We start from the raw sequence: 44,524 nt of genomic DNA on the forward strand, positions 1-44,524 counted from the left end.
GGTGCTGCCCGGCGCCGAGGTGCACCCCAGCGCGGTGCTCAGCGGCGGCACGGTCGTGGCCGCCGGGGCCGTGGTGGGCGAGGGCGCGGTCGTCGAGGGCAGCGTGCTGCTGACCGGCGCGCGGATCGCCGCCCGGACCAGCCTGCACCGCTCCGTCGTGGGCCGCCATGCCCGGATCGGCGAGGGCAGTGTGCTGGACGCCGCAGTCGTCGGCGACGGTGCCACCGTCGGCGAGGGCAACGAACTCCCGCCCGGCCTGCGTATCGGCTGCGGCGCCCGCCTGGCCGCCCACGCCGTCCGCACCTCCGCATCCCCCGTGTCCTGCCCCGCGCAGGGCGTCGCTCACTCTGGAGTACCCCATGCATCGTCAGCCGCCCACTGACCATCCGGGCCCGGACGGCCACGGGCAGCAGGTCTACGGCCAGGGGTACGACCAGCAGCAGCTGTACGGCAGCAATCCGCCCGTCCCACAGCAGCACGTCGGTCGGCTCGTCCCGCAGCAGCCCCAGCAGTACGCGCCGCAGGTCCCCCAGCAACCGCAGGCGGAGCAGCCGTACGCCCCGCGGTACGACGGGTTCGACACCGTGGTCGCCACCCCCGAGCCGACCCCGGAGCCCGGGCCTCGCCCGGCAGCGGAACCGAAGCAGGAGGCCAAGCAGGAGGCCGCTCCCCGGCGGTCCCGCTTCGAGGCCGTCGACGGCCTGCGTGGCATCGCTATCTTGTCCGTGCTGCTTTACCACACCAACTGGTTCAGCAACGGTCTGTTCGGTGTGGACGCCTTCTTCGTCCTCTCCGGTTTCCTCACCACGCTCCTGCTGATCCGGGAGGTGGAGCGCAACGGCCGTATCCGCATCGGCCGGTTCTACCGCCGCCGCTTCAAGCGCCTGCTGCCCGGACTGATGGTGACCCTCGCCCTGGTGGTGGCGATCTCCTACCTCAGCAGCCCGCTGAAGGAGGCTCAGGCGGTCTCCGACCAGGCGCTCGGCGCGCTCCTCCAGATCGGCAACTGGGCGCAGATCGCCCGCGGTGACGCGTACTGGGACCACTTCGGGGCCATTCAGCCGCTGTCCGCCATGTGGTCGCTGAGCATCACCGAACAGTTCTACGTGGTGTGGCCGCTCGTTCTCGTCGTGGCCTTCGCCGTCTTCCGTAAGCGCGTGCTCCCGGTCGCCGTGGTCACCGTCCTGCTGTTCGGCGCGTCGGCGCTGGTCGCGCCCGTGCTGTGGCGGGGCGGCAACCACGACACCGACTTCCTGTACCTGGCTACGCAGACCCGCGCCGTGGCCTTCATGGCGGGCGCGGCCGCCGCGTTCGTCGTGTTCCTGGTCCAGCGCCGGGCGCCGCGGAGCGGCCGCGGGGAGTCCAGAGGCTCAATCGCCTACCACCTCGCCTCGGTGACCGCGATCGCGTCCCTGGCCGCGGTGGTCTACCTGAGCGTGAAGGTCAGCACCTACCACGAGCCGTGGCTGTACAACGGCGGACTGGCGATCGTCGCCTTCCTGGTTGCGCTCACCGCCGCCTGCCTGAGCACCGACCGCGGCCCTCTGGCCAGGGCGCTCCGTTTGAAGCCGCTGATGGAGATCGGCCAGATCTCGTACAGCATGTACCTGCTCCACCTGCCGGTGTACTGGCTGCTGCTGATGGTCTATCCGGACATGGAGCCGTACGCTCTGTTCCTGCTCGGCACCGGTCTCACCTGGCTGCTGTCGATGATCATGCACTACTCGATCGAGCAGTACCGGGTCCGCGACTGGCGCCCCGCACGGGCCATTCCCCTGTTCACGGCGGCCTCCTTGGCCATCGGCTTCGGCTCCTGGTACCTGCCGACCTACATCGCCGACTCGATGCGTCCCGACGGCAAGCCGCTGGTGCTCACGCTGGGCGACTCGATGGCCGAGGACTTCGCGACGGCGTTGTCCCAGCACGGCGACGACTACGCGGTGATCGACGGCGGCCAGCGCGGTTGTGGTGTCATGTCCCCGGCCGCGGTCCGGGACCGTACCGACACGGTCTTCGAGAACTGGGACTCCTGCCTGAACTGGGAGAAGTTCTGGGCGGACCAGCTCCAGAGCTCCCAACCGGACGCGGCACTCATCCACCTGGGCTGGGACGCCGCGGAACAGAAGATCGGCGGCAAGTGGCTGGACGCCTGCAGCCCCGTCTACAAGACCCGCTACGTCAAGCAACTCGGCAAGGCCGTGAAGCTGATCCGGACGGAGTCCCCCGACACCCGGATCATGCTCATGAACGAGCGCAACTACAACGGCGCGATCACCTCGAACTGGGGAACCTGCTTCAACCAGGTCGTCGCCGAGTTCACGGAGTCCTCCGCCACCGACGTGCACCTGGTCGACTTCGACGCGCTTCTCTGCGACACCGAGGACTGCCGCCAGACCACGGACGGGGGCGCACGCCTCTACCCGCAGGGTGACGACGTCCACCTCTCCGAGGCGGGCCTCGAGTTCGTGGCCCCCTGGCTGGAGAAGCAGGTGGCCGCGGCACTGCGGCCCTGAGGGCACAGGGCCTGTCCGGCCCCGCGCATCCCGCGTCGGACAGGCCCCCTACCCGCAGCACCCGGCGCCGCTCGGCAACGACCGCCTGTTCCGCGCCTGCCGCTGCCGCTCCGCGAGCTGGTCGTCCGCCGGGTAGCCGACCTCCTCCAGGGTCAGCCCGTGCGGCCGGACGACATGCACGGCGCTGTCGCGGACCCGCGCGTCGAGGACCTTCCGCGGCCACTCCACGCCGCGGTGCCCGTCGCCCACGAACAGCAACGCACCGACCATGGAACGTACTTGGTTGTGGCAGAAGGCGTCGGCACGGACCTCGATCTCGACGATGCCGTCCGCGTGCCGACGCACCCCGAAGTCGAGGATCTCGCGGATCGTCGTCGCCCCCTCGCGCTTCTTCGCGTACGCCGCGAAGTCGTGCTCCCCGACCAGGGTCTTGGCGGCCGCGTCCATCGCGTCGACGTCCAACGCCCAGTCGTGCCAGAGCACATGGTTGCGCAGCAACGGGTCCACGCCGCCGGGATTGTCGGTGACCCGGTAGACGTAGCGCCGCCAGATCGCCGCGAAACGAGCGTTGAAGCCACTGGGCGCATCTCTGAGGGCCCACACCCGCACGTCCCTGGGCAGCCGCCCGGCGAGCCGCTTGAGCAGCTTCTCGTGATGCTCACGCCAGACAGCCTCCGGCAGATCCACGTGCGCCACCTGCCCGCGCGCATGCACCCCGGCGTCGGTCCGTCCGGCGACGGTCAGCTCGTACGTGTCCCGCGACCGCGTGACGGTACGCAGCGCGTCCTCGACCTCCCCCTGCACGGTCCGCCGCCCGCCGGCCTGCTTGGCCCAGCCGGAGAAGTCGGTGCCGTCATAGGACAGATCGAGCCGTAGGCGTACGAACCCGGGCTGTACTTCGTCACTCACTCCTTGATCCTCTCAGGTACGCGAAAACGGGCCCGCCCCGTCAAGGGCGGACCCGCTCAGCGAGAGCTCAGCCTCAGGCGTCCTTGGACTCCTCAGCCGCAGTCTCCTCGGCCGGAGCCTCGGCGACGTCCTTGGTGACGTCGACCTTGGTCTCCTCGGCCTTGGCCTCCTCGGCCTCCTTGACCGCACGCTTGGTGGCGGCCTCGGCCTCACCCGTGGCCTCCTGCGCGACCGTCAGCGCCTCGACCAGCTCGATGACAGCCATGGGCGCGTTGTCGCCACGACGGTTACCGATCTTGGTGATACGGGTGTAACCACCCGGACGGTTCTCGTAGCGCGGGCCGATCTCGGTGAAGAGCGTGTGGACGATGCTCTTGTCCGTGATCACCTGGAGCACCTGACGGCGGTTGTGAAGGTCACCCTTCTTCGCCTTGGTGACCAGACGCTCGGCGTACGGCCGCAGCCGACGGGCCTTCGCCTCGGTGGTGGTGATACGACCGTGCTCGAACAGCGACTTCGCGAGGTTCGCAAGAAGCAGCTTCTCGTGCGCGGCACTGCCGCCCATACGGGCACCCTTGGTGGGCTTCGGCATGGTGTTTCTCCTAGGTGTCTGCCCCGGCCGTGTCAGGTACCGGGGTCAGTATCCGAGCAGGCGGTTACCTGTCGGAGATCCGGACGGGCCCCGAAGGGCCCGTCCGGAAGGGGCGCGGGGAACTGCGCGACAAACCACAGTCCACCCGCACCCAAGAACCAGCAGTCGGTCCCGAGCTCTTAGTACTGCTCGGTCTCGACAAATCCGGCGTCGGCGTCGTCATCGGCCCCAAAGGCGTCAGCCGCAGCCGTCGGGTCGAATCCAGGCGGGCTGTCCTTCAGGGCAAGACCCATCCCGGCCAGCTTCGCCTTGACCTCGTCGATGGACTTCGCACCGAAGTTACGGATGTCCAGCAGGTCGGCCTCAGAACGAGCCACGAGCTCACCCACGGAGTGGATGCCCTCGCGCTTGAGGCAGTTGTACGACCGAACGGTGAGCTCCAGCTCCTCGATCGGCAGCGCCAGATCGGCAGCCAGCGCAGCGTCCGTCGGGGACGGACCCATGTCGATGCCCTCGGCGTCGATGTTGAGCTCACGGGCGAGCCCGAACAGCTCGACCAGCGTCTTACCGGCAGAAGCCATCGCGTCACGCGGACGCATCGCCTGCTTGGTCTCGACGTCGACGATCAGCTTGTCGAAGTCGGTGCGCTGCTCGACACGCGTGGCCTCGACCTTGTACGTGACCTTCAGAACCGGCGAGTAGATGGAGTCGACCGGGATACGACCGATCTCCTGGCCCACCTGCTTGTTCTGCACGGCGGAGACGTAACCACGGCCACGCTCGACCGTGAGCTCCATCTCCAGCTTGCCCTTGCCGTTGAGCGTGGCGAGGACGAGGTCGGGGTTGTGCACCTCGACACCGGCCGGCGGCGCGATGTCGGCGGCGGTGACGAGTCCGGGCCCCTGCTTGCGCAGGTACATGACGACGGGCTCATCGTGCTCGCTGGAAACCACCAGCTGCTTGATGTTGAGGATCAGGTCGGTGACGTCCTCCTTGACGCCCGGCACGGTGGTGAACTCGTGCAGGACACCGTCGATCCGGATGCTGGTGACAGCCGCACCGGGGATCGACGACAGGAGCGTACGACGCAGAGAGTTGCCGAGGGTGTAGCCGAAGCCCGGCTCCAGGGGCTCGATCACGAACCGGGAGCGGAATTCGTCGACGACCTCTTCGGTCAACGAGGGACGCTGAGCGATCAGCATGTGTGGATCAGATCCTTCAGTCGTGGGCGCCCGCTATATGACGCCCGACGGAACCGCCCCCGGCACAAAGGGGCGGGTACTGCAAGGGTACGGGCGATACGGCCCCGGTTCACTCCGCTTGCGCGAAGGAGGGAGCCGTACCGCCCGAATCCTGAAAGCAGCCGAGCCTCAGACGCGGCGGCGCTTCGGCGGACGGCAGCCGTTGTGCGGGGTCGGGGTGACGTCCTGGATGGAGCCGACCTCGAGGCCCGTGGCCTGCAGGGAGCGGATCGCGGTCTCACGACCGGAACCCGGGCCCTTGACGAACACGTCGACCTTGCGCATGCCGTGCTCCTGAGCGCGGCGGGCAGCCGACTCGGCGGCCATCTGCGCGGCGAACGGCGTGGACTTCCGGGAGCCCTTGAAGCCGACGTGGCCGGCGGAGGCCCAGGAGATCACGTTGCCGGACGGGTCCGTGATGGAGACGATCGTGTTGTTGAACGTGCTCTTGATGTGCGCGTGGCCGTGAGCGACGTTCTTCTTTTCCTTGCGGCGCACCTTCTTGGCAGCGCCCTGACGTCCCTTGGGGGGCATCTCTTAACTCCTACGGGAGGTGGTCGGTCCTACAGCGAAGACCGTGGACTTGGTCCGCTGCGGACTACTTCTTGCCCGGCTTCTTCTTGCCGGCGATGGCGCGACGCGGGCCCTTGCGGGTGCGGGCGTTGGTGCTGGTGCGCTGACCGCGGACGGGCAGACCGCGGCGGTGCCGCAGACCCTGGTAGCAGCCGATCTCGACCTTGCGGCGGATGTCGGCCTGGATCTCGCGACGGAGGTCACCCTCGGTCTTGATGTTGTTGTCGACGTACTCGCGGATCGCGACGAGCTGCTCCTCGGAGAGGTCGCGGACGCGGGTGTTCGGGTCGACGCCGGTGGCTGCCAGCGTCTGCTGCGAAAGGGTCCGGCCGATGCCGAACACGTAGGTGAGGGCGACCTCCACGCGCTTTTCGCGCGGGATGTCAACACCGGAAACGCGTGCCATTCAATGGCTCCAGTTGATCTTCGGAGGTCTTCCGCAGAACCGACTCCCAGCCGCCGTACGAGGTACGAACTGGGTCCCCGGCCTCCGAACCGGGGGTGTCGAGCCGTATGGCTCGGGCCCTGCGTATGAACATATTCAGCTCGCGTCGCGCGAATCTCTGCGCATGCAGAGGGAAATGGCCTGCGGTCAGCCCTGGCGCTGCTTGTGGCGCGGGTTCTCGCAGATCACCATGACCCGACCGTGACGGCGGATCACCCTGCACTTGTCGCAGATCTTCTTGACGCTCGGCTTGACCTTCATGGGATGTGAGGTTCTCCGGGTCAGTTGCCGGCAGCCCCGCGGGGACCGCGGGACGTGGGGCAAGATCTACTTGTACCGGTAGACGATCCGGCCACGCGTCAGGTCGTACGGAGACAGCTCCACCACGACCCGGTCGTCAGGGAGGATGCGGATGTAGTGCATGCGCATCTTGCCGCTGATGTGTGCCAGGACCTGGTGGCCGTTCTGGAGCTCGACCTTGAACATGGCGTTCGGCAGAGACTCGACGACAGTGCCCTCGATCTCGATGGCACCTTGCTTCTTGGCCACGCTTTGCCCTTCGGAATCGACTACCTTGATCGACCCCTGCACTTTCCCTTACGGGCGCATGCAGACATGCGGGTGCACAAGAGCCGACGAGTCAGTCTACGTCAGCGCAACCGGAAAGACGAATCGGGGAAGTCTGCCCCAGCAGGCAGATCATTAAGCGCCCCAAAGGGGCGTGGGGCTCTGTCCACATGCGGCTCCTCCCTCACCGTGGGCGCGACCAGCCCCCACGAGCCCGCAGCCGCCAGTCGGCAGGACCGCCCTCCCTGGAAGGCGCTCAGGCCAGCGGATCCGGCGCAGCCACAACCCCGTACTCCGCCAGCTTCGCCTTACCCCCATCGGGCGCCGTCAGGACCAGCGGCCCCCGCTCCGTCAGGGCGACGGAGTGCTCCCAGTGGGAGGACCAGGTGCCGTCCGTCGTGATGACGGTCCAGTCGTCCTTGAGGACCTCCGTCTTCGGGGTGCCCAGCGAGACCATCGGCTCGATCGCGAGGCAGAAGCCCGGCACCAGCTTCGGGCCCTTGCCACGACGCCGCTCGACATAGTTCAGCAGGTGCGGGTCCATGTGCATCTCGGAGCCGATGCCGTGACCGCCGTAGTCCTCGATGATCCCGTAGCGGCCCCCGCCGGGCTTCGGCTGGCGGCGGATGTACGTCTCGATGGCCCGCGAGATGTCGACGAGCCGGTTCCCCTGCTTCATCGCGGCGATGCCGGCCCACATGGACTCCTCGGTCACCCGCGACAGCTCGATGAGCTCCGGAGCGTGACCGGACCCGACGAAGGCGGTGTAGGCGGCGTCCCCGTGCCAGCCGTCGATGATGGCGCCGGCGTCGATGCTGATGATGTCCCCGTCCTTGAGGACGACGTCCTCGGCGGGGATCCCGTGGACCACGACCTCGTTCACCGAGGTGCAGATCGTCGCCGGGAACCCGCCGTACCCCAGGAAGTTCGACTTCGCCCCGTGCTCCGCGAGCACCTTCCGCGCCACCTCGTCCAGATCCTTGGTGCTGGCCCCCGGCACGGCGGCCTCACGCGTGGCCGCGTGAATGGCGGCAACGACCAGCCCCGCCTCACGCATCTTGGCGATCTGCTCGGGGCTCTTGATCTGCACCATGGGGGCGGGGGCCTTTCTCGGACCGGGAAAAGAGTACGGACGCCTTCAACGATACGGGGACTGCCGTGGCTGCGGGCACGCAGCAGCCGCGGCCCCCTTTCCAGGGAACCGCGGCCGTAGCTGCGTAACGACTACTTCGCGTCGCGCTTGAGCGCCGCCAGCGCGCGACTCGTGACCTCTTCCACCGGACCCATGGCCTCGATGGTCACGACCAGACCCTGCGACTTGTAGTAGTCGATGATCGGCTCGGTCTGCGTGTGGTAGACCTCCAGCCGGGTGCGCACGGTCTCCTCGGAGTCGTCGTCCCGCTGGTACAGCTCACCGCCGCAGACGTCACACACGCCCTCCTTCTTCGGCGGGCTGTACGTCACGTGGAACACGTGTGCGGAGTCCTTGCGGCAGATCCGCCGCCCGGCGATCCGCTTGACGACCTCGTCCTCGGGAGCCTCGAGGTCCAGCACGGCGTCCAGCTCGATGCCCTCGGTCTGCAGCAGCTCGTCCAGCGCCTCTGCCTGCGAGACGTTGCGCGGGAAACCGTCCAGCAGGAAGCCGTTCTCGGCGTCCGGCTGTTCCATACGGTCCTTCGCCATGGCGATGGTGACCTCGTCCGGCACCAGGTTGCCGGCGTCCATGTAGGACTTCGCCAGTTTGCCGAGATCCGTCTGCCGACTGATGTTGGCGCGGAACAGGTCGCCCGTGGAGATGTGCGGGATCGACAGCTTCTCGGCAAGGCGGGTGGCTTGCGTACCCTTGCCCGCGCCCGGCGGCCCGACGAGGACGATTCGCATCAGCGGAGGAACCCTTCGTAATTGCGCTGCTGGAGCTGGCTCTCGATCTGCTTCACGGTCTCGAGACCGACACCCACGATGATCAGGATGCTGGTCCCGCCGAACGGGAAGTTCTGGTTTGCCCCGAAACCAACCAACGCCATCGTCGGTACGAGAGCGATCAGACCCAGATACAGCGAACCCGGCCAGGTGATCCGGTTGAGTACGTAGCTCAGGTACTCAGCGGTCGGTCGGCCAGCCCGGATGCCCGGGATGAAGCCACCATACTTCTTCATGTTGTCGGCGACTTCCTCGGGGTTGAAGGAGATCGCCACGTAGAAGAACGCGAAGAAAACAATGAGCAAGAAGTACAGAGCGATGTAAATCGGGTCGTCGCCCTGGACGAGATGAGCCTCGATCCAGGTCTTCCAGCTCGAATTGCCACTCGAGAACTGGGCGATCAGAGCCGGGATGTAGAGCAGCGACGAGGCGAAGATGACGGGAATCACACCCGCCTGGTTCACCTTGAGCGGGATGTACGTGGACGTACCACCGTAGGACCGGCGGCCGATCATGCGCTTCGCGTACTGGACCGGAATGCGGCGCTGCGCCTGCTCGACGAAGACCACCAGGCCGACCATGAACAGGCCGACGAGGATGACCGTGCCGAACTCGATCCAGCCGTCCGCCAGGGAGCCCTGCTCCTTGATGGCCCACAGGGCGGCCGGGAAGGTCGCGGCGATCGAGATGAACATCAGGATCGACATGCCGTTGCCGATGCCGCGGTCGGTGATCAGCTCACCGAGCCACATGACGACGGCCGTACCGGCGGTCATCACGATGACCATGGTGATGGTGACGAAGATCGACTGGTCCGGGACGATCTCGCTCGCCACCGGGCAGCCGCTGAAGAGGGCGCCGCTGCGGGCGGTGGCCACCAGGCCGGTGCCCTGCAGGATGGCGAGCGCCACGGTCAGGTAACGGGTGTACTGCGTGATCTTCGCCGTACCGGCCTGACCCTCCTTCTTGAGGGCCTCGAGGCGAGGGATCACCACTGTCAGCAGCTGCAGGATGATGCTCGCGGTGATGTACGGCATGATGCCGAGCGCGAAGATCGTGATCTGCAGCAGCGCGCCGCCGCTGAACATGTTGACCAGACCGAACAGACCCTGGTTGCCCTTGGCCACGTCGATGCAGGTCTGGACGTTCTGGTAGTCGACACCCGGGATCGGGATATGCGTACCGACCCGATACACCACGATGATGCCGAGCGTGAAGAGCAGCTTCTTGCGCAGGTCGGGCGTCTTGAACGCCCGGGCGAACGCGGTGAGCACGGTGCCTCCTGCGACCCCCGCGCAACTGCGTCAAGGGTGATGGTCGTGAGATTCCGATAAGACAACGACTTACGTAACGGTCAACTGCCGCTCAGAGTGCCTCAGGTGCGGCACGCTGTGAAAGTTGGCAGTGCAGGCCACCTTACCCGCGGGACTGCCACCCTTGGAACGACCGACCGGGGATACCCCATTTGTGGGGTATCCCCGGTCGGGATCGCTCAAGTCATCGAGACGCCTGCTGGGTTCAGACGAGCTCGGTGACGGTGCCGCCGGCGGCGGTGATCTTCTCCTTGGCGGAGCCGGAGACGGCGTCGACCGTCACCTGCAGCGCCACGGAGATCTCGCCCTGGCCGAGTACCTTGACGAGGCTGTTCTTGCGAACGGCACCCTTGGCCACGAGGCCCTCGACGGTGACCTCGCCACCCTCGGGGTACAGCGCGGCCAGCTTGTCGAGGTTCACGACCTGGTACTCGGTCTTGAACGGGTTCTTGAAGCCCTTCAGCTTCGGGAGGCGCATGTGCAGCGGCATCTGGCCACCCTCGAAGCGCTCCGGAACCTGGTAGCGGGCCTTGGTGCCCTTGGTACCACGACCGGCCGTCTTACCCTTCGACGCCTCACCACGACCGACACGGGTCTTGGCGGTCTTGGCGCCCGGGGCGGGACGGAGGTTGTGGATCTTCAGCGGGTTCTGCTCCGCCATGATCAGTCGACCTCCTCGACCGTCACGAGGTGGCGGACGGTGTGCACCATGCCGCGGAACTCGGGGCGGTCCTCCTTGACGACCACGGTGTTGATCCCCTTGAGACCAAGCGACCGCAGGGTGTCACGGTGGTTCTGCTTGCTGCCGATGTAGGACTTGACCTGCGTGATCTTGAGCTGCGCCATGATTACGCACCCGCCCCGGCACGCGCACGCAGCAGGGCCGCGGGGGCGACGTCCTCGAGCGGCAGACCACGGCGGGCCGCGATCTCCTCGGGACGCTGCAGGCCCTTCAGGGCCTCCACGGTCGCGTGCACGATGTTGATCGCGTTGTCGGAGCCGAGCGACTTCGACAGCACGTCGTGGATACCGGCGCACTCGAGCACGGCACGCACCGGACCACCGGCGATAACACCGGTACCCGGGGACGCGGGCTTGAGCAGCACGACGCCGGCAGCCTTCTCACCCTGGATGGGGTGCGGGATGGTGCCCTGGATCCGGGGGACCTTGAAGAAGTGCTTCTTGGCCTCCTCAACGCCCTTGGCGATGGCGGCCGGCACCTCCTTGGCCTTGCCGTATCCGACACCCACGGTGCCGTCACCGTCGCCCACCACGACCAGCGCGGTGAAGCTGAAGCGACGACCACCCTTCACAACCTTGGCGACGCGGTTGATCGCGACAACGCGCTCAACGTACGCGGTCTTCTCGGCGGCAGCTGCGCCGCCGTCACGGCCCTTCCGGTCCCGCCGCTCGCCGCCACCGGCACCGCCACCGCGGCGCTGGGGTCCAGCCATTGGAATTACCTCTCTCTGTTTCCGCTAGCTACGGAACCGGCTCAGAACTTCAGGCCGGCTTCGCGGGCGGCGTCCGCCAGAGCGGCGATGCGCCCGGCGTACTGGTTGCCACCACGGTCGAATACGACAGCCTCGACGCCGGCGGCCTTGGCACGCTCGGCGACCAGGGCGCCGACCTGCTTGGCCTGCGTGGACTTGTCAGCCTCGGCACCGCGGATCGAGGTGTCCAGCGTGGACGCCGACGCCAGGGTGTGCCCCTGGATGTCGTCGATCACCTGGGCCACGATGTGGCGGTTCGAGCGGGTCACCACGAGACGGGGACGCTCCGCCGTACCGTTGATCCGCTTGCGGATCCGGATGTGACGGCGCTTGATCGCGGCGCGCTTGTAGGCGTCGCCCTTGAGGATCTTCTGTCCGTATGCCATGGCTTACTTACCCGCCTTTCCGACCTTGCGGCGGATGACTTCGCCCTCGTACTTGACGCCCTTGGCCTTGTACGGGTCGGGCTTGCGCAGCTTGCGGATGTTGGCCGCAACCTCGCCGACCTTCTGCTTGTCGATGCCCTCGACCGAGAAACGGGTCGGGGTCTCCACCTTGAAGGTGATGCCCTCGGGGGCCTCGACCAGGATCGGGTGGCTGTAGCCGAGCGCGAACTCCAGGTTCGAACCCTTGGCCTGCACGCGGTAACCGACACCGCTGATCTCGAGCTTCTTCACGTAACCCTGGGTCACGCCGGTGATCATGTTCGCCACCAGCGTGCGGGACAGGCCGTGCAGGGCCTTGTTCTGACGCTCGTCGTTGGGGCGGGTGACGTTCAGGACGCCGTCCTCACCCTTGACGATCTCGATCGGCGCGGCGACGGTGTGGGTCAGCTCGCCCTTGGGGCCCTTGACCGAGACCGTGCGGCCATCGATGGTGACGTCCACGCCGGCGGGAACCGCGATGGGGAGCTTGCCGATGCGCGACATAGCTGTTTCCTCCGTTCCCTTCCGTTACCAGACGTAGGCGAGAACTTCTCCGCCTACGCCCTTCTTGCCGGCCTGCTTGTCGGTGAGGAGCCCGTGGGACGTGGAGATGATCGCCACGCCGAGGCCGCCGAGCACCTTCGGCAGGTTGGTGGACTTCGCGTACACCCGGAGACCGGGCTTGGAGATCCGCTTGATGCCCGCGATGGAGCGCTCACGGTTCGGGCCGAACTTCAGCTCGAGGACGAGGTTCTTGCCGACCTCGGCGTCCTCGACGCGCCAGCCCGTGATGAAGCCCTCCTGCTGGAGGATCTCCGCGATGTGCGACTTGATCTTCGAGTGCGGCATCGCCACGGTGTCGTGGTACGCCGAGTTCGCGTTCCGCAGACGCGTAAGCATGTCTGCGATCGGATCAGTCATGGTCATGAATTGGCCTTCGGCCTCTCTCGCCGGGGTTTCCTGGTGCGCCATCCCTCTCCCCGATCCGAGACGGGACGGGTGCGGCGCGGTGGACCTACGGCGTAGTAAGTCGTATGGGCGTCAGGCGCCCAACCCTCCAAGCCTAAGCCATGGAGAGGTGGGCACCTGACACTGCCCTTTACTTACCGAGAGCTTCCGGAATCCCTTATGTGGGGGATTACCAGGAGCTCTTGGTCACGCCCGGCAGCTCGCCACGGTGAGCCATCTCACGAAGGCACACGCGGCACAGGCCGAACTTGCGGTACACGGAGTGCGGGCGGCCGCAGCGCTGGCAGCGGGTGTAGCCACGCACACCGAACTTGGGCTTGCGAGCAGCCTTAGCGATCAGAGCCTTCTTCGCCATCTCGCTCACGCCTCCTTGAACGGGAAGCCGAGGTGACGGAGAAGAGCACGGCCCTCTTCGTCGTTGGTCGCCGTGGTGACCACGGTGATGTCCATACCCCGGACGCGGTCGATCTTGTCCTGGTCGATCTCGTGGAACATGACCTGCTCCGTGAGACCGAAGGTGTAGTTGCCACGGCCGTCGAACTGCTTGGGGGACAGACCACGGAAGTCGCGGATGCGCGGCAGCGCGAGCGACAGGGTGCGGTCCAGGAACTCCCACATGCGGTCGCCACGGAGCGTGACGTGGGCACCGATCGGCTGACCCTCACGCAGCTTGAACTGCGCGATGGACTTGCGGGCCTTGGTGACGGCCGGCTTCTGACCGGTGATCGTGGTGAGGTCGCGGATGGCGCCCTCGATCAGCTTGGAGTCGCGGGCGGCGTCGCCCACACCCATGTTGACCACGATCTTGACGAGGCCGGGAACCTGCATGACGTTCTCGTAGGAGAACTGCTCACGCAGCTTGCCCGCGATCTCCTCGCGGTACTTCGTCTTCAGACGCGGAGTGGTGGTGGTAGCCATCAGATGTCCTCACCCGTCCGCTTGGCAACGCGGATCTTGTTGCCCTCTTCGTCGAAGCGGTAACCGACGCGGGTCACGACCTTCTTGCCGTCCTTCTCAACGACCAGCTGGACGTTGGAGACGTGGATCGGCGCCTCGGTCGTGACGATGCCACCGGCCTGCGAACCGCGAGCCGTGGGACCGGCCTTGGTGTGCTTCTTGACCCGGTTGACACCCTCGACCAGGACACGCTCGTCGCGCGGGTAAGCGGCAATGACCTTGCCCTGCTTGCCCTTGTCCTTGCCGGTGATGACCTGGACCAGGTCGCCCTTCTTGATCTTCATGCTTACAGCACCTCCGGCGCGAGCGAGATGATCTTCATGAACTTCTTCTCGCGCAGCTCACGGCCGACCGGGCCGAAGATACGGGTGCCGCGAGGGTCGCCGTCGCCCTTCAGAATGACGGCGGCGTTCTCGTCGAAGCGGATGTACGAGCCGTCCTGGCGGCGGCGCTCCTTGACGGTGCGAACGATGACCGCCTTGACGACGTCACCCTTCTTCACGTTGCCACCGGGGATCGCGTCCTTGACGGTGGCGACGATGACGTCACCGATGCCCGCGTAGCGGCGACCGGAGCCACCGAGCACACGGATGCAAAGGATCTCCTTCGCACCAGTGTTGTCGGCGACACGCAGTCGCGACTCCTGCTGGATCACGTCTATCTCCTGTTTGTCTGCCGGTTCCCCAACCGGGCTGATCTCTCAGCCCGGTTGGAGCCTGGCGGAACTGTCCTGCGGGGTTTGCCCCGCAGGCGTACTCATTGGAATTCCCTTGCGGGAATTACCTACTTGGCCTTCTCGAGGATCTCGACGACGCGCCAGCGCTTCGTCGCGGACAGCGGCCGGGTCTCCATGAGGAGGACGCGGTCGCCGACACCCGCGGCGTTCTGCTCGTCGTGCGCCTTGAGCTTGTTGGTACGGCGGATGACCTTGCCGTACAGCGCGTGCTTGACGCGGTCCTCGACGGCGACGACGACGGTCTTGTCCATCTTGTCGCTGACGACGAGACCCTCACGGGTCTTGCGGAAGCCGCGGGCCTCTGCAGTCTGCTCAGTCACGTTGCTCTCACTCATCAGGCGCTCTCCACCGTCTCGATGCCCAGCTCGCGCTCACGCATCAGGGTGTAGATCCGCGCGATGTCCTTACGGACGGCCTTCAGCCGACCGTGGTTCTCGAGCTGACCGGTCGCCGCCTGGAAGCGGAGGTTGAACAGCTCTTCCTTGGCCTCGCGGAGCTTCGCCAGAAGCTCCTCGTTGCCCAGCTCGCGCAGCTCGGACGCCTTGGTACCGGCCGACATCACGCTTCACCTGCCTCGCGCTTGACGATCCGGCACTTCATCGGCAGCTTGTGGGCCGCACGAGTCAGCGCCTCACGGGCGATCTTCTCGTTGGGGTACGACAGCTCGAACATGACCCGACCCGGGTGAACGTTCGCGACCCACCACTCCGGCGAACCCTTACCGGAACCCATGCGGGTCTCGGCGGGCTTCTTGGTCAGCGGGCGGTCCGGGTAGATGTTGATCCAGACCTTGCCGCCACGCTTGATGTGACGGGTCATCGCGATACGGGCCGCCTCGATCTGGCGGTTCGTCACGTAGGCCGGGGTCATCGCCTGGATGCCGTACTCGCCGAACGCAACCGTCGTACCGCCCTTGGCCGTACCACGACGCTTCGGGTGGTGCTGCTTGCGGTGCTTGACCCTACGGGGGATCAGCATGTCGGTCAGGCCTCCGTTCCGGTGCTCTCAGCCGGAGCGGCAGGGGCCTCAGCCTTGGGGGCCTCGGCGCCGGCAGCCTGCTGCGGCTTGCGACCGCGCCGCTCGCCACCGCGGCCACCACGGGCCGGGCGGTCGGCGCCACCGCGGGCCGGGCGGTTACCCGCACGGGCGGCAGCGTTCTCGGCGCGGACCTCGGCGATGTTCTTGACGTCGCCCTTGTAGATCCAGACCTTCACACCGATGCGGCCGAAGGTCGTCTTGGCCTCGAAGAAGCCGTAGTCCACGTTCGCGCGGAGCGTGTGCAGGGGCACACGGCCCTCGCGGTAGAACTCCGAGCGGGACATCTCGGCGCCGCCGAGGCGGCCACCGCACTGGATCTTGATGCCCTTGGCGCCCGCCTTCATCGCCGACTGCATGCTCTTGCGCATGGCACGGCGGAAGGAGACGCGGGAGGACAGCTGCTCGGCGACGGCCTGGGCCACCAGCTGAGCGTCCGTCTCCGGGTTCTTGACCTCGAGGATGTTCAGCTGGACCTGCTTGCCGGTCAGCTTCTCCAGGTCACCGCGGATGCGGTCGGCCTCGGCGCCGCGGCGGCCGATGACGATGCCCGGACGCGCGGTGTGGATGTCGACGCGGACGCGGTCACGGGTGCGCTCGATCTCAACCTTCGAGATACCGGCGCGCTCCATGCCGGACGTCATCATCCGACGGATGGCGACGTCTTCCTTGACGTAGTCCTTGTACAGCTTGTCGGCGTACCAACGCGACTTGAAGTCGGTGGTGACACCGAGCCGGAACCCGTGCGGGTTTACCTTCTGGCCCATTACCGGGTTCCTTCCTTGCTGCTGACGACCACAGTGATGTGGCTGGTCCGCTTGCGGATCCGGTAGGCACGGCCCTGGGCGCGCGGACGGAACCGCTTCAGGGTCGGGCCCTCGTCGACGTACGCCTCGGAGATGTAGAGGCTGTCGGCGTCGGTGTGGTCGTAGTTGTGCGCGGCGTTGGCGATGGCGCTGTCGAGCACCTTGCCGACCGGCACGGAGGCGGCCTGCGGAGCGAATCGCAGGACCGCCTGGGCCTCCGTGGCGTCCATGCCACGGATGAGGTCCACCACGCGGCGGGCCTTCATGGGCGTGACGCGGATGTACCGCGCCTGGGCCCTGGCTTCCATGGTTGTCCCTTCAGTTACTTACGTGTCTGAATGCGATCCGCGTTAGCGGCGCTTCGACTTCCGGTCTTCCTTGACGTGGCCCCGGAAGGTGCGCGTCGGCGAGAACTCGCCGAGCTTGTGGCCGACCATCGACTCGGTGACGAACACCGGGATGTGGGTCTTGCCGTTGTGCACCGCGAGCGTGTGGCCGAGCATGTCGGGCACGATCATGGAGCGGCGGGACCAGGTCTTGATGACGTTCTTGGTACCGGCTTCGTTCTGAGCGTCCACCTTCTTCATCAGGTGGTCGTCGACGAAGGGTCCCTTCTTCAAGCTACGAGGCATCTCAACCCGTCCTTAGCGCTTCTTGTTCGTCTTGCGGCGGCGGACGATGTACTTGTTGCTCGCCTTCTTGGGAGAACGAGTACGGCCTTCCTTCTTGCCCCACGGGGAGACCGGGTGGCGGCCACCGGAGGTACGGCCCTCACCACCACCGTGCGGGTGGTCGACCGGGTTCATGACCACACCACGCACGGTCGGGCGAACGCCCAGCCAGCGCTTGCGGCCCGCCTTGCCCCAGTTGATGTTCGACTGCTCGGCGTTGCCGACCTCGCCGACGGTGGCGCGGCAGCGCACGTCGACCAGGCGGATCTCTCCGGACGGCATGCGGAGGTGGGCCATCGAGCCCTCCTTCGCGAGCAGCTGCACGGAGGCACCGGCGGAGCGGGCGAACTTGGCACCGCCACCGGGACGGAGCTCGATCGCGTGGATCGTGGTACCGACCGGGATGTTGCGGAGGGCCAGGTTGTTGCCCGGCTTGATGTCGGCCCCGGGACCGTTCTCCACACGGTCGCCCTGCTGCAGGTTGCGCGGGGCGAGGATGTAGCGCTTCTCGCCGTCCGCGTAGTGCAGCAGCGCGATACGCGCGGTGCGGTTGGGGTCGTATTCGATGTGCGCGACCTTCGCCGGCACGCCGTCCTTGTCGTGCCGACGGAAGTCGATCACGCGGAAGGCGCGCTTGTGTCCGCCACCCTGGTGGCGAACGGTCACACGACCGGAATTGTTACGGCCGCCCTTGCTGTGCAGGGGACGGACCAGCGACTTCTCCGGCGTGGACCGCGTGACCTCGACGAAGTCGGCGACGCTGGCGCCACGACGGCCAGGAGTCGTCGGCTTGTACTTGCGGATACCCATTTCTCAGTCCTCGTCCGATATCGGACGATCCGGACCTCCCTCAGGAGGTCGGACCGCCGAAGATGTCGATACGGTCGCCCTCGGCGAGGGTCACGATCGCGCGCTTGGTGGCGGCACGCTGGCCGAAGCCGGTGCGGGTGCGCTTGCGCTTGCCCTGGCGGTTGATCGTGTTGACCCCGGTGACCTTGACCTGGAAGACCGACTGCACGGCCTCCTTGATCTGGGTCTTGTTGGCACGCGGGTCGACGACGAACGTGTACTTGTTCTCGTCGAGGAGCGCGTAGCTCTTCTCGGAGACAACCGGCTTCAGCAGGACGTCACGGGGGTCCGTGTACGACTTGCTCAGCGGCGTCTCGACGGTGTTCTTGCCCTCGGCAGCGTGGCGACGCGCCTTGGCGACGCGAGCGGCCTTGGCGGCCTTGGCGGCCTTCGAGGCAATGGCGGGGTGACGGATAGCCATCAGGCCTCGCTCCCTTCGGTGTCATTGCTCCGCTCGGCAGCAGGCGCGCCCGACACGAAAGACTCGAAAGCGGCCTTGGTGAAGACCACGTCGTCCGAGACGAGAACGTCGTACGTGTTCAGCTGGCCCGGCTCCAGGATGTGGACCTGGGGCAGGTTGCGGGCGGACAGCCACGCGGCCTCGTCGGCGCGGTCGACGACCAGGAGCAGGTTCTTGCGCTCCGAGATCTTGCCGAACAGCGTCCTGGCGGACTTCGTCGACGGCGTCTCGCCCTCGACGACGCCGGAGACGACGTGGATACGGTTGTGGCGGGCCCGGTCGGTGAGGGCGTGGCGCAGGGCCGCGGCCTTCATCTTCTTCGGGGTCCGCTGCGAGTAGTCGCGCGGCTGCGGGCCGTGGACGACGCCACCACCGGCGAACTGCGGCGCGCGGGTCGAGCCCTGACGGGCGCGGCCGGTGCCCTTCTGACGGTACGGCTTCTTGCCACCGCCGCGGACCTCGCCACGGGTCTTGGTCTTGTGCGTGCCCTGACGGGCGGCAGCCAGCTGCGCGACGACGACCTGGTGGATCAGCGGAATGCTGACCTTCTCAACGTCGAAGATCTCCGCGGGGAGCTCGACGGAACCGGCCTTGTCGCCCGCCGGCGAAAGGATGTCAACAGTGCTCATCGGTTACCTCAGGCCCCCTTGGCCGCGGTGCGGACCAGGACGAGGCCGCCGTTCGGACCGGGAACCGCGCCCTTGATGAGCAGCAGACCCTTCTCCGCGTCAACGGCGTGGACGGTCAGGTTCTGGGTGGTGACCCGCTCGTTGCCCATGCGACCCGCCATGCGGAGGCCCTTGAACACGCGGCCCGGGGTGGCGCAGCCACCGATGGAACCGGGAGAGCGGTGCTTGCGCTGGGTACCGTGCCCGGCGCCGAGGCCACGGAAGTTGTGGCGCTTCATGACACCGGCGAAGCCCTTGCCCTTGCTCTTGCCGGTCACGTCGACCTTGACGCCGGCCTCGAACACCTCAGCGGTGATCTCCTGGCCGAGCGTGTACTCGGAGGCGTCCGCGGTGCGGATCTCGACGAGGTGACGACGAGGGGTGACGTCGGCCTTGGCGAAGTGGCCCTTGAGGGGCTTGTTCACCTTGCGCGGGTCGATCTCGCCGAAGGCGATCTGGACCGACTCGTAGCCGTCGGTGTCGTTCGTACGGACCTGGGTGACGACGTTCGGCCCGGCCTTGACGACGGTGACCGGAACAACGCGGTTGTTCTCGTCCCACACCTGCGTCATGCCGAGCTTCTCGCCCAGGATGCCCTTGATCTGCTTAGCCATCTCTCAGATCACCGGCCTCAGAGCTTGATCTCGATGTCGACGCCGGCCGGGAGGTCGAGTCGCATCAGAGAGTCAACGGTCTTGGGGGTCGGGTCGAGGATGTCGATCAGGCGCTTGTGCGTGCGCATCTCGAAGTGCTCGCGCGAGTCCTTGTACTTGTGCGGCGACTTGATGACGCAGTACACGTTCTTCTCAGTGGGCAGCGGCACCGGGCCCGCGACCGACGCACCAGTGCGGGTCACCGTCTCGACGATCTTCTTCGCCGAGGAGTCGATGACCTCGTGGTCGTAGGCCTTGAGCCGGATGCGGATCTTCTGTCCCGCCATGGCTACTCAGTAGTCCTGTCTCTCGTAACGCTCTGGAACCCGGCGTTCCCTTACTTTTCTCCGACCCACGCGGTCGGGCGTGTCGCGTTCCCGCTGACACAGATGTCCCATACGGAACATCCCTTGCTGGGGAACGCGGCCCTTGCGAACCGCAAGCCGGGGACGAAAGGCCCACCGGGCGCCTGGCCGGTGCCGCGCCCACGCTTCCCGGAAGATTCCCGTACGTCCGCCCCACACGGGGACGACGAGTACTGTGGGACTCGCTTCCGGTCCTCCCGGCGGGAGGCGCGCAGCATCAACACTCGACCGAGCAACTCGGACAGTCTGCCATATGAGGCAGGACGGGCGCCAATCGAGCGGGAGAGAATACCCCGGGGGTGACGCAGGTCAAACCCCACCCGACTCCGACACCCCTTCGCCGGCCGTGTTGCCATGGGCATGACTGATAGCTTCTGCATGATCCACGGAGAACGAGGGACTCCTCACACAGGGGCCGCGGGGGGCTGACGAGCGGATGCGCTGGTACGACCGACGGGACGGGCGGCCGGGGCCGGGGTGGCTCGTCCGCCTGTGGTGCGGCACGGCGGTGCTGGGTATCGGTGCGAGCCTGTGGGCGTTCTGGCTCACTTACGACGACGCCCGCGACCGAGCCGCGAGTGAGCGGGAGATCGCAGCGGCGTGCGGCGGGCTGGTCTCCGGCGAGGACGTGATGAACCTGCGTGGCGGGATGGTCAGGGCGAAGCCCGACGACCTGCGGCTGGATCCGGAAAGCCGCCTCCCGGGACTCTGCCGCATCTACCGGGTCCCGGAGCCGGGCCATACGGACGAGCTCTTCACGCTCCTCGTACGGACGTCCTCCGACGGCCAGCCGCTGCACTACGTGGGCGATGACGTGGCCACAGAGCCGTTCGACTACCGCCTGCACGAGAAGGACGTGACCCGTCAGGCCGACCACCCGGAGGGCCGGCCCCTGGGCGACGGCTCCCTCGGCAACTACGGCGACGACTTCGTCACGGTCCGGGCCGAGTGTACGAACGGGACGTCCGACGGCGACATCCCGCAGCTGCTGAGGGTCACGGCACGCGCCCAGTACGACGAGGTGAGCGATGGCGACCGCTCCCGCCTGGCCGCCATCGCACACCGGGCGACGGCACGGGCCGCTGCCGAGATCGGCTGCGAGACCCGCCTCCACGACCTTCCGGCGACCCTCGCTCCCGTGGGCGCGACCCTGCAGGCGGCGGACACGGCGGACGCCTCCTGCGCCTGGTACGACCGGTACATCGCGCGCACGGGGCAGGGCAGGCTCCCCGACCGCATGATGGAGGTCCCCACCACGCCCCGCAGCGCGGAGGAACCCTGCCTGCTGGCCATGAGCCCCGACCGTGTCCGCACGGTGCGGTGGAGCGGTCCGGAAGATGCACAGAAGTACGGCGACAGCGCGCTGACGCACTCGCCCTGGTGGATGCGGACGGTTTCGTACTTCGGTCCGGACACCGCCTCGGTCGGCTACGACGACATCCTGGACGGCGACCGTTACCTCAAGCCCGGAACCGCGGGGGGCCACGAGGGCGGCGGGATCCTGTGGGCCTCCTCGACCTGCGACGGCCAGCCCGCGGTGCACACCCTCACCATCAGCTACACGTACGACGGCGTCATCGGCGACCGGATGCAGGACGTCTTCCGGGCGTACGTCGACGACATCACCGAGCGGCGTGGGTGCACGGACATGAGGTTCCCTGCCGGCGAGGACTACGACTGGGACTGAGCCACGAGCTAGTGCCGCGGCAGGCAACGTTTGCCCGTCAAGGAGCGGCGTCCGGTGCGTGCTCTCGGCGTGCCGGCCGGAAGCCCTCGTACTGGATGTACTTGGGCTTTCGGCCGGTGCGGCGAGAGTGCGTGCCGGGCGTCGCGACGGGGCGAACGTTGCCTGTCGCGGCACTAGGCACCGTTCGGCACCAGGGCTGTCAGCAGGGCCGTCGCCAGGGGTGACAGGACACTCAGGGCGGTGATCGGATTTCGGAACAGTGGTGCGTCCACGTGGAGTTGGGCCTCCATGCGGGCCCGTTCCGCGAGCTGAGCCTCGTCGAGCAGTCCCGAGGCGGGTGCCGGTACCGCGCGATCGATGAGGGAGAACGCCCGCGCCCGCCATGTGAGGAGCGGCGGGAGAAGCATCGCAGCCAGGACGGCGGCGAAGAACGCGCCGTATCCCAGGACGAGGAGCGGCGGGAAGTCGGACGGCTCGACGGCCCCCGAGTTGATGAGCGATACGCGCAGGGCCCCCGTGTTGAAGACCGAGGTCGACACGATCAGCGCGAGCGCGAGTCCGCTGCTCTCGACGACCTTCCAGACGGCGAGAACGTCGCGGACAGCTGCCGCGCCGTCCTCCAGGTCCTCCGGGCTCGCAGAACTCTCCGGGTCCTCGGGGCGCTGCGGAACCCCGGCCTTCCGGAGCCGCTCCTGCGCCAGCCAAACGGCCAGCGCCCAGGGCGCACCTGCGCACGTGCCGACCAGCGTGAGCACGCTCATCAGCGCCGGGGCATGGTGGATCGGCACCTCGTAGGAGTTACCGCTGGTGATACCGCGGAGGGTCACGGTGGCGGCCGCCATGAGCACGGCGTACGAAACGATCGAGGCCGTCCACCAGCCGCGCCCGCAGGGCCACGACCGGGACAGGGCCCGGGTCGTGGTGATACCCCGGCCGAACAGGGCGATCCACACCGTGACGGAGAAGGCGACCATGGCCGCCCACAGTCGGAAGGCGCCGCCGACGAAGGTGTCGTCGGCCGAGTTGACTTCGGCGAACAACACCAGCGCATGGAAGACGAAGGCCGCGCAGAGCACGAACACCAGGGCGCGCGCCGCCGCGGAATCCCACCAGCGGCGCACGCCGTCACTGATCGCCACCCTCGCCCCCCCGGTGGTGCCGTCGCCCATGGACGCCCCGATTGTGCAGGTTGCGAGGCGGTGGGGAAAGCCTGGGGAAACAGGGCCTAACTCGCGAACCGGAACGTCGACGTGATCGCGTCGAAGATGTCGAAGAAGGAGTCCGCGAGGTCGAGGACCTGGCTACTGCCCGCCACCAGCGCCACCTTGCCCTCCTGGCCGGGGACGGGGATGTACGTCTGCATCAGCACGGCCCGGATGGTGCGGTTCAGGGCGTCGTCGGGTATGGCCACGTCCTCGATGCCGTACGTCCGGGCCGCCGGTCCCACGCCCGGGATGTCGACCGTCGTCACCTTCCGCCAGGAGTCGCCGTCCTTCTTGGCCTCCTTCACCGACAGCCCGGCCGCGATGGCGCCTGGGTCGGTCGACAGCGGCTCGCCGTCACGGGTGCGGCCACCGACGAGTGACACCGTCACCGAACCGGTGATCGGCGTCTCGCCGCCGAAGCTCTCCGCCATGCAACCGCATTACAGCGCACCAGACTTCCAGGCGTCCGTGGCCGCCTTCCGCAGGAAGGCGAGGTAGGTGTCGCGGTACTTGGCCAACTCCGGGTGCTGTTCCACCCGCTCGTTCACCATCCGCCGGATCGAGTCGTCCCGCGACTCCGGCCGCACGTCGAACTCCCACCACGACTCCGGCACCTTGATCCGGAAACCGCCCCGCTCGACGGTCAGCGTCTCCATGTAGCGGGCCATGACGCCGGCTCCCCCGTTCACTCGATCACCTGCGCCGACATCGTCCCGCTGCGCTGCGCGCCTGACCGTACGGCCCCTAGAGCAATGAGTGTGCGCCCGTCAACTCCTCCCCGAAGTCGATCTCGGAGTAGCGGCGGGTCAGTCCGGCGCCGGTGCCGCTGATGGTGGTCGAGCCGCTGGTGACGGGGCCGGTCGTGGAGCCGCGGGCGATCCACACCAGTCCGTCGGAGTTCTCGCAAGCCTCATGGGCTGCCCGACCGCGAAATGCCCTGTGCGACCTGGTTCGCGACATCCAGGATTCCCCGGCCGAAGGCCGTCGGAGCGATCAGCACCCCGAACACCAGCACAATGGCCACGGTCACCCACTGGTCGGACCGACTTCGGGCCTGCACACGTCGGCGCACACGCAGGACGATGATGACAGCCAACAGAACCGCCAAGTCGATCGTCAGCAACACCCGGCCAGTCCCTCCGTCAGGCAAGAACGTCCCGGCCTTCTTGTTTAGCCCGAACTACCCACGGCGACGCATTGATTACCAATGGCTGGCGACAAAGCGATTCTCTAGGGCTGATTTTCGGGTCTTGAGTAGCGGTCCCTCCCGTCCTCCGTCGCCGCACCGGCAGGGACCAGCCTGTCACTGCACGCCGGCCGACGGCTCCGCAGGGATCAGGCGAGGGGACCCTCGGACGCGTACGACACGAAGGCCGACCAGGCCGCCGGGGCGAGGGCGAGCCGGGGGCCGTCTTCACTGTTCTTGGAGTCGCGGACGTGGATGGTGCCGGGGGTCGTGCCGACCTCGACACAGGAGTCGCCTTCGCTGCTGCTGCTGTAGCTGCTCTTGAACCACGCCAGCTCGGACGCGTCCCCGGCCGAGGCGTTGCGGATCATCTTTCCCCCAGCAGTTGCTCGATAAAGACCCTCGACTCCCGTGGCGTGAGAGCCTGAGCCCGGATGATGCCATACCGGAGTTCAAGGATACGGAGCTGCTTCGGCTCTGCGACCGGTCGGCCGTTGGCCATGGCCGGCGAGCGTCCCACGGCCGAGCCATCAGCGAACTTCAGCACCTCGATACCACCGGCCAGTCCGGCGTGCTCCTCGCGATCCATCGGCATCACCTGCAGCTCGACATTCCGCAACTGCCCCATCTCCAGCAGATGTTCCAGCTGCCGGCGCAACGCGGCCATTCCGCCGAGCGGACGCCGAAGCGTCCACTCCTCCAGGACGAAGCTGAGTTCGGGCACGGGGTCCCGTTCGAAGACGGCTTTGCGTGCCACGCGCGCTGCGATGAACCGCTCGACCTCGTCCTCGGTGTACGCAGGGCGCCGCATCAGAAGGAGCCCGCGTGCGTACTCCGGCGTCTGCAGCAGCCCGTGGATGTTCAGAGGGTCGTAGAGCTGAAGCTCGACCGCCTTGGCCTCCAACTGCGCCAGGTCACGCACGTTCTTCGGATATCGGACCTTCTTGACGTCCTCCTTCATGGCGGCGATGAGACCACCCGCCCCCAACACCTCATCCGCCCTGTCCAGAAACTCCGGCCGAGGAATCCGCTTCCCACCCTCGATCTTGTAGACCATGTCCTCGCCGTACCCCACCGCCTTCCCGAACTCCGCGGCCCGCATCCCCACCGCCTCGCGCCGCAGCTTCAGCTGCCGCCCGACCGTGGCGACGACCGCGACTCCCCAGTCGTCGTCCGGGTCCACCTCCCAACCCGGCTCGTCCGCCTCGGTCTTGAGCCGCCCCGCGTCCACTTCCACCGTCATCCCGGCGCCCCTCCGTCGTACCGCGTCGTACCGCCACGCCCCTACCCGTACGCACCGCCCCGACAGCCCGGACACCACCGGACAACCGACGGACAGTCACCGTACGCAACGGCGTAGTCACTGTTCACGGTAAGCACAGCTCGCCACGCTGAGTGACGTGAATCAAGAAACCGCCGAGGCCGAGGCCCAACTCGACTGCCCCATCCGCAACTTCAGCGTCTCGCTGTCCCCCACCCCACGCGCGGCCCGCCTCGCGCGCCTACTGACGGTCGAGCAACTCCGCTCGTGGGGGCTCCCGTTGAACTCTGCGGAGCTCATCGTGGCCGAGCTGGCGGCGAACGCGGTGACCCATGGGCGCGTACCGGGACGGGACTTCCGACTCACCCTCTACGTCGTCGGCGACACCCTCCGCATCGAGGTCACCGACACCCGCGGTGACCAGCTCCCTCGGCCGGCCACACCACAAGGCGAGTCCGGCCGCGGCCTCCTCCTCGTCGACGCACTCGCCGACCGCTGGGGAGTGGCCGAGGGCCCGACCCCACGCAAGACGGTCTGGGCCGAAGTACGCCTCTCACCGAAGCCCGCCCCCTCATGCTCCGGTGCCCCCGGCGCCTTTCCCCAAGGAACATGAGGGAGAAAGGAACCCCACCAAGCCCCATCCCTCCCGCCCACCGCGCAAACTCACTCAGCCGAGTGAACATCACCAACTCGGCTGGATTCGGGGCCGGTTGTCTCCCCTACGCTCAGCGCAACACAACCGCAGACATGCGACGGCCCCCGCCGGGACTGCCATCCCAGTGCGAGGGCCTGACCACCGAGGAAGAAGAGGACTTCCCGATGGATACGCAGAACCCTAGCGTGCCCGCGCACGCCCAGTCCGGCGTAGCCGGCAACAGGCACCCGAACCGGCACACCCACTCCGGCGGCCTCACCCACGACAACACCCGGCACACCTCCCACTTCACGGTGATCGGCAACCACCTCGCCCAGCACCGCGAGCTCTCGCTGGTTGCCATGGGGCTCGCCCTGCACATCCAGTCGCTGCCCGCGGGCGCCCGCGTCGACATCAAAACCCTCGCCGCCCGCTTCCCCGAAGGCGCCACCCGCATCGCCGCCGCCCTGCGCGAACTGGAGGCCCACGGCTACCTGCGCCGCCCGCGCGAACGTATCCCCGGCGGCCGCATCGTCACCCGAACGATCTCCTGCAACCAGCCCGGCAGCCGCCGGACCCCCGCCCCCGGCCCAACGCGCCCTGCCGCACACAAGTCCCCGACCCGCCGCAAGGCCCTTCCCGCCCCGCCGTACCCCAGCCGATCGCCCCTCGCCCACTCTCCTCCAAAGCGCCACCGACCTCCTCACCGGCCTCCGCCGCCACGACCCCCGCCTGCTCCTCTCCACCTGCGACACCGCCCACCTCGCCCCGGGCGTCGCCGCCTGGCTGGAACGCGACGTCAGCCCCGCCGCCGTACGCCGTGCCCTGACCGCAGAGCTCCCACCCGAGGGCCCACGACGCCCGGCCGCCCTCCTGGCCCACCGTCTCACCGCGCACCTACCGCTCCCGCCTCCGTTCCGCGCAGCCGCCCCACCGCCGGAAGCCGTACGCCATCCCCTCCAGACCTGCGACGGCTGCGACCGCGCCTTCCGCGCCCCCGCACCAGGTCGCTGCCGCGATTGCCGAACCGACCTCACGGAGGCCACCTAGCATGAGAGCGACGATTCTTGCCCCTGGGCACAGACGACGAGGAGCGAGCGCCATGACCGTCGCCCCGGACAACGCGCAGCAGGGCGCCTCCCACCTGTACCGGGCCATGCGGGACGTCATTCAGTCCATGGACGACACTCTTCCGGGCAAATTCGAGATCACCAAGGAAGGGATCGTTCACGACATGATGTCGCCCGTGAAGCAGCACGAACTCACCGCGCTGCGCATCCGGAAACGCCTTGAGAAGGTCATGCCGGAGGAGTTCGTGGCGCACACGGGGACCCCGGACGTGGAGGAAGAACCCGAAGGCATCATGCGCCACCCCGACGTGATGGTGATCGCCGAGACGGACATGGAAGGAGACGGGTCCTTCGACCCCCGCACCCTCCTCGCTGCCATCGAGATCGTGTCCCGCTCCAACCCCGACAACGACTGGGTCGGCAAGGTCCGCGACTACCCGCTGATCGGCATCCCCGTCTACGCCGTCTTCGACCCCCGCACCGGCACCGGCGCCGTCCTCACCGACATCCACGCCACCCCCGACGGCCCCCGCTACGCCACCCGCAAGGACTTCGTCTACGGCGAGGACGTCACCATCGCCGACTGGACGATCCCGACGGACGACCTGCCGCGTTACCCGCCCGCGTAAGCCGAATCGCCGGATACGAGGGTCACGCCGCCCGCTGGAAACTCCGCAGCCGTACGAACGACGAGTCCAGCCCCCGCTTCAGCGCCCGCGCCACCGGCCGTTCCACGAACCGGTGCACCAGCCAGCTCAGCACCAGGAACCCGGCGATCAGGACGGCGACCAGGAGCCGGGGGTCCATCGTGTCCCGGAGTCGGTTGATGAGGACCGCACCGGCGACGTAGTGCGTGAGATAGAGGGGGTACGTCAGATAGCCCGCGGTCACCAGCCACTTCCAGCGGATGCGGTCGGTGTATCCCAGCGCCACGGCCACCATGACCAGCATGAAGACCGTGAAGATGACGACCGCGCCCCGCCAGCTGCTCACCTGCTCGTACGCCACCCGTTCCCCCAGCTCCAGCTGGCCCATGAGCCACGCCATCGCGAGGATCCCCCACAGCAGGAGGTCCTGGCCGAAGCGGTACATGAGGTAGAGGGCGAGGCCGGCGATGAAGTACCAGGCGGCGCTCGGGTCGGCGACCAGCACCATCAGGGGGAACTTGGAGATCGGCGCGAGCATCGCCGCCGCGCCCCAGATGCAGCAGAAGACCACGACCCGGCGGTACGTCAGGCCCATGGCCACGACGACGAGGAACAGCAGGTAGAAGCGGAGCTCCGACCAGAGGGTCCAGTACACGGGGTCGACGTTCGGCACGTCGGAACCCGCCTGCAGCATCGTCAGGTTGAACAGAACCTCCCGCAGCGGCAACCGCTCCATCACCCCCGGCAGCAGCACCAGCGCAGCCGTGGTGAACAGGACGCCGAACCAGTACGCCGGGTAGAGGCGGATCACCCGCGACACGAAGAAGTCCCGCGGCGTACGGCCCCAGCACGACATACAGATCACGAAGCCGCTGATCACGAAGAAGATCTCGACGCCGATCCAGCCGAAGGAGGCGACCCGGAACACCGTCGGCATGATGTCCGACACCGACCGGTCCCAGATGATGTTGCCCGGCTCATTGGCCCGGCGCGTGCCGACGAAGTGGTGCAGGACGACCATCAGGGCGGCGGCCAGGCGGATGCCGTCGATGACGTACAGCCGCGGGCGGGACCGGGCGGCGCGCGAGGGGCCCGGCTTCGGTGTACCCAGCGGCTGGGCCGGCGGCTGCGACGGACGGTCGGCCACCGCGACCGGCATCGGTATCGACAATCCGCTGCGCACACCCTGCATCAAGAGACCTAGCCATCCTCGGGAGAGACTCGGGGCCCGACGGCCACTGGACCACGGTTCACGCTACGGCCGCGCCTTTCCGCCCCACCGGGACAGAAAAGAACAATCTCCCCGCGCACACAGGGAAGTTGCCGGAACTCTCGCCAATCCGCCGCACAAGGTTCGATTAGGTTTCACCCACCGCCTGCACAACCCTCCGAATGTTCGAGCGGCGATCACCGCATCCACGAAGCCGCCCAAGGGTGCCCGTACAGCAAAAGGGGCCCGCACGACCGAAGTCGTACGGGCCCCTTCAGGCCTTTTCAGGTCAGGCGACCCTCAAGCAAGCGGAACTTACTTGACGATCTTGGTGACCTGGCCGGCGCCCACGGTCCGACCACCCTCACGGATGGCGAACTTCAGGCCCTCCTCCATGGCGACCGGCTGGATGAGCTCGACCTTCATCTCGGTGTTGTCGCCCGGCATGACCATCTCGGTGCCCTCGGGGAGGTGCACGACACCGGTCACGTCAGTCGTACGGAAGTAGAACTGCGGGCGGTAGTTGTTGAAGAACGGGGTGTGGCGGCCACCCTCGTCCTTCGACAGGATGTAGGCCTGGGCCTCGAACTCGGTGTGCGGGGTGACAGAGCCCGGCTTGATGATGCACTGGCCGCGCTCGACGTCCTCGCGCTTGATGCCACGAAGCAGCAGACCGACGTTCTCACCGGCCTGGCCCTCGTCGAGCAGCTTGCGGAACATCTCGATGCCGGTGACCGTGGTCGAGGTCTTCTCCGGCTTGATGCCGATGATGTCGACGTTCTCGTTGACCTTGAGGACACCACGCTCGATACGGCCGGTGACGACCGTACCGCGACCGGTGATCGTGAAGACGTCCTCGATCGGCATCAGGAACGGCTTGTCGACGTCACGCTCGGGCTGCGGGATGGACTCGTCGACAGCCTTCATCAGGTTGAGGACGGAGTCGACCCACTCCTGCTCGCCCTCCAGGGCCTTCAGAGCGGAGACACGGACGACCGGAAGGTCGTCGCCCGGGAACTCGTACTCGGAGAGGAGCTCGCGGACCTCGAGCTCGACGAGCTCCATGATCTCCTCGTCGTCCACCATGTCGGCCTTGTTCAGGGCGACGACGATGTACGGAACGCCGACCTGGCGGGCCAGGAGCACGTGCTCCTTGGTCTGCGGCATCGGGCCGTCGGTGGCGGCGACCACGAGGATCGCGCCGTCCATCTGCGCGGCACCGGTGATCATGTTCTTGATGTAGTCCGCGTGACCCGGGCAGTCGACGTGGGCGTAGTGACGCGCCTCGGTCTGGTACTCGACGTGCGCGATGGAGATGGTGATACCACGCTGACGCTCTTCCGGCGCCTTGTCGATGTTGTCGAACGGGGTGGCCTCGTTCAGGTCCGGGTACGCGTCGTGCAGCACCTTGGTAATGGCCGCCGTGAGGGTGGTCTTACCGTGGTCGATGTGACCGATGGTGCCGATGTTGACGTGCGGCTTAGTCCGCTCGAACTTCGCCTTCGCCACTGGGGTCCTCCTGTGGAGTGGTTCTGTACGCCTTACTTCATCGGCGCCAGGTGATCTTTGCTGTTAAATCCCGGGCCCCGGGGCATTCACCCGAGAATGCGGGGGAATGCCCCGTGAGGCACCGGAGTCAAGCCTACGGCGTGTAAGCGGAGTGCGTTACTCGCCCTTGGCCTTCGCGATGATCTCCTCGGCGACGTTCCGCGGAACCTCGGCGTAGGAGTCGAACTGCATCGAGTAGCTTGCGCGACCCGACGTCTTGCTGCGGAGGTCTCCGACGTAGCCGAACATCTCCGACAGGGGCACGAGGCCCTTCACGACGCGGGCACCGGCCCGCTCCTCCATGGCCTGGATCTGGCCACGGCGGGAGTTGATGTCGCCGATGACGTCACCCATGTAGTCCTCGGGCGTGGTGACCTCGACGGCCATCATCGGCTCGAGCAGCACGGGGCTGGCCTTGCGCGCGGCCTCCTTGAAGGCCTGCGAACCGGCGATCTTGAACGCGAGCTCGGAGGAGTCGACCTCGTGGTAGGCACCGTCGAGCAGCGTCACGCGCACACCGGTCATCTCGTAACCGGCGAGGATGCCGAACTGCATGGCCTCCTGCGAACCGGCGTCGACCGAGGGGATGTACTCCTTCGGGACGCGGCCACCGGTCACCTTGTTGACGAACTCGTACGAGGCGTCGCCGCCCTCGATCGGCTCGATCGCGATGATGACGCGAGCGAACTGGCCGGTACCACCCGTCTGCTTCTTGTGGGTGTACTCGACCTTCTCGACCGCCTTGCGGATGGTCTCGCGGTACGCGACCTGCGGCTTGCCGACGTTGGCCTCGACCTTGAACTCACGGCGCATACGGTCGACCAGCACCTCGAGGTGCAGCTCGCCCATACCGCCGATGATGGTCTGGCCGGTCTCCTCGTCCGAGTGGACCTGGAAGGACGGGTCCTCCTCGGCCAGGCGCTGGATCGCGACGCCCAGCTTCTCCTGGTCGCCCTTCGACTTGGGCTCGATGGCGACCTGGATGACCGGCGCCGGGAAGTCCATGGACTCCAGGATCACCGGGTTCTTGTCGTCCGACAGCGTCTCACCGGTGGTGGTCTGCTTCAGACCCATGACGGCGACGATGTCGCCGGCGCCCACCGACTCGATCTCCTCACGCTTGTTGGCGTGCATGCGGTAGATCTTGCCGATGCGCTCCTTGCGGCCCTTCACAGAGTTCAGCACCTGGGTGCCGGACTCCAGACGGCCGGAGTACACGCGGACGAAGGTGAGCTTGCCGAGGTGCGGGTCGCTCATGATCTTGAACGCCAGCGCCGACAGCGGCTCCTCGTCGGAGGGCTTGCGCTTGACGACCGTCTCCGGGTCCTTGACGTCGTGGCCCTCGATGGCCTCGATGTCGACCGGGGACGGCAGGTAGCGCACGACCGCGTCGAGCAGGGGCTGGACGCCCTTGTTCTTGAACGCGGTACCGCAGAACACCGGGGTGACCGTGGTGCCCTGGCCCTTGCCGGACGCGATGGTGATACGACGGATCGCCGCGTACAGCTGCTCCACGGAGGGCTCCTCGCCCTCCAGGTACAGCTCCATCAGCTCCTCGTCGTTCTCGGCGACGGCCTCGAGCAGCTTGCCGCGCCACTCCTCGGCGGCCTCGGTGTGCGTGGCCGGGATGTCGACGGTGTCGTACATCTCGCCCTTGGTCGCCTCGGCCGACCAGACCAGGGCCTTCATCGTCACGAGGTCGACGACGCCCTTGAAGTCCGCCTCCGCACCGATCGGCAGCTGCATGACCAGCGGCTGCGCGCCCAGGCGGTCGGAGATCATGTCGACGCAGCGGTGGAACTCGGCACCGGTGCGGTCGAGCTTGTTGACGAAGCAGATACGCGGAACGCCGTAGCGGTCCGCCTGACGCCACACCGTCTCGGACTGCGGCTCCACGCCGGCGACGCCGTCGAACACCGTCACGGCACCGTCGAGCACGCGGAGCGAACGCTCCACCTCGACGGTGAAGTCGACGTGGCCCGGGGTGTCGATGATGTTGATGGTGTGGTCGACGTCTTCCAGCGGCCAGTGACAGGTAGTGGCAGCAGAGGTGATCGTGATGCCACGCTCCTGCTCCTGCTCCATCCAGTCCATGGTGGCAGCGCCGTCGTGGACCTCACCGATCTTGTACGAGACACCGGTGTAGAACAGGATCCGCTCGGTGGTGGTCGTCTTGCCCGCGTCGATGTGGGCCATGATCCCGATGTTGCGGACCTTGGCCAGGTCAAGTGAAGTGGTAGCCATAAGGCTTCAGTCTTCTCTCGGTCTCGATGTGGGTAGCGACTACCAGCGGTAGTGCGCGAAGGCCTTGTTGGACTCGGCCATCTTGTGCGTGTCCTCGCGCTTCTTCACAGCGGCACCGAGGCCGTTGCTGGCGTCGAGGAGCTCGTTGAGCAGACGCTCGGTCATGGTCTTCTCGCGACGGGCGCGGGAGTAACCGACCAGCCAGCGCAGCGCCAGGGTGTTGGCACGGCCGGGCTTGACCTCGACCGGGACCTGGTAGGTGGCGCCACCGACACGGCGGGACTTGACCTCGAGGGTCGGCTTGATGTTCTCGAGAGCGCGCTTGAGCGTGATGACCGGGTCGTTGCCGGTCTTCTCGCGCAGGCCCTCCATGGCGCCGTAAACGATGCGCTCGGCAGTCGAGCGCTTTCCGTTCAGCAGCACCTTGTTGATCAGGGAGGTCACCAGAGGGGAGCCGTAGACCGGGTCGATGATGACCGGGCGCTTCGGGGCGGGGCCCTTACGAGGCATTCTTACTTCTCCTTCTTGGCGCCGTAGCGGCTGCGGGCCTGCTTGCGGTTCTTGACACCCTGGGTGTCGAGCGAACCGCGGATGATCTTGTAGCGAACACCCGGCAGGTCCTTCACACGGCCACCACGCACGAGCACGATGGAGTGCTCCTGCAGGTTGTGTCCCTCACCCGGAATGTAAGCGGTGACCTCGATCCCGCTGGTCAGACGCACACGCGCGACCTTACGCAGGGCCGAGTTCGGCTTCTTCGGGGTGGTCGTGAACACACGCGTGCAGACGCCGCGACGCTGAGGGGAACCCTCGAGTGCGGGCGTCTTGTTCTTCTCGACCTTGTCCTGCCGGCCCTTACGGACCAGCTGCTGGATCGTAGGCACTACTTCTCCGGTTTCTGTGTGCCGATGGGTACAGCTAACCTGGAACGTCGCCGACCCACGCGGTCGGGTGTGTCGAATCCCGCGGCACTCCCGCCGCTAGGCAGAAAGAGGCGCAGATTACGGTGGCCGTTCTCGGCCCCCGGTGCGGTCTGAAGGCACGCACGAGAGCCAGGGCACACCCCAGGCACAAGGTCTGAGCGTACCTACCTCATTCGCTGTGGTCAAAACAAATGGGCGTCGCCCACCTCGCCGTGCGAGGTATGTCAAGCCCCAGTACCCTCGGTGATCTTCGAATCGACGACTCCCGCATCTCCGGGCACCCTCTCGTGGTCTTCGGCCAGGCGTCGTCCGGCGGTGTCACCACGCGGCAAGCGTCACCGCCAGCACCAGGGCCAGGACGAGCGCCCAGCCCGCCGTGGACAGCCAGCCGAACACCAGACCGGTCAGCGCCAGCCAGTCACCGCCCTCCCCCGTGCGCCGGATCTCGGCACGTGCCGAGTGCCCCAGAATCACCGCGGGGATGCCGGTGAGACCGACGGTCACCAGACACAGGGCCCCGCAGATCGCGGACCCGACCGCCTTCACGTTCGTCCGCGCCGGCGGCACGGGCGCGAACGTCCGCGGCACGGGCGGGCCGGCCGTGAGATGCGGTACGGGCCCCTGCGGCAGGTCGGCGACCAGCAGCGCCAGCTCCCCCACCGTACGGGCCGCATACGCCCGCGCAACCCGCTTCTCGAACTCGGCATGCTCCAGCCGCCCCTCCCCGAAGCCGGCTCTGAGCACATCCACGGCGCGCTCACGGTCGGCGTGCGAGGCGAGCATCGACGGGGCGCTGGGCTGCCCCCAGGGTTGCCATGCGGGATACGACACCGCCAACCACCTCCCGGGACGGCGGGGGTCTCCTCCATGATGCGCCGAAGGGCGGCCTCCCGCGTAACGGGGAGACCGCCCTTCAGTGCGTCAAGCGGACGCTCGCTTACTGGTTGTACGGACCGTAGTCGTAGTCCTCCAGCGGAACGGCCTGGCCGGAGCCCGTGCCGAACGGCGAGTAGTCGATGTCGTCGTAGCCGACGGCCGAGTACATCGCGGCCTTGGCCTCCTCGGTCGGCTCCACCCGGATGTTGCGGTAGCGGGACAGGCCCGTACCGGCCGGGATGAGCTTACCGATGATGACGTTCTCCTTGAGGCCGATCAGGGAGTCGGACTTGGCGTTGATCGCCGCGTCCGTGAGGACCCTGGTCGTCTCCTGGAAGGACGCCGCCGACAGCCACGACTCGGTCGCCAGCGAGGCCTTGGTGATACCCATCAGCTGCGGACGACCGGAGGCCGGGTGACCGCCCTCCTGGACCACACGACGGTTCTCGGTCTCGAACTTCGAGCGCTCGACCAGCTCGCCGGGCAGCAGCTCGGCGTCGCCGGACTCGATGATCGTCACACGGCGCAGCATCTGCCGGATGATGATCTCGATGTGCTTGTCGTGGATCGACACACCCTGCGAGTTGTACACCCGCTGGACCTCGCCGACCAGGTGGACCTGGACGGCACGCTGGCCCAGGATGCGCAGCACGTCGTGCGGGTTGGTGGCACCCACGGTGAGCTTCTGGCCCACCTCGACGTGCTCGCCCTCGCTGACCAGGAGTCGGGCACGCTTCGAGATCGGGTACGCCGTCTCGTCGCTGCCGTCGTCCGGGGTGACGACGATCTTCTTGGTCTTCTCGGTCTCCTCGATCCGCACGCGGCCGGTGGCCTCGGAGATCGGGGCGACACCCTTCGGGGTACGGGCCTCGAAGAGCTCGACGACACGGGGCAGACCCTGGGTGATGTCGTCACCGGCCACACCACCGGTGTGGAAGGTACGCATCGTCAGCTGGGTACCGGGCTCACCGATGGACTGGGCGGCGATGATGCCGACCGCCTCACCGATGTCGACCAGCTTGCCGGTGGCCAGCGAACGGCCGTAGCACATCGCGCAGGTGCCGACGGCGGACTCGCAGGTCAGGACCGAGCGGGTCTTGACCTCGGAGACACCGTGCCGGATCAGCTCGTCGATGAGCACGTCGCCCAGGTCGGTGCCGGCCGGGGCCAGCACCTTGCCGTCCACGACGATGTCCTCGGCGAGGCAGCGCGCGTACACGGACGTCTCGACGTTGTCCGCCTTGATCAGCGAGCCGTCGGCGCCGCGCTCGGCGATCGCCAGACGCAGACCACGGTCGGTGCCGCAGTCCTCCTCGCGGATGATGACGTCCTGGGAGACGTCGACCAGACGACGGGTGAGGTAACCCGAGTCGGCGGTACGCAGAGCGGTGTCCGCCAGACCCTTACGGGCACCGTGCGTGGAGATGAAGTACTCCAGCACGGACAGACCCTCACGGAACGACGCCTTGATGGGCCGCGGGATCGTCTCGTTCTTCGCGTTCGACACCAGACCACGCATACCGGCAATCTGACGCATCTGCATCATGTTGCCTCGTGCACCCGAGTTCACCATCATGAAGATCGGGTTGGTCTTCGGGAAGTTGTCGTTCATCGCCTCGGCGACCTCGTTGGTCGCCTTGGTCCAGATCGCGATGAGCTCCTGCGTGCGCTCGTCCTTGGTGATCAGACCGCGCTCGTACTGCTTCTGGACCTTCTCGTCCTGCGACTCGTAGCCCTTGACGATCTCCTTCTTCGCCTCGGGCACGACGACGTCGGAGATGGCGACGGTGACGCCGGAACGGGTGGCCCAGTAGAAGCCGGCCGCCTTCAGGTTGTCGAGCGTCGCCGCCACGATGACCTTCGGGTAGCGCTCGGCCAGGTCGTTGACGATCTGGGAGAGCTGCTTCTTGCCGACCTCGTAGTCGACGAACGGGTAGTCCTCGGGCAGCAGCTCATTGAAGAGCGCACGGCCCAGCGTGGTCTTCAGCGTGAAGCTGTCACCCTGCTGCCACTCCGGCTCGCCCTCCTCGCGCACCGGCGGCTCCCAGCCACGCGGCGGGATGGTGCCCACCGGGAAGCGGATGTCGACCGGCGCCTGCAGCGACAGCTCGCCGGCGTCGAACGCCATGATCGCCTCGGCGACCGAGGAGAACGGACGCTCGGCGCCCTTGATGTCGCGGCCCTCGGCGTCCGTGGTGAGGAAGTACAGACCCAGCACCATGTCCTGGGTCGGCATCGTCACCGGACGGCCGTCGGCCGGCTTGAGGATGTTGTTCGAGGACAGCATCAGGATGCGGGCCTCGGCCTGCGCCTCCGCGGACAGCGGCAGGTGCACGGCCATCTGGTCACCGTCGAAGTCCGCGTTGAACGCGGTGCAGACGAGCGGGTGGATCTGGATGGCCTTGCCCTCGACCAGCTGCGGCTCGAAGGCCTGGATGCCGAGGCGGTGCAGGGTGGGCGCACGGTTCAGCAGAACCGGGTGCTCCGCGATGACCTCTTCCAGCACGTCGTACACGACCGTGCGGCCGCGCTCGACCATGCGCTTGGCGCTCTTGATGTTCTGCGCGTGGTTCAGGTCGACCAGGCGCTTCATCACGAACGGCTTGAAGAGCTCCAGCGCCATCGCCTTCGGCAGACCGCACTGGTGCAGCTTGAGCTGCGGACCGACGACGATCACGGAACGCGCGGAGTAGTCCACACGCTTGCCGAGCAGGTTCTGACGGAAACGACCCTGCTTACCCTTCAGCATGTCGCTGAGGGACTTCAGCGGGCGGTTGCCCGGACCGGTGACCGGACGGCCACGACGGCCGTTGTCGAACAGTGCGTCGACGGCCTCCTGGAGCATGCGCTTCTCGTTGTTCACGATGATCTCGGGCGCGCCGAGGTCGAGAAGCCGCTTCAGTCGGTTGTTCCGGTTGATCACACGGCGGTACAGGTCGTTCAGGTCGGAGGTCGCGAAGCGGCCACCGTCCAGCTGCACCATCGGGCGGAGGTCCGGCGGGATGACCGGGACGCAGTCCAGGACCATGCCCTTGGGGCTGTTGGAGGTCTGCAGGAACGCGGACACGACCTTCAGCCGCTTCAGCGCACGGGTCTTCTTCTGGCCCTTGCCGGTGCGGATGATCTCGCGGAGGCGCTCGGCCTCCTCGTCCAGGTCGAAGGACTCCAGGCGCTTCTGCAGCGCCGCGGCACCCATCGAACCGTCGAAGTACGTGCCGAAACGGTCACGCAGCTCGCGGTAGAGCAGCTCGTCGCCCTCGAGGTCCTGGACCTTGAGGTTCTTGAACCGGTTCCACACCTCGTCGAGGCGGTCGATCTCGCGCTGCGCACGGTCGCGCAGCTGCTTCATCTCACGCTCGGCACCCTCGCGCACCTTGCGGCGCACATCGGCCTTGGCACCCTCGGCCTCCAGCTCGGCCAGGTCGGCCTCGAGCTTCTTGGCGCGGGTCTCCAGGTCGGCGTCGCGGCGCTGCTCGATCTGCTGGCGCTCGACGGAGACGTGGGCCTCCAGCGAGGGCAGGTCGCGGGTGCGGCGCTCCTCGTCGACGTACGTGATCATGTACGCCGCGAAGTAGATGACCTTCTCCAGGTCCTTCGGGGCGAGGTCGAGCAGGTAGCCCAGCCGCGACGGAACGCCCTTGAAGTACCAGATGTGCGTGACGGGAGCGGCCAGCTCGATGTGGCCCATCCGCTCACGGCGCACCTTGGCGCGCGTGACCTCGACGCCACAGCGCTCACAGATGATGCCCTTGAAGCGCACGCGCTTGTACTTGCCGCAGTAGCACTCCCAGTCCCGGGTCGGACCGAAGATCTTCTCGCAGAAGAGTCCGTCCTTTTCGGGCTTGAGGGTGCGGTAGTTGATGGTCTCGGGCTTCTTGACCTCGCCGTGGCTCCACTGACGGATGTCGTCAGCGGTGGCCAGGCCGATCCGGAGCTCGTCGAAGAAGTTGACGTCGAGCACTATGCGTCAATCCCTCTCAGGGTCGTAAGTCATTGGGTCTGATACGGGGGTCCTGGGGCCGGCCGGGGCTTTGTGAGCCCCGGCCGGACTCCCGTCAGACCTCTTCGACGCTGCTCGGCTCACGCCGGGACAGGTCGATGCCGAGCTCCTCCGCAGCGCGGAAGACGTCCTCGTCGGTGTCACGCATCTCGATGGACATACCGTCGCTGGACAGCACCTCCACGTTCAGGCAGAGAGACTGCATCTCCTTGATGAGCACCTTGAAGGACTCGGGGATGCCGGGCTCGGGGATGTTCTCGCCCTTGACGATGGCCTCGTAGACCTTCACGCGACCGGTCACGTCGTCGGACTTGATGGTCAGCAGCTCCTGGAGGGCGTAGGCGGCGCCGTAGGCCTCGAGGGCCCACACCTCCATCTCGCCGAAGCGCTGGCCACCGAACTGGGCCTTACCACCCAGCGGCTGCTGGGTGATCATCGAGTACGGACCGGTCGAACGGGCGTGCAGCTTGTCGTCGACCAGGTGGTGGAGCTTCAGGATGTACATGTAGCCGACCGAGATCGGCTCCGGGAAGGGCTCACCCGAGCGGCCGTCGAACAGCGGGGCCTTGCCGGACGGGAGCACCATGCGCTCGCCGTCGCGGTTCGGGATCGTGTGCTCCAGCAGACCGGCGAGCTCGTCCTCACGCGCACCGTCGAAGACCGGGGTCGCGACGTTGGTGCCGGGAGCGACGGAGTCGGCGCCGATGACCTGCAGACGCTGGGCCCACTCGTCGGCGAGGCCGGAGACGTCCCAGCCGCGGCTGGCGAGCCATCCGAGGTGGATCTCCAGGACCTGTCCCGGGTTCATTCGGGACGGGACACCCAGCGGGTTGAGGATGATGTCGACCGGGGTGCCGTCCTCCAGGAACGGCATGTCCTCGATCGGCAGGATCTTGGAGATGACGCCCTTGTTGCCGTGGCGGCCGGCGAGCTTGTCACCGTCGGTGATCTTGCGCTTCTGCGCGACGTACACGCGCACCAGCTGGTTCACACCGGGCGGAAGCTCGTCGCCCTCCTCGCGGTCGAAGACGCGCACGCCGATGACCTTGCCGGTCTCGCCGTGCGGCACCTTCAGCGAGGTGTCACGGACCTCACGGGCCTTCTCACCGAAGATCGCGCGCAGCAGTCGCTCCTCGGGCGTCAGCTCGGTCTCACCCTTGGGCGTGACCTTGCCGACGAGGATGTCACCGGCGATGACCTCGGCACCGATACGGATGATGCCGCGCTCGTCGAGGTCGGCGAGGACCTCCTCGGAGACGTTCGGGATGTCCCGGGTGATCTCCTCGGGGCCGAGCTTGGTGTCACGGGCGTCGACCTCGTGCTCCTCGATGTGGATCGAGGAGAGGACGTCGTCCTGCACGAGGCGCTGCGACAGGATGATCGCGTCCTCGTAGTTGTGACCCTCCCACGGCATGAACGCCACGAGCAGGTTCTTGCCGAGGGCCATCTCGCCGTTCTGGGTGGCCGGACCGTCGGCGAGGACCTGGCCCTCGATGACGTGGTCGCCCTCGTTGACGATGACCTTCTGGTTGACCGAGGTGCCCTGGTTGGAGCGGGCGAACTTGGCCAGGCGGTACGTGATGTACGTGCCGTCGTCGTTGGCGGTGGTGATGTAGTCCGCGGAGACCTCCTGGACCACACCGGCCTTCTCGGCCTTGACGACGTCGCCGGCGTCGACCGCGGAGCGGTACTCCATGCCGGTGCCGACGAGCGGGGACTCCGCCTGGATCAGCGGAACGGCCTGGCGCATCATGTTCGCGCCCATGAGGGCACGGTTGGCGTCGTCGTGCTCGAGGAAGGGGATCATGGCGGTCGCGACCGACACCATCTGGCGCGGCGAGACGTCCATGTAGTCCACGTCCTCGGGAGCGACGTAGTCGACCTCGCCGCCACGGCGGCGGACCAGCACGCGGGCCTCGGCGAACCGGAGCTCGTCGGTGAGCGGCGCGTTGGCCTGGGCGATGACGAAGCGGTCCTCCTCGTCGGCGGTCAGGTAGTTCACCTCGTCGGTGACCTGGCCGTCGACGACCTTGCGGTACGGGGTCTCGACGAAACCGAACGCGTTGACCCGGCCGTAGGTGGCGAGCGAGCCGATCAGACCGATGTTCGGGCCTTCAGGGGTCTCGATCGGGCACATGCGGCCGTAGTGCGAGGGGTGCACGTCACGGACCTCGAAGCCGGCCCGCTCACGGGACAGACCACCCGGGCCGAGCGCGGACAGACGACGCTTGTGCGTCAGCCCGGACAGCGGGTTGTTCTGGTCCATGAACTGCGACAGCTGGCTGGTGCCGAAGAACTCCTTGATGGAGGCGACGACCGGCCGGATGTTGATCAGGGTCTGCGGCGTGATCGCCTCGACGTCCTGCGTGGTCATGCGCTCCCGCACGACGCGCTCCATACGCGCCAGACCCGTACGGACCTGGTTCTGGATGAGCTCGCCGACGTTGCGCAGACGACGGTTGCCGAAGTGGTCGATGTCGTCGGTCTCGACGACGATCGTCTGACCGCTGTCGCCGGTCGTCTCGGTCTCACCGGCGTGCAGCTGCACCAGGTACTTGATCGTCGCGATGATGTCTTCGACGGTCAGGATGCCCGCGTCCAGCGGGGTGTCCGTACCCAGCTTCTTGTTGACCTTGTAGCGGCCGACCTTGGCGAGGTCGTAGCGCTTGGGGTTGAAGTAGAGGTTCTCGAGCAGCGTCTGCGCGGCCTCACGCGTGGGGGGCTCGCCCGGGCGCAGCTTGCGGTAGATGTCGAGCAGCGCGTCGTCCTGGCCCTGGGTGTGGTCCTTCTCCAGGGTGGCGCGCATGGACTCGTACTCGCCGAACTCCTCGAGGATCTGCTCGGTCGTCCAGCCGAGCGCCTTGAGCAGGACGGTGACGGACTGCTTGCGCTTGCGGTCGATGCGCACACCGACCATGTCGCGCTTGTCGATCTCCATCTCCAGCCAGGCACCCCGGGACGGGATGATCTTGGCGGAGAAGATGTCCTTGTCGGACGTCTTGTCGATGCTGGAGTCGAAGTAGACACCGGGCGAACGGACCAGCTGCGACACCACGACACGCTCGGTGCCGTTGATGACGAAGGTGCCCTTGTTCGTCATGAGCGGGAAGTCGCCCATGAAGACCGTCTGGGACTTGATCTCGCCGGTCTCGTTGTTGGTGAACTCGGCGGTGACGAAGAGCGGAGCCGCGTAGGTGAAGTCACGCTCCTTGCACTCGTCGATCGAGTTCTTCGGCGGCTCGAAGCGGTGGTCGCGGAAGGTCAGCGACATCGACCCGCTGAAGTCCTCGATCGGGGAGATCTCCTCGAAGATCTCCTCGAGCCCGGACTTGGTGGGGACGTCCTGACCGGACTCCAGAGCCTCCTCGACCCGACTCTGCCAGGCGGTGTTCCCGAGCAGCCAGTCAAAGCTCTCGGTCTGCAGCGCGAGCAGGTTGGGAACCTCGAGAGGCTCCTTGATCTTTGCAAAGGAGATGCGCAGCGGGGCGGTGCTGGCGCCGTTGTTCGTATTCGCGGTCGAGGCAGTGCGCGAGGCGGCCAAGAGGGGGTCCTTCCGAGGGCTCGGACTCACTACGCGCGTACCGGCCCCTCACCGATACACAGAGACAGGTTCCCTTGATTGGCCAATCCAAATAGCCAGGTCAGGGACGGTCCGGTCGTCGGTGCTCAAGCGAGGGCATGCCCCTGGTGACGGGCAGGGGACAGCTAACAGGCAGCGCAAAGGGTCAGTGTAGCCACTCGGCACACTGATGTCCAGCGCGGGTTTTTCGGAACCCTCGTTGCCCTCGTTGTTCTCAACCCCTGCGACAAGGCGACACCCTCAACGCACGTTGATACTGCCCTCTTCGTCGTCGATCCATGCCTCGGATTCGGATCCTTGTGACGACGCGTCCTGAGAATTGCGCGCTGCGTGCAGTTCGTCAAGGCCCCCCTGGCTCAAACCGGGTGCTGCGCTCGTCACGTGCGCGCTCGGAGGCAGGACGAAGATCACCTTACCCCTCGCACCCGGGCGTGCAAGGCAGTCGCCACCCGAGCCCCCTGAACGCCGAAGAGCGACCACCCGGATGGATGATCGCTCTTCGGTGCGTTCGCGTTACAGCCCTACTGGGCTGCACTCGGCGCGCTAAGAGGTGCGGAGATACTCCGAAAGGTCTTACTTGACCTCGACGGAGGCGCCGGCGCCCTCGAGGGCCTCCTTGGCCTTGTCGGCGGCGTCCTTGGCAACCTTCTCCAGGACGGGCTTCGGGGCGCCGTCCACCAGGTCCTTGGCCTCCTTCAGGCCGAGGGAGGTCAGCTCGCGCACGACCTTGATGACCTGGATCTTCTTGTCACCGGCGCCGGTGAGGATGACGTCGAACTCGTCCTTCTCGGCCTCGGCCTCGGCGGCGGCCGGGACACCCGGGACGCCGGCCATGACGGCGGCCGGGGCGGCAGCGGTGACGTCGAACTTCTCCTCGAACGCCTTCACGAACTCGGAGAGCTCGATGAGGGTCATCTCCTCGAACTGCGCGAGCAGGTCTTCCTGGCTGAGCTTCGCCATGATGGCGGTCCTTCCACTAAATCGGCTGGTGCCGGATGTACATGTGAGGCGGGCGTACGTTGGCCCGCTACGACCCACGTCAGGCGACGCGGATCAATGCGCGAGCCGAATTACTCGGCACCGCCCTGCTCGGCCTGCTTGGCGCGAAGCGCGTCCACGGTGCGGACGAGCTTCGACGGGAGCGCCTGGAAGAGCGCGGCAGCCTGGGACTGCTTGCCCTTCATGGCACCCGCCAGCTTGGCGAGCAGAACCTCGCGGGACTCGAGGTCCGCAAGCTTCTTGATCTCGTCGGCGGAGAGGGCCTTGCCCTCGAGGACACCGCCCTTGATGACGAGATTCGGGTTGTCCTTGGCGAAGTCACGAAGACCCTTCGCCGACTCCACCGGGTCGCCGGTGATGAAGGCGACAGCCGTCGGACCAGCGAACTGGTCGTCCAGCGTCGTGATCCCGGCCTCGTTGGCCGCAATCTTGGTCAGCGTGTTCTTCACCACGGCGTACTGGGCGTTCTCACCGAGCGAACGGCGCAGCTGCTTGAGCTGAGCCACGGTGAGACCGCGGTACTCGGTCAGCACGGCGGCGTTGGAGCTGCGGAACTTGTCCGTCAGCTCGGCAACCGCGGCAGCCTTGTCGGGCCTCGCCATAGAGCCTCGGCCTCCTTCCGGGTGATTCGGACCGCGCGGACCCGAAGGAGGACTGGGGAAAACGAAACGCCCCGGCGCAGGCGCACGGGGCGTAGCTCGACCAGACGGATTCCGTACGGGCGGAACCGGTCCGGGAGCACTTCCACTGTCACCTACGCGGGTCGTCCGCAGTTCAGCGGATCCTTCGGCCACCGCGCCCTCGTACGAGCACGCGGCAACGACCAGCGGTCTTTGGCTTCTGCAGCAGAGTACGGGACCGGATCGCTGTCAAGCAAATCCGGTCGTACGACGGCGCTCGGCTCCGGAGCCGGTCAGCTCTCCCCGAGTTCCTTCATCATCTCGGCGAGGTCGAGCGTGTCCTTGGCGGGCGGGGCCTGGACGGTCACCGGCTCGTTGTAGTCGAGGAACGTCACCGTCATGTCGAGCCTGCCCTTGTCGGCGTCGCCCTGCATACGGAACTGCTTGGTGTGGTCGTCGCCGTCGACCCACATGTCCATGGTCAGCTCGTCGACGCCCATGTCCTCGTACTGCTCGAGGCTCTTCTCGCGCAGCTCGCGGGTCTTCTTGTCCTCGTCCTTGAGACTGTCCCGCATGTCCTCGAGGGTGATGGTGCCCTTGTAGTGGGTGGTCTCCACACCGTCGACGGTCTCGGTGCCGACCTTCTCGACGTCGTCGGGGCCGTTGAGGAAGGC

Annotated in this window: 51 protein-coding genes and 4 pseudogenes; 6 read left to right on the plus strand and 49 right to left on the minus strand. The window is 67.0% G+C overall.

Annotated features, from left to right (window positions below; translation table 11 throughout):
* Both ACTWQJ_RS03605 and ACTWQJ_RS03610 read left to right on the plus strand, forming a co-directional pair.
* Positions 1-382: pseudogene (locus ACTWQJ_RS03605) on the plus strand (hypothetical protein); the annotation flags it as partial.
* On the plus strand, positions 360-2,513 hold the full coding sequence (locus tag ACTWQJ_RS03610; RefSeq protein ID WP_443305149.1) for a DUF459 domain-containing protein: 2,154 nt from the start codon (positions 360-362) through the stop codon (positions 2,511-2,513). The pseudogene ACTWQJ_RS03605 and the gene ACTWQJ_RS03610, both read left to right, overlap by 23 nt.
* Positions 2,514-2,561: 48 nt before the next feature.
* On the opposite strand, the gene truA is transcribed toward ACTWQJ_RS03610, so the two are convergent.
* From truA to rpsJ, 31 genes are all read right to left on the minus strand, one after another.
* A complete protein-coding gene (gene truA / locus ACTWQJ_RS03615) occupies positions 2,562-3,422 on the minus strand; it encodes a tRNA pseudouridine(38-40) synthase TruA (protein WP_443305150.1) in 861 nt (286 codons plus the stop codon).
* A 73-nt stretch (positions 3,423-3,495) separates the two neighbouring features.
* A complete protein-coding gene (gene rplQ / locus ACTWQJ_RS03620; protein ID WP_443305151.1) occupies positions 3,496-4,014 on the minus strand; it encodes a 50S ribosomal protein L17 in 519 nt (172 codons plus the stop codon).
* Between the two features lie 179 nt (positions 4,015-4,193).
* Positions 4,194-5,216 (minus strand): DNA-directed RNA polymerase subunit alpha, encoded by a 1,023-nt coding sequence (locus tag ACTWQJ_RS03625; RefSeq protein WP_003966937.1) that lies wholly within the window; start codon positions 5,214-5,216, stop codon positions 4,194-4,196.
* Positions 5,217-5,384: 168 nt separating this feature from the next.
* A complete protein-coding gene (rpsK, locus tag ACTWQJ_RS03630; RefSeq protein WP_003956432.1) occupies positions 5,385-5,789 on the minus strand; it encodes a 30S ribosomal protein S11 in 405 nt (134 codons plus the stop codon).
* A gap of 64 nt (positions 5,790-5,853) precedes the next feature.
* Positions 5,854-6,234 (minus strand): 30S ribosomal protein S13, encoded by a 381-nt coding sequence (rpsM, locus tag ACTWQJ_RS03635; RefSeq protein ID WP_037858429.1) that lies wholly within the window; start codon positions 6,232-6,234, stop codon positions 5,854-5,856.
* A 186-nt stretch (positions 6,235-6,420) separates the two neighbouring features.
* Entirely contained in the window at positions 6,421-6,534 is a 114-nt protein-coding gene (rpmJ, locus tag ACTWQJ_RS03640) for a 50S ribosomal protein L36 (RefSeq protein WP_003998809.1), read from the minus strand.
* A gap of 66 nt (positions 6,535-6,600) precedes the next feature.
* On the minus strand, positions 6,601-6,822 hold the full coding sequence (gene infA / locus ACTWQJ_RS03645; RefSeq protein WP_003948620.1) for a translation initiation factor IF-1: 222 nt from the start codon (positions 6,820-6,822) through the stop codon (positions 6,601-6,603).
* Positions 6,823-7,096: 274 nt separating this feature from the next.
* A complete protein-coding gene (map, locus tag ACTWQJ_RS03650) occupies positions 7,097-7,933 on the minus strand; it encodes a type I methionyl aminopeptidase (RefSeq protein WP_443305152.1) in 837 nt (278 codons plus the stop codon).
* Between the two features lie 131 nt (positions 7,934-8,064).
* Positions 8,065-8,721 (minus strand): adenylate kinase, encoded by a 657-nt coding sequence (locus tag ACTWQJ_RS03655; protein ID WP_443305153.1) that lies wholly within the window; start codon positions 8,719-8,721, stop codon positions 8,065-8,067.
* Complete coding sequence (gene secY / locus ACTWQJ_RS03660; protein WP_443305154.1) at positions 8,721-10,034, minus strand: preprotein translocase subunit SecY; 1,314 nt, start codon at positions 10,032-10,034, stop codon at positions 8,721-8,723. The genes ACTWQJ_RS03655 and secY overlap by 1 nt, the downstream gene beginning before the upstream one ends.
* A 244-nt stretch (positions 10,035-10,278) precedes the next feature.
* On the minus strand, positions 10,279-10,734 hold the full coding sequence (rplO, locus tag ACTWQJ_RS03665) for a 50S ribosomal protein L15 (RefSeq protein WP_014674382.1): 456 nt from the start codon (positions 10,732-10,734) through the stop codon (positions 10,279-10,281).
* Between the two features lie 2 nt (positions 10,735-10,736).
* Entirely contained in the window at positions 10,737-10,919 is a 183-nt protein-coding gene (gene rpmD / locus ACTWQJ_RS03670; RefSeq protein ID WP_003998814.1) for a 50S ribosomal protein L30, read from the minus strand.
* 2 nt (positions 10,920-10,921) lie between these two features.
* A complete protein-coding gene (gene rpsE, locus ACTWQJ_RS03675) occupies positions 10,922-11,527 on the minus strand; it encodes a 30S ribosomal protein S5 (RefSeq protein ID WP_009190144.1) in 606 nt (201 codons plus the stop codon).
* A 41-nt stretch (positions 11,528-11,568) separates the two neighbouring features.
* Complete coding sequence (gene rplR / locus ACTWQJ_RS03680) at positions 11,569-11,952, minus strand: 50S ribosomal protein L18 (RefSeq protein WP_443305155.1); 384 nt, start codon at positions 11,950-11,952, stop codon at positions 11,569-11,571.
* 3 nt (positions 11,953-11,955) lie between these two features.
* Positions 11,956-12,495, minus strand: coding sequence for a 50S ribosomal protein L6 (gene rplF, locus ACTWQJ_RS03685; RefSeq protein WP_443305156.1), 540 nt, complete (start codon positions 12,493-12,495; stop codon positions 11,956-11,958).
* A 24-nt stretch (positions 12,496-12,519) separates the two neighbouring features.
* A complete protein-coding gene (rpsH, locus tag ACTWQJ_RS03690) occupies positions 12,520-12,918 on the minus strand; it encodes a 30S ribosomal protein S8 (RefSeq protein ID WP_129799270.1) in 399 nt (132 codons plus the stop codon).
* 211 nt (positions 12,919-13,129) lie between these two features.
* Entirely contained in the window at positions 13,130-13,315 is a 186-nt protein-coding gene (locus tag ACTWQJ_RS03695; protein WP_003948630.1) for a type Z 30S ribosomal protein S14, read from the minus strand.
* A 5-nt stretch (positions 13,316-13,320) separates the two neighbouring features.
* The gene (gene rplE / locus ACTWQJ_RS03700) at positions 13,321-13,878 is read right to left on the minus strand and encodes a 50S ribosomal protein L5 (RefSeq protein WP_004927250.1); all 558 of its coding nucleotides are present in this window, start codon (positions 13,876-13,878) and stop codon (positions 13,321-13,323) included.
* Entirely contained in the window at positions 13,878-14,201 is a 324-nt protein-coding gene (gene rplX / locus ACTWQJ_RS03705) for a 50S ribosomal protein L24 (RefSeq protein WP_129799271.1), read from the minus strand. The genes rplE and rplX overlap by 1 nt, the downstream gene beginning before the upstream one ends.
* Before the next feature lie 2 nt (positions 14,202-14,203).
* Complete coding sequence (rplN, locus tag ACTWQJ_RS03710; RefSeq protein ID WP_129799272.1) at positions 14,204-14,572, minus strand: 50S ribosomal protein L14; 369 nt, start codon at positions 14,570-14,572, stop codon at positions 14,204-14,206.
* 128 nt (positions 14,573-14,700) lie between these two features.
* Positions 14,701-14,988, minus strand: coding sequence for a 30S ribosomal protein S17 (gene rpsQ, locus ACTWQJ_RS03715; protein ID WP_003992363.1), 288 nt, complete (start codon positions 14,986-14,988; stop codon positions 14,701-14,703).
* Complete coding sequence (gene rpmC, locus ACTWQJ_RS03720; RefSeq protein ID WP_003974259.1) at positions 14,988-15,212, minus strand: 50S ribosomal protein L29; 225 nt, start codon at positions 15,210-15,212, stop codon at positions 14,988-14,990. The genes rpsQ and rpmC overlap by 1 nt, the downstream gene beginning before the upstream one ends.
* Positions 15,212-15,631 carry a 50S ribosomal protein L16 gene (gene rplP / locus ACTWQJ_RS03725; RefSeq protein WP_224733588.1) on the minus strand — a complete coding sequence of 140 codons (420 nt, stop codon included), beginning with the start codon at positions 15,629-15,631 and terminating at the stop codon, positions 15,212-15,214. The genes rpmC and rplP overlap by 1 nt, the downstream gene beginning before the upstream one ends.
* Before the next feature lie 5 nt (positions 15,632-15,636).
* Positions 15,637-16,455: a 30S ribosomal protein S3 gene (rpsC, locus tag ACTWQJ_RS03730; RefSeq protein ID WP_055706471.1), complete on the minus strand. Its 819-nt coding sequence runs from the start codon at positions 16,453-16,455 to the stop codon at positions 15,637-15,639.
* Positions 16,455-16,802: a 50S ribosomal protein L22 gene (gene rplV, locus ACTWQJ_RS03735; RefSeq protein ID WP_019329637.1), complete on the minus strand. Its 348-nt coding sequence runs from the start codon at positions 16,800-16,802 to the stop codon at positions 16,455-16,457. Before rplV ends, rpsC begins: the two co-directional genes overlap by 1 nt.
* 42 nt (positions 16,803-16,844) lie before the next feature.
* The gene (gene rpsS / locus ACTWQJ_RS03740; RefSeq protein WP_141309626.1) at positions 16,845-17,126 is read right to left on the minus strand and encodes a 30S ribosomal protein S19; all 282 of its coding nucleotides are present in this window, start codon (positions 17,124-17,126) and stop codon (positions 16,845-16,847) included.
* Between the two features lie 12 nt (positions 17,127-17,138).
* Complete coding sequence (gene rplB / locus ACTWQJ_RS03745) at positions 17,139-17,975, minus strand: 50S ribosomal protein L2 (protein ID WP_141309625.1); 837 nt, start codon at positions 17,973-17,975, stop codon at positions 17,139-17,141.
* A gap of 40 nt (positions 17,976-18,015) precedes the next feature.
* A complete protein-coding gene (gene rplW, locus ACTWQJ_RS03750) occupies positions 18,016-18,435 on the minus strand; it encodes a 50S ribosomal protein L23 (protein ID WP_141309624.1) in 420 nt (139 codons plus the stop codon).
* Positions 18,435-19,103 carry a 50S ribosomal protein L4 gene (gene rplD / locus ACTWQJ_RS03755; protein WP_443305157.1) on the minus strand — a complete coding sequence of 223 codons (669 nt, stop codon included), beginning with the start codon at positions 19,101-19,103 and terminating at the stop codon, positions 18,435-18,437. Before rplD ends, rplW begins: the two co-directional genes overlap by 1 nt.
* An 8-nt stretch (positions 19,104-19,111) precedes the next feature.
* On the minus strand, positions 19,112-19,756 hold the full coding sequence (rplC, locus tag ACTWQJ_RS03760; RefSeq protein ID WP_129799277.1) for a 50S ribosomal protein L3: 645 nt from the start codon (positions 19,754-19,756) through the stop codon (positions 19,112-19,114).
* Positions 19,757-19,773: 17 nt separating this feature from the next.
* Positions 19,774-20,082 (minus strand): 30S ribosomal protein S10, encoded by a 309-nt coding sequence (gene rpsJ, locus ACTWQJ_RS03765; RefSeq protein WP_003948644.1) that lies wholly within the window; start codon positions 20,080-20,082, stop codon positions 19,774-19,776.
* Positions 20,083-20,596: 514 nt separating this feature from the next.
* On the opposite strand from rpsJ, the gene ACTWQJ_RS03770 reads away from it, so the two are divergent.
* Positions 20,597-21,847, plus strand: a complete 1,251-nt coding sequence (locus tag ACTWQJ_RS03770) for a hypothetical protein (protein WP_443305158.1) — start codon at positions 20,597-20,599, stop codon at positions 21,845-21,847.
* Between the two features lie 173 nt (positions 21,848-22,020).
* Here the strand turns inward: ACTWQJ_RS03770 and ACTWQJ_RS03775 are convergent, their stop codons facing one another.
* The 6 genes and pseudogenes from ACTWQJ_RS03775 to ACTWQJ_RS03800 form a co-directional block, all read right to left on the minus strand.
* The gene (locus ACTWQJ_RS03775; RefSeq protein WP_443305159.1) at positions 22,021-23,016 is read right to left on the minus strand and encodes a hypothetical protein; all 996 of its coding nucleotides are present in this window, start codon (positions 23,014-23,016) and stop codon (positions 22,021-22,023) included.
* Between the two features lie 56 nt (positions 23,017-23,072).
* A pseudogene (locus ACTWQJ_RS03780) lies at positions 23,073-23,720 on the minus strand (hypothetical protein).
* A gap of 76 nt (positions 23,721-23,796) precedes the next feature.
* Positions 23,797-23,937, minus strand: a complete 141-nt coding sequence (locus tag ACTWQJ_RS03785) for a hypothetical protein (RefSeq protein ID WP_443305160.1) — start codon at positions 23,935-23,937, stop codon at positions 23,797-23,799.
* Positions 23,938-23,962: 25 nt separating this feature from the next.
* Positions 23,963-24,178, minus strand: coding sequence for a hypothetical protein (locus ACTWQJ_RS03790; RefSeq protein ID WP_443305161.1), 216 nt, complete (start codon positions 24,176-24,178; stop codon positions 23,963-23,965).
* Positions 24,179-24,387: 209 nt separating this feature from the next.
* The gene (locus ACTWQJ_RS03795) at positions 24,388-24,609 is read right to left on the minus strand and encodes a DUF397 domain-containing protein (RefSeq protein ID WP_443305162.1); all 222 of its coding nucleotides are present in this window, start codon (positions 24,607-24,609) and stop codon (positions 24,388-24,390) included.
* Entirely contained in the window at positions 24,606-25,481 is an 876-nt protein-coding gene (locus ACTWQJ_RS03800) for a helix-turn-helix domain-containing protein (protein WP_443305163.1), read from the minus strand. The genes ACTWQJ_RS03795 and ACTWQJ_RS03800 overlap by 4 nt, the downstream gene beginning before the upstream one ends.
* 157 nt (positions 25,482-25,638) lie before the next feature.
* Between ACTWQJ_RS03800 and ACTWQJ_RS03805 the strand changes: the two genes are divergently transcribed.
* Positions 25,639-26,112 (plus strand): ATP-binding protein, encoded by a 474-nt coding sequence (locus ACTWQJ_RS03805; RefSeq protein ID WP_443305164.1) that lies wholly within the window; start codon positions 25,639-25,641, stop codon positions 26,110-26,112.
* Between the two features lie 50 nt (positions 26,113-26,162).
* Here the strand turns inward: ACTWQJ_RS03805 and ACTWQJ_RS03810 are convergent, their stop codons facing one another.
* A complete protein-coding gene (locus ACTWQJ_RS03810) occupies positions 26,163-26,621 on the minus strand; it encodes a hypothetical protein (RefSeq protein WP_443305176.1) in 459 nt (152 codons plus the stop codon).
* Here ACTWQJ_RS03810 and ACTWQJ_RS03815 point away from each other — a divergent pair.
* Both ACTWQJ_RS03815 and ACTWQJ_RS03820 read left to right on the plus strand, forming a co-directional pair.
* Positions 26,508-27,183: pseudogene (locus tag ACTWQJ_RS03815) on the plus strand (helix-turn-helix domain-containing protein). The gene ACTWQJ_RS03810 and the pseudogene ACTWQJ_RS03815 sit on opposite strands and share 114 nt — an antisense overlap.
* 52 nt (positions 27,184-27,235) lie before the next feature.
* Entirely contained in the window at positions 27,236-27,832 is a 597-nt protein-coding gene (locus ACTWQJ_RS03820; protein ID WP_443305165.1) for a Uma2 family endonuclease, read from the plus strand.
* Positions 27,833-27,854: 22 nt separating this feature from the next.
* Here ACTWQJ_RS03820 and ACTWQJ_RS03825 read toward each other — a convergent pair whose 3' ends face one another.
* The 11 genes and pseudogenes from ACTWQJ_RS03825 to ACTWQJ_RS03875 form a co-directional block, all read right to left on the minus strand.
* A complete protein-coding gene (locus tag ACTWQJ_RS03825; RefSeq protein ID WP_443305175.1) occupies positions 27,855-29,009 on the minus strand; it encodes an acyltransferase family protein in 1,155 nt (384 codons plus the stop codon).
* 366 nt (positions 29,010-29,375) lie between these two features.
* Positions 29,376-30,569 carry an elongation factor Tu gene (tuf, locus tag ACTWQJ_RS03830; protein WP_443305166.1) on the minus strand — a complete coding sequence of 398 codons (1,194 nt, stop codon included), beginning with the start codon at positions 30,567-30,569 and terminating at the stop codon, positions 29,376-29,378.
* A gap of 156 nt (positions 30,570-30,725) precedes the next feature.
* The gene (gene fusA / locus ACTWQJ_RS03835; protein ID WP_443305167.1) at positions 30,726-32,852 is read right to left on the minus strand and encodes an elongation factor G; all 2,127 of its coding nucleotides are present in this window, start codon (positions 32,850-32,852) and stop codon (positions 30,726-30,728) included.
* 39 nt (positions 32,853-32,891) lie between these two features.
* Positions 32,892-33,362, minus strand: a complete 471-nt coding sequence (gene rpsG, locus ACTWQJ_RS03840; protein WP_003998848.1) for a 30S ribosomal protein S7 — start codon at positions 33,360-33,362, stop codon at positions 32,892-32,894.
* 2 nt (positions 33,363-33,364) lie between these two features.
* Entirely contained in the window at positions 33,365-33,736 is a 372-nt protein-coding gene (gene rpsL, locus ACTWQJ_RS03845) for a 30S ribosomal protein S12 (RefSeq protein ID WP_003948652.1), read from the minus strand.
* Positions 33,737-34,093: 357 nt separating this feature from the next.
* On the minus strand, positions 34,094-34,606 hold the full coding sequence (locus tag ACTWQJ_RS03850) for a DUF1707 and DUF4190 domain-containing protein (protein ID WP_443305168.1): 513 nt from the start codon (positions 34,604-34,606) through the stop codon (positions 34,094-34,096).
* A 106-nt stretch (positions 34,607-34,712) separates the two neighbouring features.
* Positions 34,713-38,612 carry a DNA-directed RNA polymerase subunit beta' gene (locus tag ACTWQJ_RS03855; RefSeq protein ID WP_443305169.1) on the minus strand — a complete coding sequence of 1,300 codons (3,900 nt, stop codon included), beginning with the start codon at positions 38,610-38,612 and terminating at the stop codon, positions 34,713-34,715.
* Positions 38,613-38,706: 94 nt separating this feature from the next.
* On the minus strand, positions 38,707-42,192 hold the full coding sequence (gene rpoB, locus ACTWQJ_RS03860; protein ID WP_443305170.1) for a DNA-directed RNA polymerase subunit beta: 3,486 nt from the start codon (positions 42,190-42,192) through the stop codon (positions 38,707-38,709).
* Positions 42,193-42,804: 612 nt separating this feature from the next.
* Positions 42,805-43,191, minus strand: coding sequence for a 50S ribosomal protein L7/L12 (gene rplL / locus ACTWQJ_RS03865; RefSeq protein ID WP_443305172.1), 387 nt, complete (start codon positions 43,189-43,191; stop codon positions 42,805-42,807).
* Positions 43,192-43,301: 110 nt separating this feature from the next.
* Positions 43,302-43,832 carry a 50S ribosomal protein L10 gene (gene rplJ, locus ACTWQJ_RS03870; RefSeq protein WP_443305174.1) on the minus strand — a complete coding sequence of 177 codons (531 nt, stop codon included), beginning with the start codon at positions 43,830-43,832 and terminating at the stop codon, positions 43,302-43,304.
* Positions 43,833-44,143: 311 nt separating this feature from the next.
* Positions 44,144-44,524, minus strand: a pseudogene (locus ACTWQJ_RS03875) (DUF1396 domain-containing protein); the annotation flags it as partial.

Origin of the sequence: Streptomyces sp. KR55 (assembly GCF_052245645.1) — a bacterium.
Taxonomy (GTDB): Bacteria; Actinomycetota; Actinomycetes; order Streptomycetales; family Streptomycetaceae; genus Streptomyces; species Streptomyces flavusporus.

Bases quoted from the DNA above. Each gene is read 5' to 3' on its own strand.
- rplB (WP_141309625.1), bottom strand. From the start codon at position 17,975: ATGGGTATCCGCAAGTACAAGCCGACGACTCCTGGCCGTCGTGGCGCC.
- rpsS (WP_141309626.1), bottom strand. From the start codon at position 17,126: ATGCCTCGTAGCTTGAAGAAGGGACCCTTCGTCGACGACCACCTGATG.
- rpmC (WP_003974259.1), bottom strand. From the start codon at position 15,212: ATGTCGGCCGGTACCAAGGCGTCCGAGCTGCGCGAGCTGGGCAACGAG.
- rplC (WP_129799277.1), bottom strand. From the start codon at position 19,756: ATGGCTAAGCAGATCAAGGGCATCCTGGGCGAGAAGCTCGGCATGACG.
- rpsJ (WP_003948644.1), bottom strand. From the start codon at position 20,082: ATGGCGGGACAGAAGATCCGCATCCGGCTCAAGGCCTACGACCACGAG.
- rplD (WP_443305157.1), bottom strand. From the start codon at position 19,103: ATGAGCACTGTTGACATCCTTTCGCCGGCGGGCGACAAGGCCGGTTCC.
- rplP (WP_224733588.1), bottom strand. From the start codon at position 15,631: ATGCTGATCCCCCGTAGGGTCAAGCACCGCAAGCAGCACCACCCGAAG.
- ACTWQJ_RS03695 (WP_003948630.1), bottom strand. From the start codon at position 13,315: ATGGCGAAGAAGGCTCTGATCGCTAAGGCTGCTCGCAAGCCCAAGTTC.
- rplE (WP_004927250.1), bottom strand. From the start codon at position 13,878: ATGGCTACCACCACCACTCCGCGTCTGAAGACGAAGTACCGCGAGGAG.
- rplO (WP_014674382.1), bottom strand. From the start codon at position 10,734: ATGGCGGAGCAGAACCCGCTGAAGATCCACAACCTCCGTCCCGCCCCG.
- ACTWQJ_RS03770 (WP_443305158.1), top strand. From the start codon at position 20,597: ATGCGCTGGTACGACCGACGGGACGGGCGGCCGGGGCCGGGGTGGCTC.
- rpsM (WP_037858429.1), bottom strand. From the start codon at position 6,234: ATGGCACGCGTTTCCGGTGTTGACATCCCGCGCGAAAAGCGCGTGGAG.
- rpsK (WP_003956432.1), bottom strand. From the start codon at position 5,789: ATGCCCCCCAAGGGACGTCAGGGCGCTGCCAAGAAGGTGCGCCGCAAG.
- map (WP_443305152.1), bottom strand. From the start codon at position 7,933: ATGGTGCAGATCAAGAGCCCCGAGCAGATCGCCAAGATGCGTGAGGCG.
- rplX (WP_129799271.1), bottom strand. From the start codon at position 14,201: ATGAAGATCAAGAAGGGCGACCTGGTCCAGGTCATCACCGGCAAGGAC.
- rpsH (WP_129799270.1), bottom strand. From the start codon at position 12,918: ATGACCATGACTGATCCGATCGCAGACATGCTTACGCGTCTGCGGAAC.
- rpsQ (WP_003992363.1), bottom strand. From the start codon at position 14,988: ATGAGTGAGAGCAACGTGACTGAGCAGACTGCAGAGGCCCGCGGCTTC.
- ACTWQJ_RS03610 (WP_443305149.1), top strand. From the start codon at position 360: ATGCATCGTCAGCCGCCCACTGACCATCCGGGCCCGGACGGCCACGGG.
- rplL (WP_443305172.1), bottom strand. From the start codon at position 43,191: ATGGCGAAGCTCAGCCAGGAAGACCTGCTCGCGCAGTTCGAGGAGATG.
- ACTWQJ_RS03795 (WP_443305162.1), bottom strand. From the start codon at position 24,609: ATGATCCGCAACGCCTCGGCCGGGGACGCGTCCGAGCTGGCGTGGTTC.
- rplR (WP_443305155.1), bottom strand. From the start codon at position 11,952: ATGGCATACGGACAGAAGATCCTCAAGGGCGACGCCTACAAGCGCGCC.
- rplJ (WP_443305174.1), bottom strand. From the start codon at position 43,832: ATGGCGAGGCCCGACAAGGCTGCCGCGGTTGCCGAGCTGACGGACAAG.
- ACTWQJ_RS03655 (WP_443305153.1), bottom strand. From the start codon at position 8,721: ATGCGAATCGTCCTCGTCGGGCCGCCGGGCGCGGGCAAGGGTACGCAA.
- fusA (WP_443305167.1), bottom strand. From the start codon at position 32,852: ATGGCTACCACTTCACTTGACCTGGCCAAGGTCCGCAACATCGGGATC.
- ACTWQJ_RS03775 (WP_443305159.1), bottom strand. From the start codon at position 23,016: ATGGGCGACGGCACCACCGGGGGGGCGAGGGTGGCGATCAGTGACGGC.
- ACTWQJ_RS03820 (WP_443305165.1), top strand. From the start codon at position 27,236: ATGACCGTCGCCCCGGACAACGCGCAGCAGGGCGCCTCCCACCTGTAC.
- ACTWQJ_RS03625 (WP_003966937.1), bottom strand. From the start codon at position 5,216: ATGCTGATCGCTCAGCGTCCCTCGTTGACCGAAGAGGTCGTCGACGAA.
- rpsC (WP_055706471.1), bottom strand. From the start codon at position 16,455: ATGGGCCAGAAGGTAAACCCGCACGGGTTCCGGCTCGGTGTCACCACC.
- rplQ (WP_443305151.1), bottom strand. From the start codon at position 4,014: ATGCCGAAGCCCACCAAGGGTGCCCGTATGGGCGGCAGTGCCGCGCAC.
- rpmD (WP_003998814.1), bottom strand. From the start codon at position 10,919: ATGGCGCAGCTCAAGATCACGCAGGTCAAGTCCTACATCGGCAGCAAG.
- rpsG (WP_003998848.1), bottom strand. From the start codon at position 33,362: ATGCCTCGTAAGGGCCCCGCCCCGAAGCGCCCGGTCATCATCGACCCG.
- ACTWQJ_RS03800 (WP_443305163.1), bottom strand. From the start codon at position 25,481: ATGACGGTGGAAGTGGACGCGGGGCGGCTCAAGACCGAGGCGGACGAG.
- rplV (WP_019329637.1), bottom strand. From the start codon at position 16,802: ATGGAAGCCAGGGCCCAGGCGCGGTACATCCGCGTCACGCCCATGAAG.
- rplF (WP_443305156.1), bottom strand. From the start codon at position 12,495: ATGTCGCGCATCGGCAAGCTCCCCATCGCGGTTCCCGCCGGCGTGGAC.
- rpmJ (WP_003998809.1), bottom strand. From the start codon at position 6,534: ATGAAGGTCAAGCCGAGCGTCAAGAAGATCTGCGACAAGTGCAGGGTG.
- rplW (WP_141309624.1), bottom strand. From the start codon at position 18,435: ATGGCTATCCGTCACCCCGCCATTGCCTCGAAGGCCGCCAAGGCCGCC.
- rpsE (WP_009190144.1), bottom strand. From the start codon at position 11,527: ATGGCTGGACCCCAGCGCCGCGGTGGCGGTGCCGGTGGCGGCGAGCGG.
- ACTWQJ_RS03825 (WP_443305175.1), bottom strand. From the start codon at position 29,009: ATGCCGGTCGCGGTGGCCGACCGTCCGTCGCAGCCGCCGGCCCAGCCG.